This window comes from Phytomonospora endophytica (assembly GCF_014202425.1).
GTDB lineage: Bacteria > Actinomycetota > Actinomycetes > Mycobacteriales > Micromonosporaceae > Phytomonospora > Phytomonospora endophytica.
Genome location: NZ_JACHGT010000021.1, coordinates 56,254 through 110,858 on the forward strand (window position 1 = coordinate 56,254; position 54,605 = coordinate 110,858).

Genomic DNA, 54,605 nt, shown 5'->3' on the forward strand with positions numbered 1-54,605 from the left:
CCGACCGTGACGGTCTTGGCGTCGCCGACACCGGCGGCCTCGACCTGCTCGCGGGTCAGCGGGATCGTCACGTCGCCGAACTTCGCGCCCTCGGCGGTCAGCGGGACCGTCTTGATGTTCATGGCGGGGGAGCCCATGAAGCCGGCCACGAAGACGTTCTTCGGGGTCTCGTAGAGCGCGCGCGGGGTGTCGCACTGCTGGAGGAGACCGTCGAGCATGACCGCGACGCGGTGGCCCATCGTCATGGCCTCGACCTGGTCGTGGGTGACGTAGACGGTGGTGACGCCGAGGCGCTTCTGCAGCGAGGCGATCTGCGAACGGGTCTGGACGCGCAGCTTGGCGTCGAGGTTCGACAGCGGCTCGTCCATGAGGAAGACCTGCGGCTGGCGCACGATCGCGCGGCCCATGGCCACACGCTGACGCTGACCGCCGGACAGGGCCTTCGGCTTGCGCTTGAGGTAGTCCTCAAGCTGCAGCAGCTCGGCGGCCTCCTTGACGCGGGCGTCGATCTCCGACTTGGGGGTCTTGCGCAGCTTGAGCGCGAAGGCCATGTTCTCGTACACCGTCATGTGCGGGTACAGCGCGTAGTTCTGGAAGACCATCGCGATGTCGCGGGCCTTCGGGGGGAGGTTCGAGACGTCCTTGTCGTCGATGAGGATCGAGCCCTCGTCGACGTCTTCGAGACCGGCGAGCATGCGCAGGCTGGTCGACTTCCCGCAGCCGGAGGGGCCGACGAGCACGAGGAACTCGCCGTCCTGGATCTCCAGGTCGAGCTTGTCGACGGCCGGCTTCTCGGTACCCGGGTAGATCCGGGAGGCGCCCTGATAGGTCACCGTGGCCATGATGTTTCCTTCCACCGGCAGGAACGTGCCGGACGATCCGAGTAAAAGGTGACGGCCCCGCCTGTTTAAGTGAACGGGCGAGGCCGACCAGGTGAGACCACCTAAGCAGGTGATCTTCACGGCGACAAGTGCGCGCGGGTGTTATGCCCGGATCCTGGGCAATTTTTGTTGTGAGGGTGAACTATCGGAAGGCCCCGGCCCTCTCCTCGGCCCACTCGGCGAAGGTCAGCGGCGGGCGGTCGAGCAGCCCGGCGAGGACCTCGGTGGTCGGTCCGGGCCGCTCCAGGCAGGCCGCGAGGTAGCCGTACATGCGCTGCGGGACCTCGGCGGGGACGCCGCGGGCGGTCATGGCGGCACCGGCCTCCTCGGGGGTGACCTCGGTCCAGGGGACGTCCTCGCCGAGCGCGGCGGCGATCGCGGCGACCTGCTCGCGCTGGGTGAGCGACTGCGGGCCGGTGATCGCGTAGGACCGCCCGGCGTGCGCGGGGTCGGTGAGGGCGGCGGCCGCGACCGCGGCGATGTCGCGTTCGTGGAGGGGCGAGGTGGCGGCGTCGCCGAGGGCGCAGCGCACGGCACGGGCCGTCCGGATCTGCCCGGCCCAGACCATGGCGTTGCCGTCGAACTGCGCGCAGCGCAGGAAGGTGTGGTCCAGTCCCGACGCCGCCACGGCCGTCTCGGCCAGCTTGAAGGCCGTGGCGAAGCGCTCATAGCCGCCGCCGTACTCGACGGTGATGGCCGACAGCAGGACCGCGCGGCGCACGCCCCGCCGTCGCGCCTCCACGAGCAGCTCGGGAAGGCCCTCGCCGACCGCGCGCGGGCTGATCAGGATCGCCTCGGCCCCGTCGAGGGCGGCGGCGTAGGTCGCGGGCTTCGACGCGTCGCCGTGGACGACGGTGGTGCCGTCGGGGAAGGCCGCACCGGCGTCGCGGGTGAGGGCGGCGGGTTTGTGGCCGAGGTGGCGGAGACGCGCGACGGTCTCGCGGCCGACCGCGCCGGTGGCTCCGGTAATGAGGATCATGGCTGCCCTTTCGGTACCGTGTGTTATGCGGGTCGTTCTATACGAGGAGCGTATTCTATGAGTTCCGTAGTAAATACGGAAGGTGCCCGGGCTCACAGGCGGGCGTCGGCCGCCGTCCGGGAGTCCCTGCGCGGTCTGGCCGTCCAGTTGTCGCTGCTCAACCAGGGCGTCGGCGGCCGCCTGGAGCTCAAGGGCACCGACGTCGGATGCCTCGACCTGGTCAACCGGCTCGGGCCGCTGAGCCCGACGGCGCTGGCCAAGGCGGCCGGCATGCACCCCGCGACGATGACCGGCGTGCTGGACCGGCTGGAGAAAGGCGGCTGGGTCGCGCGCGAGCGCGACGAGGCGGACCGCCGTGCCGTGAAGATCCGTGCGCGCAAGGACCGCAACGGCGAGGTGCTCCAGGCCTACGCGGGCATGAACACGGCCATGGAGGAGCTGTGCGCGGGCTACGGCGTGGAGGAGCTGGAGCTGATCAACGACTTCATCCGCCGCACCGCCACCGCCGGGCAGGGGGCGGCCGAGGAACTGCGGGCGGGGTGAGGCTCACCGCGAGCGGTGGCGAGCGCGGTACCGGTTCGCGACCGGGGCCGCGGCGCCCGCCGCCAGCATGATCGCCGCAGCGGTCCAGTGCCGCGGCTGGTGTCCCAGGATCAGGGCCGAGGCGGCGCCCGCCACGGCTCCCACGCTGAGGCCGAGGGCCGGCCACACGGTCTCGTGACGCAGTGACCAGCGCAGCGAGAAGAGCGTCACGACCGCGCCGGTCAGTAAGGCGAGCTCGAAGATCCCGCGGCCCTCGGGCAGGCTCCAGATGTCGGCGCGCCATCCGTCGCGATGGCGGACGAGACCGAAGTGGACCGCGCCGGCCGCGCCCCAGCCCAGCGCGATCGCTCCCACGGCGCCGATCGTCGTGCGCCAGGCATCACGGTCCATGCGCCGAGGTTATTACCGCGACGGTGTCGCCCGCTGTCCCTGAAGCGTCTGGTCGCGGATCATCGACAGCAGCAGCGCGTGCGTCTCGGCGTCGGCCGCCGCCAGGATTCCCCGGCCGCCGGGCCCGAGCGGTTCGCCGTCGACGCCGGTGACCACGCAGCCCGACGCGCGGCACAACGCGATCCCGGCGGCGAAGTGCACGCTGCCGGACAGGTCGCCGCCGTCGGTGACGTACGCGGCCCGTTTCCCGGCCGCGACCCACGCCAGCGCGAGGGTCGTCGACACCACGCGCGGGCGGAACCGCGCGACGAAGCCGGGGTGCGCGAGCAGGTCCACGGCACGGAAGCCCGGCGCGGACGGGAAAGGCGGGTCGAGGTTGACGTCGACGAGGTTCGTCGCGGGCGTCGGCGCCAGCGGCGTGCCCGACTCCAGTTCGCGCGCGGTCGTCCCGTCGGTGGCGAAGACCTCGCCGCTGAAGGGGTCGGCGACCGCCGCCGCGCCGTCGCGCAGGGCGACGTTGACCGCGACGAGCATGTTGCCGACGGCGTAGTTCAGGGTCCCGCAGAGCGGATCGACCAGCCACCGCCGTGCCGACTCGGCCGCCCCCTGTTCGCCGCCCTCCTCGCCGAGGATCGCGTCCGCGGGCCGGGCGGCGGCGAGGACGGCGAGGATCGCCTTCTCGGCGGCGAGGTCGGCGGCGGTGGCGAAGTCCCCGGCGCCCTTGTCGATCCGGTCGAGGCGCCCGCCGTACATCGAGCGGACGACGTCGGCGCCGGCCCGGGCGGCGGCGGCCGCGACGCCGGTGTCGTCGAGGTTCGTGAAGGAGTCGATCACGCTGGGAACAGTAGCGCCGAACGCCGTGGCCGTCCCATGCGGTGAGTCGTCCCTTTCGGACTCCATTCGCGTTCCCGGCGCAGTTATCCGCCTCACATCGCCGGGCCGCCACCACCGTGTTGACCGTACGGATGATCCCGGATCACCTCAAAACCCAGTCGCCACCGACTGTTTCGGGCTGACGGACCCTTGACGCGCCCCAGTATCTTGCCTTTACACATGTACGGGGAGAGCGAGAAAGCGCGAATGAGGGAATTCGTCCAAGCGAGCCTTGGATTTCCGGCCGTTGTCTTCACCTTCGCGTTGATCGCCGTCATCGGTTTCTGGGTCCTCACGCTCTTCGGCGGTGCCGACCCCGACTTCCTCGACACCGACGGCGGCGCCGAGGCGGCGTCGGGCGAAGGCGGCGGGTTCTTCGCCTTCTTCGGGCTCGGCGACGTGCCGGCGACGGTCGTGCTGTCCCTGCTCATCACCTTCACCTGGTTCGCCAGCCTCGCCGGGACGGTGCTCCTGAACGCGCTCGACATCCCGACCCCGCTGGTCGTGCTCATCGGCGTCGCCGTGCTCCTCGTCGCGGTGGTGCTGGCATGGGTGTTGACGCGCGCGCTCATCGCGCCACTCCGCCGGGTCTTCCGTCCCGAGGTTCCGGCTTCCCGCAATGATTTCGTCGGCCGGGTCTGCGTCATTCGCACCGGCAGCGTGACGCACGACTTCGGTCAGGCCGAGGTCGCCGCCGACGATGGTTCCACCGCGATCGTCCAGGTTCGCGTACCCGAAGAAATAGCGCACGATCCGGAGGATTTCCGGTCCGGGCGCACGGCCCTGATCTTCGACTACGACGAGACCGGCGAGGTGTTCCTCGTCGCGCCACCGCCCTAGACCGGCGGTCGCCGCACTTCTCTTTCGCATTGCCCGTTATTTGCCCCCGAGCCCTCGACCGAGGGGTCTGCTGAGGTTCTCTTTAGATGGAAGCGATCTCCACCGGACTCGGCGTCGTCATCGGCGTCGTGCTCCTCGTCGTCATCGTGCTGATCTTCATGATCACGCGCCTGTTCAAGAAGGTCGAACAGGGCAAGGCGCTGATCATCTCGAAGGTGCGGAAGGTGGACGTGACCTTCACCGGCGCGGTCGTCCTTCCGGTGCTGCACAAGGCCGAGCTGATGGACATCTCGGTGAAGACGATCGAGATCAGGCGGACCGGCCATGAGGGCCTGATCTGCCAGGACAACATCCGCGCCGACATCCGCATCTCCTTCTTCGTCCGGGTCAACAAGACCGTCGAGGACGTGGTGAAGGTGGCGCAGGCGATCGGCACGGCCCGCGCCAGTGACGAGCAGACCCTGCAGGAGCTGTTCAACGCGAAGTTCTCCGAGGCGCTCAAGACCGTCGGCAAGCAGCTCGACTTCGTCGACCTGTACACCAAGCGCGACGAGTTCCGCGACCGGATCATCCGCGTCATCGGCACCGACCTCAACGGTTACAGCCTTGAGGACGCGGCCATCGACCACCTGGAGCAGACCCCGCTCAACCAGCTCGACCCGGCGAACATCCTCGACGCGCAGGGCATCCGCAAGATCACCGAGCTGACGGCGATCGAGTCGGTGCGCACCAACGACTACCGCCGCAACGAGGAAAAAGAGATCAAGCGCCAGGACGTCGACGCCCGCGAGGCGATCCTCGAACTCGAACGCCGGCAGGCCGAGGCCGAGATCAAGCAGAAGCGCGAGGTCGACACCATGCGCGCCCGCGAGGCCGCCGAGACCGAGAAGGTCCAGGCCGAGGAACGCCTCAAGGCGCACTCGGCCGGTCTGCGCACCGACGAGCAGCTGGACATCCAGCGCGAGAACAAGGCGCGCGAGGTCGCCGTCGCGGAGAAGAACCGCGAACGCGTCATCGCCATCGAGACCGAGCGCATCGAGAAGGACCGCCTCCTTGAGGTCGTCGGCCGCGACCGCGAGGTCGAACTGTCCACGATCGCCAAGAACAAGGAGATCGAGGGCGAGAAGCGCGCGATCGCCGAGGTCATCCGCGAGCGCATCGCCGTGGAGAAGACCGTCGCGGAGCAGGAGGAGAACATCAAGCGTCTCCGCACCGTCGAGGAGGCCGAGCGCAACCGGCAGGCCCTGGTCATCCACGCCGAGGCCGAGGCCCAGGAGGGTCTGGTCAAGGACATCAAGGCCGCCGAGGCGGCCGAGGCGGCGGCCAAGCACAAGGCGCGGGAGAACCTGATCCTGGCCGAGGCGCGGCAGCAGGCCGCCGAGCTGGACGCGCGGGCGAAGATCCGCCTCGCGGAGGGCACGCAGGCCGAGGCCGCGGCGGCCGGGCTCGCCGAGGTCCAGGTCCGCGAGCAGGAGGCCGACGTCATCGAGAAGTCGGGTCTGGCCGAGGCCGCGGCGGAGGCCGCGAAGGGCAAGGCCGCCGCGGAGGTCCTGTCGCAGACGGGTGCCGCCGAGGCCGCTGCGCTGGAGGCGAAGGGCCGCGCCGAGGCCGCCGCGCTGCGCGAGAAGCTGCGTGGTGAGGCCGAGGGCCTGACCGAGAAGGCCGCCGCGATGGCCGCCCTCGACGAGGCTTCGCGCGGGCACGAGGAGTTCCGGCTGCGCCTCGAAGCCGAGAAGGACGTGCGGCTGGCGAGCATCAACGTGCACCGCGAGGTCGCCGAGGCGCAGGCCAAGGTCCTCGCGACGGGACTGGAGAAGGCCGACATCAACATCGTCGGCGGGGACGGCGCCTTCTTCGAGCGCGTCACCGGCGCCATCGGGATGGGCAAGGCCGTCGACGGGTTCGTGCGGCAGTCGGACGTCGTGTCGACGCTGGCGCAGCCGTGGCTCGACGGGAGCTCGGACTTCACCGAGGACATCACCCGGATCCTCGGCTCGGTGTCGAGCGAGGACGTGAAGAACCTGACCATCTCCGCGCTGCTCGCCAAGCTCATCAAGGGCGGCGGGCCGCACACCGACAAGCTCACCGAGCTGCTCGGTGTGGCGCGGTCGATGGGGATCGCCGACGCGCCCGTGGCGGCGCTGACGGCGGGACGGCAGTAACGGACGCGGGCGGGGCGGGCGCCTTCGGGTGCTCGCCCCGCCGGGTCGCCTGGGTCGCCTGGGTCGCCTGGGTCGCCTGGGTCGCCTGGGTCGCAAAACGTGAATCGCCCCAGGGGCCTCCCGGCCTCCGCCCTAAATTCGACCGTAGCCCGCCGTGAGGCGTGGGTGGCGAACGCGAACCGCCTTCCCTGTGGATAACCCACCGGTTATGTAGCCTGCGTGCTTCTGACCAGGTTCGGAGCGATTACGCCCGGTTCTGTGGCGTCGGTTTCGTACAGAACTATCCAGTTCGTCAAGAGCTGTTGGCGGTCCGGTGCTCCCGTGGGAGCACCCTCACAGTCGCCTAAGGCGTCGTCGGCGGCGCCTGCGGGTGGGGCGGGCCACTGAATCAGGCCGTCGTTGCCGAGCGAAAGCCCGGTGGGAACGGCGGTGTTGATCGCGAAGGCAACCCAATAGATCGTCCAGTTGCCGGTACTCGACCCGCGATAGGTCGTGACTTCCATGTTGGTGCGGGTTACCTGCCCGAGCGCAACGGTGTTGTTGTTCGGGGCGGTCGTGTAGCCGGTGACGAGTCCGACGACGTCGTTTCCGCCGTTGAGCGCGCGCGGGAATGTGAGTGTGCGGGTTTGGTTGCCGGTGGCGAGTTGGTTCACCAGGAACCGCCCGGCCATGATGTCGGTAGCCATCCCGAACGTGGCGAGCGCCGTTTCGGTGGCTTCGGCGAGTGCCCGAAACTGCGCCGGGCCGTTGGGCGGGTCGGTGCTCTCGGGGTAGGGCAGGGCGTATACGGGTGTGCTTCCCATGGCGCTTTCCTCCTCGGCTCTCATGGCGGGTGTGGGGGCGTTTTAGGGGGCGGACCAGTCGAGTTCCACGGCCCCGGATTGGGGGTCGGATGCCAGACCGGCGGCGGCCAGGAATAGCCCGGTGTCGTCGGGGGTGGCCAGCCCGAGCCCGGACACGGCGCCGTCGGCGAGGGACTGCGCCCATCCGGCCGGAAGGGGCAACCACGCTGCCTCGCCGACGGCGAGCGCACCGACGGCCGTCGGGCCGTCCACGATCGCCGGGGGCGCGCTCGTCGGCGCGGTCGCGGTGTGGGCGTAGGCGTAGACGGTCACGGGGCCTTGTGAGCCGCCGGGGAGGCGCCGGACCCAGATGCGCCCGGCACCGACGACGGCACCCGCGAGGGTGCCCGTGATGGCCGTGCCGTACCACCAGGCGCCTTGATTTGATCCGGCGCCGGATGGGTCGGATCCCTGCAACACGTCGCGGCGGTCGGTGCGGGCCGAACCGTCGAGGTAGGACCCGGCGGCGGTGGCCGGGAACGTCGCTGTCCCGCTCGTCGGGGTGTCCGGCGGCGGGTTGGGGCCGGGGTCGGTGGTGGCGCCGAGCTTGCCCAGCGCGTACCACGTCCCGGCGGCGGTGGCGAGGATCAACACGACGTCGCCGACGGCGGGCGTGTAGGCGGCGAGATGCCCGACGGTGATCTCCCCACCGTCCAGGTTGACCGTGACGGCGCCGCCGTCCACGCCGGTCACGAGCGCGGTTCGCGCTTCTGTCGTTCGTGGACGGCGCAGGACGTCGGCGAGGTCAAGCGGCATCGCCGTCACCTCCTTCGGTGGGGTCAAGGACGGTGATTCCGGATTCGAGCGCGCGGACGGTGTAGACGGCGGCGCCGCCTTCGGCGGTGAGCGGCATGTCGACGCTGACGAGTTGGCCGACGAACCGCAGGCGCGGGGTCGAGACGGTCACCGAGTCGAGTGGTTCGAGGAACGGGACGGGCACGGCCTCGATCCGGTAGAGCCGCTCGCGGCCCCTGATGAGACTGTCCATCCTGGTCTTGGCGGCGCGCTGCGCTTGCTTCACCGACTTGATCAGCGGTGAGCTGTAGAAGGTCGGGACCCTCCCATAGGGACCGTCCCAGCGCGTCGGCGAGTTCGGGGTGACGTCGTAGGCGACGGCCTGCACGGCGGGCTTGTCGCCGTCGGCCTCGCCGCGCGCGACGACGGCGTTGTAGGCGCCGTCGCGACTGGCTACTTGCGACACTGCGAGCAGACCGCCGGCCGCGGTGCCCTGGAATGTCCACACGGGATCGGTCGGGGCCACCGGCGTCAAGGTGAGCGCGCCCTCGGGCCCGGCATATGCCTTGGCCTCCAAGGCATCGGCGAGCGCGGCCACGGCCTCCAACCTGGACTCCTCGTAGACGAGCCCGGCTGGTACCGCTTCGTCGGCGACGTCGAAGGTGGACAGCGGGAGCAGCCCCCGGCACAGGCGGCGGATCTCTGACAGGCACGTTGCGCCCCTTGGTGGCTTCCCGGCGGCGAGTAGCCGGGAGTCGTCCACAGCCGACATCCGGTCGAGGGCTTCCACCTCGATCGAGGCGCCGCCGGAGACCCAGGATCCGGCGCGGTTGCGGCGGTATGCCTCTTCGGCGTCGGTCTGCTGAATTCGGAACCAGCCCAGCGAGACCGTTTCGACGGCGCCGCCGGGGATGCGTACACCGCGCCGAATGTGCAGCTCTCCACCGAACGGGGTGAGCCCGTTCGCGCCGTCGGGGACGAGTTCGCCGGTCGGGCACGCGATCGTGCACGTGAGGCGGGCGCGGATGTCGTCGTCGGCGTCTTGCTGGACCTGTCCGTCTACAAGTGGCAGCCCGGCGGCGACCAGGCGCCCGGCGTACCAGAGATCGGCGGTCGTGACGACCTCGTGCGAGGCGGCCAGCGTCGCGGCGAACGCGCCGGAGTGGCCGATCACGCCGCACCGCCGGGGGCCGGGTCGCGCATGACGTCGAGCCACGTTGCCTTACCGGCGATGAGGTCGGCCCAGGTGTCCCAGTAGGCCACGACGTCGGCCCACACATAGGGGAAGGTCAGCAGGGACGGCGAGGGCGCGTCCACGGCCGTGAGCGGCAGTGTCCACACCCGACGCGGGTCGTCGCCGGTCTTCGGCGCCTGCCGCGTCTCCTCCACGTCGCCGACGAGCCAGTACCGCGCGGGCCACCCCCACGAGGGGTCCGGGCGGATCAGCAGCACCGGCACGGCACACAGCGCGCGCAGCGCGGCGGCGGCGGAGTCGGTCACGGTGCGGGCGACCATTTCAGACTCGGGCTCTTGACGTACCCCGATTACGGCAATCGCGGTCGCCGACAGCATCGGGCGCAGCACGGCCGCCGACCGGCCGTAGGCCATGCCCTCCCAGTCCACGACCTGCCAGCGTTGCGCGCTCTCGGGGTCGGTGGGGTCCTGCACCCACGGGCACCCGTCACTGTCGACGGTGACCGGCTCGCTCGTCGGTCCCGGCGTCGAGGCGTTCCCGTCGGTGTCGTACCCGACGGCGAAGTACTCCACGGGCTGTCCAAACGGGACCTCGTAGTCCACGACGAGCGCCGGGCCGGAGACCTCGATGCGCCACCCGCCCCGGACCGGCACGGTGCCCGAGGAGTCTTGCCGGTAGAGGGTGATCGTGGCGTTGTCGGCGCCGGGCGTGACGGTGATCTCCACGCGCGGGCACGGATCGGCGTCTTCGTAGGGGATGCAGGTGGGCGCGGCCGGTGGCGTGGTCATCGCGTGCTCCGTCCGGGCCGGGCCTGGATACGGCGGGCGAGCCCGAGGTTTTCGGCACGGATCTCGGTCTTGACCATGCCGGTCAACTCACGGTCTCCGATGTAGACGCGCACGACCGGCACCCGCAGCGCGGCGAGGTTCGTCGGCGACGTCGCCGACGGCGCGGCGCGAGCGGCGGTAAGCCCGGCCGGGGTGACGGCCATGCGCAGTGTCGGGGCCGACTGCGAGGAGAAGATGTCACCGAACCAGCCGCCGACGTCCTTAAGCCAGTCGGGAACGGAGATGCGACCGAACCAGTCGATCACGCTTTGAATCTTGCCGATCAGGTCGTCGAAGAATCCAGTGATGCCGGAGACCACGCCGTTGATCACGTCGAAGATCGCCGTCCACACCTTGTCGACCATGTCGGCGCACCACTCAAACGCCTCCACGACGGCATCCACAGTGGTCTCGACGGCGACACCGACGGCGCGGAACACAGCCTGAACGATCTTGCGGAAGGTCTCCGACCGCTGGTAGGCGATGACCACGGCGGCGACCAGGGCGACGATGGCCAGGATGATGAGGTTGATCGGGCTGGCGGCTTGGGCGGCGTTGAGAAGCCACTGAGCAGCCGTCCACGCGATCGTCGCCACCCGGATCACACCGAGGACGACGGCGTAGGCCGTGAGGGCGGCGACGATGCCGCCGATGATCGGCAGGAGCACTTGCGCCGCCGTCGAGGTGCCGGTGAGCCACTCCACGAAGGACTGAACCCCGTCGGCGGTGGCGAGTACGGCGGGGATGAGGTTGTCTCCGATGAACGACGTCACGGCCGTCAAGGCCGGTAGCATCCGTTCGCCGAGTTCGGCCGATGCGTTGGCGAACGCGGCGGTCGCCTGCTGCTGTGCTCCGGCGGCGGTGTCGGACTCCCTGGCGAAGGCGCCTTGCGCGTCGGCGGTCTGTTCGGCGAGCAGTGCGAGCGTGGCTTGTGCGGTCGCGTTGCGCTGCGCGGCATCGGTGGACGTGTCGAGCCCCAACGCGGCGATGCGCGCGTTGACGGCGGCCTGTGAGATCGACACGCCGTACTGTTCGATCGGGTCGCGCTCTCCACGTAGGAGTGACGACAAGGCTTCCACGGCTTGCGAGGTGGGGCCGCCGAACTGTGCGGCGAGGTCGGCGCCGATGGTGACGAGCTGGTCAGTTTGCCCGGCGAGCGCGTCGAGCGGAACGCCCATGTTCTTCAACTGCGAACCGAGGACGGCCGACAGTTGCCCGTACTGGGCCCGGGACAGGCCGACGGCTTCGGCGGCGGCGTCGGCGAAGCCTCGCACCTGTCCGGCGGCGCCCTTGAAAACCGAGTCCACCGCGCCCATGGCCTGCTGAGCGTCGGAGGCGGCCGTCAAGGCGTCCTGCCCGAACTGCAACAGACCGTCCACAGCGAACGCCCCGGCGGCCACGGACGCCACGTTGCGGATGGTGCGCCCCAGGCCGTTGATCGCGCGGTCGCTGGTGTTGGTCGCGTTCACGAAGGACTGCGACTTGCCGATGATGTTGACGACCAGCGTTGCGGGCTTTCCCACGGCGCACCTCCTCTCATCCCTTGCGGCGGGCGCGCTTGTGCGCCTCGTTCACCTCGTCCAGGACGGCGACCATCGCGCGCGCCTCACCAACGGTCAGGTCTCGCAGATCGACCGGGGAGCACTGGAAGGCGTAGGCCAGACGCGCGCGGTTCATCACGCCGCCGCCGGGGTCCGTGTAGGGTCCGGCGGCTCCGCGTCCTCGTCGGCGTCCTCGCCGTCGGCGTCGTCCTCGTCGGACAGTGCGGCGACCTTCTGCCATCCGGCCATGGACCCGTTGTTGTAGATGTCGGTCAGCGACACCGGCTGTCCGGCGCGGGTCCGTGCCGACCACTCCAGGACGGCGAGCCGCTTGCCGGGCTTGAGGTTCGCGCCGAACAGGTCGACGTTGGTCACGCGCTTGATGCGGTCCACTTCTGCGTACGACAGCTGGTCGAGTGACGGAACCTCGATGGGCCCGTACCTGTCCTGAATGGATTCCGTGGCGCCGGAGCCGGTCTCGGCCGGCACCGCATTGCGGGGGCTGGATCCCTTACGTGTAGCCATTTCTCACACTCCCCTTACGGTGTCGCAGATGGACTGCATGTCTCGGAAAAACGCGGCCAGCCACAGCGCCTCGGTCGCGCGGGCGGCGTCGGACAGGAACGGTTGCGCGGCGATGCCCCGGCGCGGCCATCCCCAGTGGATCGGCGCGGCGTAGGGGACCCGGGCGCCTCCGGCGCGCACCACGGCCGCACCAACGGCGCGGTTGCCGCGCACGGACGCGGCGAGCCGTCCCGTGCGGCGGGGCGCGGCGGCGGCCCCGGCGCGAGCGACGATCGCGGCGGCGGCGGCGTTGGCGTCCTTGAGGTCGGCGGCATCGGCCCCCGCCTTACGCAAGGTGCGCCGTAGCTGCGCGGCGCCGTCCACGTCGATCGTGAACGCCTCGCGGGCCATCACCCGCCCCCGCCGCCGGTGTAGGGCAGGGTCACAGACTTTGTGGCGGAGGCTCCACTCTGGCCGGTGACCTTGACGGTGAACGTGTTCGGCTCGGTGTAGAGGTGGCTGGCGGTTCCCGCGTCGGGGGTGTCGGTGGTGTCGTCGCCTTTGTCGCGGGCGTCGCCGAAGGCGATCGCGGCCGGGCCGCCGGAGACCACGGTGACCTTGACGGTCATGCGCGTGGTGTCGGTGGTGTCCTCCTCGGCGGTGAACACCGGGGCGGCGGGGAAGGCCCGGTCTACCTCCCCGATCACCGGAAGCTCCAGATCGGACGTGAGCTGTGCGGCCACGTCGCCGCCGATGTCGCCAAGACGGCATTGCACGCGCCCGGTGTAGGTCGGGCCGCCGTCGCTGTTGGGCGTCCAGGTGAAGGCCACGACCTCGGTTTCGTTGTCCCACAGGAAGTTGATGAACCCGTTGGGGTCGTCGAAGTCCTGTACAGCGGTGACCTTGAGCGTGCGGCCCGTCTTGAGCGTCGGGGCGTCGGAGTCGCCACAAAGGACCTCCAAGACTTCGCCGTCCTCCTCGTACTCCGTCGAGAGAGTGACGTTGGTGGGCTGGCACGAGAAGTCCACGGCGATCCCGCCGTCGGGGGTCAAGGTGAGCTTGCCCTTCTTGAGGCGGCTCTTGGTGATCGTCATCGGTTGCTCCTATGTGGTGACCTGCACGCGCACGCACGGCAGGAGGTTTCCGGCCGGGTCGGTCCCGGCGAGCTGGACGGGTTCGATGAGGTCGACTTGGCCGACCTCGCCGCACGCGGCGGCCAGCGCCGGGATAACGGGGTCCTCGGCGTCGACGACGGTTCCGTGATCGGCGCCTGCCATGACCACCCACACGTGCCAGACGACGGCGAGCGAACATCCGGTGAGGACGGTCGCCGACACCCACGACGGCCACCCGTCCCCGGCCTGCGGCGTGTCGGGCATGACCCGATACCCCGTGCAACCGGCCACCGTGGACACAGCGGCAGCGAGGTCTTCGCGGATGCCCATAAGCCCATCACCGCGATCCGCAAAGGGCCCTCTAGCCGCTCGATCTCGGCGTCATAGGCCGGGAGCCGGGTGGGTCCGTACTCATCGGACGGACCGGTCAGCCCCAGCGGGACCCCGCGCGCGGCGACCTCCCGGGCGCAGCGCCGCAGCAGCGCCGCGTAGGCGTCGGGCGGGAGGGTCCCGTCTGCGGGGAGTCGGCAGGCGCGAGACTGCGCGGCCGTCTCGGCGTCCAGGACGACCCCAAGCTCGGCGTCGTCCATTGAGGACGAGGCGAGCTTGAGCCACGCGCGGACCTGCTCTACGGTGGGATAAGCCGCCATCACGTCGCCCCCGAGTGTGATGGCGGCGCCGTGCGCCCCGGCACCGGCAGGCGCCCCGGCGCGGGCGGGGAGAACCCGCACCGGGGACGACCCGCAGCGCGACCGCGACCGCCCACACCGGACGGCACGTCACGACGCGAAACCAGCAGCGCCACAGAAACCCGGCCATCACTTCCCGGCCTTCTGGGTCTCGACGGGCGGTACGACGGCGGGCGCGATCTTGCAGAAGCCCTTGGGCTCCAGGAATCCCGACGCGGCATAGCCGCCGTAGGCGACCTCCACACCGAGGATGGACGGTTCGATGGCCTGGATCAGTCCCAACTGGACCTCGTAGTACTCGTACAGGCTCTTGGATCCGACGATGACGGTCTTCTCCGGCAGCAGCGGCGCCACGATGCGCGGCGCGTTGAACACGTCGCCGGAGAAGCTCGTGATGTCCTGCGTTCCGCCGTTGCCGTCGGCGCGGGGCGGGAGCATCAGCCGGGCGGTGTCACAGACGGCGCCCATGATCGCCCACATGTCCACCGAGCACCAGATGGTGTCGGGCATGCGCTGACCACCGGCGTACGCCTTGGCGGCGGCGGAGTAGAGCGCCGTCGCCCACCCGGCGAGATCGTTGGTGGCCACGGTGACCGACTGCGTGATCCCGGTCGCGAACGCGGTAGCGGTCGCCGCTTCGGTGGCCAGGCCGTACTGGTCGGCGAGGTCGGTCGTGAGGATGTTCCACGCGCCGGGGTCGGTCCAGTCGATGTCCTGCCGGGACACGTTGACCACGCCGCCGTAGGTGGCCTTGGGGAACTCCAGGCTCTCCACCTTGAGCGCCTGCGAAGCAAGCTCGGTCTTCTCCGCCGTCTGGACGCCCACCTTCGTGTGCTGGGTGACGATCGGACGGGAGAACGTCTTGCCGGGGATGTTCCCCAAGGGACGGACACCAAGGCTGGTGATGAGTGGGCGGCGCGCGTCGATGATGTTGATGACCGGCCCGACGATCGGCGTCGGGAGGATGCCGGGCGTCTCGGCCGTGGTCATCTTCGCCACGGCGCGAGTCAGGCGCTCGGCGGCGGCCGGATCGCGGGCGATGCCGATCTTCGGCGCACCGAAGGAACGCACCCGGTCGAGGAGCAGCGCACCGGGCGAGTCGTAGACCGGACCGTCCTCAGCGGACGGCGCGGCCCGCTCGGTGACCCGTGCGCCGCCGCCGACGGCGCGCGTGGTGGCCGTGTCGGCGCTGGCGCGCAGGGTCTCGAACTCGCGCAGCGGCTTGAGCTGCGCGTCGATCGCGGCGATGCGTTCACGGGCGGCGACTAGGTTGCCCTGCTCGGCGTCGACGAGGTCGCGCCCGCCGTCGTCTTCCACATGGGACAGGAGGTTGTCGACGAACTCGACCTGCGCTTCGCGCTGCTCTTCCAGGCGCGAGATGACCGGGTTGGGCGTGCAGTTGGTGACCATGAGAAGGCTCCAATGCGGACAGACGGATGAAGGTCTGTTCGGGTGCCTTCCGGGTGACCGCCAGGTGGTGCCCGCAAGGGTCCGGCGTGGACGGTCGGCGCAGCGAGGCGGCGCGAACTACTAAGGGCGATAGTAGATCAGGTGGTGAGGTTCGCGCGCCAGTTCTGCCACTCCGCCAGTGCCGGGCGCGGCGCCGGGGCGGGGCCGGTGCGTTGTCCGCCGACGGGGCGCCCTGCGGTGCGCACGAGGGTGACTCCGGCCCCGGCGTAGGCCGGGACGGCGCACAGCGAGGTCTCCAGTAGACGGCCCTCGTGATGGACGACCCGCGCGAGCGAGTCTCGCGTGGCGGGGTCGACGGTGGAGCGCCCGGCCATCGGCGCGAACCCCACCGACAGGCCGGTGAGCAGGCCCTCGCGCGCCAGCCGCCCGGCCTCCTGCGCACGCGGCGAGGAGTCGAGTTCCCACGCCCCGTACAGGCCGTCCAGCTCTTCACGCCACGCGATGGCGCGCCCGATGGGGAATGCGTCGTGGTCGTGCCACAGCATCAGCGGCAGCGCGCGGGCCGCCTCCTTCGTGGACTTGCGGAACGCGCCGGGCGCGATCGTCTCGAAGTACGTGCCGTACTCGTCGCTGACCTGCTCGGCCACGCCGTAGGGAACGGCGCGGCCTTCCAGGACGACCGGCGCGTCGCGCTCTTCGCGGACGGTCTCCAGTGGAGCCATGCGAATCCGCGGGGAGCCGTAGACGCGCAGCTCCGGCGCGAACGTGGTGGGTGCGCTCATGACTGCTCGGTCTCCTCGATCTGTGCTCCGCCAACGGTTTCGGTCTCCGGCGGCGGCGTGTCGGATGTGGACGGTGCGGCATTCGCCGGCACCGGGGACAGTCCCATGTAGGCACGCGCCTCCTCGGTGGTCATCAGCCCGCCCGAGACGGCCTCGGTGAGGGTCGTGACGGTGGTCGACATGTCGTCGGCGAGGAGCTGTTGACGGTCGAGCCGGAGCGAGTGTCCACGCGGGACGAGCTGTGCGGTCCACGTCTGCTCGAAATCGGTCATGATCGGCTCCAGCGTGGTCCGCAGGAGGTTGAGGTACATCGGCCCCGGGGACCGGTAGGTCAAGGACTCCGAGGGCGCGCCCAGCCAGTACGGATCGAGAGAGAACGCGTTGGCGATGTCGACGAGCGTCGCCGACCGCGCGGCGGTGAGTTCGGCGTCCGAAGGGGACCACGACAACGGGAGGATCTGCGTACCGGCGGGGAACACCCCGGGCTCGCGGCGCGGCCCGCCGAACAGGTCGGTCCACCGCTGCTTAGCGGCAGTCGCCTCCTCTTCGGACAGACGCGGGTTCGGCGCGATCACCGCCACCGACGGCACGGCGCCGTCGGCGAGCGCCGACGCCTCGTACTCCTCCTCTGCGATCGCCCGGGACAGGGTGCGCATGTGCTGCTCCACGACGCCCACACCCCGCGCGGGACACCACGAGTCGGCGCCGCGCTGCACGTGCACGATGTCGGCGGCCGGGATCTCCTTGCCGCGAGCCCAGTAGCGCGGCCGGGCGTAGTCCTCCTGTGCGCACTCGATCGCCACCCATGCAGCGGGCAGCCACCGCAGGGCGGCGGGGTAGCCGTAGAAGTCGCGGGCGGAGATGTAGGCCACCGCGTTGCCGTGCATGAGGTAGTCGTCGACGAGCTGCCCGAACAGCCACGCGAACGAGCGCGCCGGGTCCGGCTGCTCCAGGAACCGCGTGCGCGGCAGCGGCTGCGTTCCCTTGTAGTCGTCCAAGGTGGTCTGCCGGATCATCCCCGTGATGAGCAGCAGTGCACGGGCCACACCCGGCACCGTGCGCGCCCGGTCGGCGTCCATCCACGGCAGCACATCCGGCCAGACGACGCGGTTGTACGGCGACAGTCCACCCCGGATCGGCGCGGCGGCGCCCGAAGAGCTTTCCATGATCCACACCGTACCGCGATCTACTAGGCGGCATAGTAGGAAGCATGACGAACACGCCCACGGCTCCGCATCCGCAGCGCTCCGCCGACAAGCACAAGGCGCGCCAGGCCCTCACGCTCGCGATGACCGGCCTGTCCGCTGCGACGGTCCTTGACGTCCTCATTGGGCACGAGCTGGCGCGGCGTGGGCTCGAACTCGGCGAGGGCGCACACCTCGAACTCGTCTCGATGGTCGCCGGAGTTGTCGACGACGAGTTGCGCACGCTTGAACTCTCCGCCCGCGCGCCGCTCGCGGCGGCGGCGCGCGCGTCCTAACAGGATCGCGAACTCTGGCAGCTCGGCCGGTGCGTTCTCCACGGCCCATGCGGCGAGGGTGACGGCCACGAGCGGCGCGATGTCTCCGGCGCTGCCCCGGCGTCCCCATGCCCATCCGTCTCCGACGGAGCGCTTCGCGGCGACCTCTGCGGCGGCGTCGAGCGCCGGGTGAGCAGCGAGGCGCACCCCGCCGTCGCGCATTCCGGCGAGGAGTCCGGCACACGCACGGGTGTACTCCGTTGCGGACGTCTCGTGCAGGATCTCGGCGAGCCCGTCATGCCGCCGGACTTCGTCGGTCACGTGCGCGATCGGTGAGCGCGAGTCGGCGACCGCCCACCGTGGACGCCACCGCCCGGCGAGTTCGAGGAGGCGCGGCACCACCCACGCCGTGCCCTCCCGGCGGTCGGCGACCTCGGCGACCAGGCGCCCGGAATCGTCGCGCCAGCCGATACCGATCGTGGCCGACGACCCGTCCACCGGACCGTCCCATGTGAGCACCGGCCCGCCGGGTTCGGGCTGGTCGGGTTCGCGTTCGCGGGCGGCCTCCCACAACTCGGCGGGGATGGCGAGTTCGGCGGTCTGTGTCCAGCGGTTGCCGTAGGCGCGCGCGAACTCGCCGGGCGGGAGCAGCTCGGCGGCCGACGCGATCGCGTCGGGGCGCAGCGTGTAGCCGCGCGCGGGGTGGTTCTGATACACGGTCTCGACGTCGGTTGCGGCTCCGTCCGGAAGGGACCATTCGAAGTACGCCACTGTGGACCGGCGGGTCCCCGCCGGCCCCGGGTCCGCGGTGGCGTCCCGTCCCTTGTCGACGAACTCGCGCAGCCACGCACTCGTTGCGGTGCCAGCGGTCGAGACGATCCACAGTTGAGCGTCGGTCGTCGTCTGCGTCGGGATGATCGCCTGCGCCAGCTCCGCGCCGCGCACCGCGTCGAAGGCCCACGCCTCGTCCACCGACACGAGGTGCGTCGTCTTCCCGTGCAGCGCCTCGGGACCCGGTGAGAACGGGCGCAATGTGGACGCCAGGGCCGTGTATTTCAGCTCTTCAGAGCCGTTGGACATGCGCGAGGTGATCAGCGTCGAGAGTGGAGAGGAGTCCACGGCGTCGACGTGCTCAAGCCAGAGGTCGCGGGCGTCGGCGCGGGTCTGCGCGGTCATCCACACCCGGCGGCGGCGCCCCGTCAGGCATCGGTGCGCCGACAGCGCCCCGAGAAGCAGCGATTTACCCGCCTGTCGCGGCACCGTGACCACCACGACCCGGTACGCCCACTGGCCGGTGGGCGTGATCTCCAGGGCCGTGTCACAAACCTGCCGCTGCCACGGCATGAACGGCGCCCCGAGCGCCGTCGACACCTTCGCGACCTTCCCGCCGAAGGTCAGCCGGGACGGGTCACGGGCGGTGGCGTAACGCGGCGGGACCGGGCACAGCATCCGGCTTCCCCAGATCCTCCAACAACTCCGTCAACCGGTCCGGCGCCGACGCACCCCGCGCGGCCGGAGTCAGCCCGAGATCGGCGAGCGTGGCGCGCAACTCGGCGGCCAGCTTCGCCGCCGCCCACCGGTCGTCATCCAGACAGGCCGCGTCGAGCAGCCGCGCCAGCGTCCGCGCGGTCGCCGCAAGCGGTCCATCCGCGACGGTCTGAATCGTCTTCGCTCGCTGCCCTGCTGTGATCGCCGCGCCGACGGCGCGCTCAGTTCGGCCCGCCGGACGCTGCTTGAGCCCGGGGAGCGCGTCGCGCTGCGCCGACTTCTTCGCCATGCCGACAGCGTCTCATGCCAACATGCGCATACCTGCATGTTTGCTCGAGGTCTGGTCGACATAGGACGGCCGGGTCTGGCTATCCGTCCCGGTCGTCTTCGTCGTCGGGTTCTGCCCACACCAGGCCGATGTCCTCGCCGTCCGGTCCGAACTCGCGGACAGTGGCCCACCCGGGCCGTTCGTCGGGCGGGAGAAGCCCCAGGGTCTTGACGTGCTCGGTCAGCTCGCGCGTGCCCATGGTTTCGCTGAGCGCCTTGAGTTCGGCGTGTAGTGCCTCGTCGGTGGTGACCGGTGTCCCGTCAAGACTCACTGCCGCGCTCCCGTTCGATCGCTTCCCCGGTGCCCGGGTAGATCCACACGCGGGTGCTTCCCCGCTTCGTCACCTCGTGAACGTACAGCGTCTTTCCTTCTGGGATGAGCGCGGACAGGTTCGGGTCGCACCCGTCGGGGTAGTTGCACGGCTTCATGTTGATGTACACGACGGCCTTGGTCATGTTCTCGTCCTGGCGCAGGCGGGCGGCGGCGTGCGCCTCGATGTGGCGACGCATCCGGGGGTAGGACCGCCACGGGTCCACAATGTCCTTCCCGTCTCCGGCCGGGCCGTCGTCGTCGGCTTCGTGGACCGGCCCCAGCGGGCGGCCCTCGCCGTCGTAGACGCGGCCGACGGCGATCCGGCGGCCGTTGGCGTTGCGCTTGCCGACGTGCGGCTTGATTTCCGAGACGGCCTCCGGATGAGACGCCAGCGGCCGGAACCCTTGCAGCACAGGCGTTCTCGGCTCCGGCGTCCTTTCGGCCGGCTGCGGCCCGGTGTCTACGGTGGACGGCACCCCCGAATCCACAATGGCGGCGTCGGCGTAGATCTGGCGCAGGTACTCGGTGAACGTCTCCCCGGCGCCGACAGAGCCCACGTCGGCGCGCTCCAGGACTTCCCCCACGGTCTCCAGCCGGGCCAGTGACGCCGAGACCCGGTCGTTGCCCGCGCCCTCGGTCGCGTCGGTCAGTTCGCCGCGCGCCTGGCTGTACTTCTCCCGGGCGCCGCGTAGTAAACGCTGCGCCTCTGACAGCAGCTCAAGTGCGCGCCGTGCTCCGTTCTGGAATTCCTCGAAAGGCCCTGTCACGCGGGCAATCATGCAGGACGGCGCGCGTCCCCGGCAGGCCGCGCGCCGTTTCCTCACTGTGGAAGGTCTACACCGGTCGTTCCTCTTCGCCGCGCAGCACCGCGCGCGGGTTCACACCCGCCTGCGCGAGCCGCCGGGTCGCCTCGTTGCGCTTCTCGCACGGCCAGCCCCCGCAACCGGCCGTGCACCTCCTCGAATCGGGGTCGGACGCGTCATACCACCTGCTTCGGTGCTCGCCCCAGATCTCGTACCACTCGGCGGAACTCTTGCCGCCGAATGTCGTCGTCATGCCGGTGCCTTGCGTTCGTCCACAAGGGGGTCCACGCCGAGTTTGAGCATCGCGTCGCGGACGTCGGCGCGCCAGCGACAGGGGTACGACGAGGCGCTGCATGAGCACCGGCCGCCCTTGATCCGCTGGTGTTTCTGGTATTCGTCCCAGAGGGTTTCGATGTCGCTCATGACGGCGGCGCCTCCGGCTCGCGCCAGCGGGACGGCGTGACGTTGAGGTCCAGCCGGGTGTTGTCGACCAGCCAGTACGAGACCGTCACCGGCCGGAAGGCCGTCAGCCTGTCCCGGAAGTCCTCGATGGACGTCGTGAACCGCGACCAGGCCCCGGGTTCCTTGATCTGCGGGCTGACGGCGTTGACTTCGGTCTCCAGCCACGCAACGGCGTCATCGGCGGTGGCGCACGTCTTCGCGCGAAGCTCCCTCGGCTTGTTCAGCCACTCCGATGTGATCAGCGGCGGGAGGTTCGTCAACGGGTTGCGGCGGTCGGCGTCGGTGGCCTTGTTGAGCACGTCGCCGTGTCCGCGCCAGCGGTGGCAGATCCATTGGTCCTCGATGGTCATGGCATCCCCTGTGTGTGGTGGTGGAAGGCCCCGGCGGCTCGGAGGGGCGCCGCCGGGGCCGGTGTTGCGATCGGGGCGGGAAGGGGCCTACAGGCCCTGATAGCTCTGCACGAACGCGTCCAGCTCTTCGGCGCTGAACCGCAGTTCGGGGCCGTCGGGGTTCTTCGTGTCGCGCAGGGCGTAACCGCCGCCGGTGATCGGCGCGTACTCCACACAGGAGTCCTGCGTCCCGGGGTCGGACTGGTCACCGGTGTTGCCGCCGCAGGCGCGGACGTAGCCGCCGGACAGGTCACGGCTGTACAGATCGCTGCTCATCGTGATCTCCTTGGTGTAGGACGTCAGCCTCGGCCGACGTCGGTTCCGAACCTGGCCGGGCGCCGATGCTTCCTAGGGCCGAAGCGCCCGGCCAGGGGCTCGCGTTGGACTGTCCGCAGGGGACGCGAGGGCTCCGGGCGGTCGTGGGGACCGGCGCCGGGAGACGATCGACCGTGGTGCGTGTGGACAGTGCGGATACGTTGTGCCGCAGGCACATTCGAACCCGCCGCCTTCCGCCACGAAGTACAGATGTCGTCCGCCGTCCATCGCAGCTCCCTGCGGGTTGGACCGGGACACGGGCAGGTGGAAACCCGAAAAGAGGCCGCTCGGCCCCGATCAGGAAAAAGGGCCCGCGCCCCGGCGTGTGTACACCCGGCGCGGCGGGCACTGAGCCACCCCGCGCCGGGGAACTTCGGGACGAGGAAGGGGAGAGCGCCCACCAACGGGAATCCGGTAACCGACAACGTTCTCCCCTCCCTCCGTCATGTCGCCCGGGTGCTGACTCCCGAGGCTTCCGCCCTGCTCAGGGACGGTGTACAAGGGACAGTACGAAAGGAACGGTGCAGAAGCCACGACTCAGCGTGCAAGACACGTTGTCCCACCACGGGACAAGCAAGATGGGGAGACGACTCCCCCACGCCAAGGGTTCTCATGTCGCGCAGTGATGCGGCATCCTGTGCTGATGCCTGGACCGATCCTCACGCGTCGCCAGCTCGGCCGCCGTCTGCTCAACCTCCGTGAAGTCGCCGGAATCTCAGCGGGAGCCATCGCGCGAACGAAGCTCATGAGCACCAGCAAGCTTTACCGGCTTGAGGCCGGAGAGATCGTCGAACCCGCCTGGGTCGAGGTCAAGGAACTGTGTGACATGTACGGCCAGAACCCCGCCAGCGATCTGAGCAAGGAACTCGTCAGGATGGCAAAGGCGTGCCTAGAGGCCGGGTGGTGGGAGCCGTTCGGTTCCGGTGTGCCGAAATGGTTCCAGCTCTACCTTGAGCTTGAGCAGATCGCCCACACGATCCGGACCTATGAGGTCGCCTACGTCACAGGTCTGTTGCAGACGGAGGCGACCATGCGAGCCCTGCTGTCGGCGAACCCAGCCCTTCAAGCTGAAGCCGTTGACAGCACAGTGGACCTTCGACTGAAGCGGCACCTGAACTTCTTCGCACGTATCCCGCTCCCCAGCCTTGAACTGGCGATTGACGAAGGCGCACTGCGCCGCGTCATCGGTGGCCCCGCAGCGCACGCCGAACAGCTTGAGCGCCTCTACACGATGAACAGCCGCCCGAACGTTCGCGTCTTCGTCCTGCCCGCGTCCGTCGGCGCCTATGCCGGGCAGGGGCAGCCGTTCACCCTGCTGGAATTCCCCGATGACCTAGATCCGGATGTGGTGTACTCGGAGGCTGCAACGGGAGCGCATTACGATGAGTCGGCCGAAGCCTTCGCGAGCCGTAGGGCTACCTTCGGAAGCATGATCGCGCAAGCAGTGCCACTTGAGGAGTACCAGCTATGAAGCCTTCCCCCTGGCGCAAGTCCAGCCGCAGCGGTGGGAATCAGGGCCAGTGCGTCGAGGCCCGCACCAACGCGGGCCGTTTCGAGCTTCGCGACAGCAAGCTTGCCGACGGCTCGCCGATCCTCGAACTCAGCGCCAACGACTGGCGCGGCTTTCTCAGCACCGTTACCCGCTGACCGAGCATCTGAAGAGCCCCCGCGCTCGCGCGGGGGCTCTTGTCGTCTCCTCCGGGCCGCAACCGTGAGGATCATTCGCGTTCCGGGTGGTTCTCGCGTGGGGTAGGCCGGTGCGGGGGAGAGACGGACAGGGGACGCGGGGTGTCCGGCCCGGGGCCGGAGGAAAAAACCGGGTGTCTCACCAGCGCGACGAGGGCGCCGTAGGCGCGTCGGTGGGTAGGCGGGGCGGGTTGGTGTACCAGTCGGCGACGTACCGCGCCCACTCGCGGGGCCGCTCGTCGGCGGCGCGGCGTAGGCACTCATCACGGCCGGGGTCCACGAGTTCGAACACGGCGCCCGCGCGCACGTACGCGGCGACCTGCCCGCGCCCCGGTGCGGTGTGCACGATGTAGACGGTGCCGCCCGTGGGCGGGGTGGCCAGCAGCGAGCGGACGACGGCGGCGCGGGCGACGCCAGCGAGCCGCATGGGCAGCCGGTCACGGCCGTAGCGCTCGCCGCCGAAGCACTCCACCAGGTCGTCATAGTCCACGATGGCGTCCCCCTGCCCGGCGAGGTCGCGGGCGCGGGTGGTCTTCCCGCCGCAGGGCGGGCCGACGACCACGACCAGGGCGCCGGGGCGGCGCACGAGGGCGCCGGACTTCGTGTTGCAGGTCGAGCACGCGGCCCGCAGGTTCGCGGGGTCGTCGGTGCCGCCGTGGGCGCGCGGGATGATGTGGTCGACGGTGCGCGCGTACCGGCCGCACACCCGCCCGTCGGCGCCGGGGACGAGGCACGTCCACCCGTCGCGGTCGAGGATGAACGCGCGCAAGCGGCGCCAGGCCCTTGTGGAGCCCGACGCCGCCAGCAGAGACATCGCGTGGTCTATCCGAAGAGGATCGAGCAACCGATGAACACGGCCATGATGGACAGCAACGCGATCACGTATCCCGCTAGTACCAAGGAAACTAGCTGCACGATGAGCCCGAACGTCGTCGTCCGAAATGGAATCCGCGGTTCCAGTCGGTGGGCGCCGGCGGGAGCAGGGTGCTCCATGATGGACAGGCCGGGGATTGTGGACTGGACGTCAGCGAAGCGGGCGTCCAGGTCGTCAGGCTGCTGCGGCACTGGCGGTCGCCTCCTCGGAGATCTCCTCGGCGGGCAGGGCGGTGGTGAACACCAGTCCGCAGCCGCCGCACCGGTAGTGGGCGTGCATGCCGCATCCGCACTGGAAGTCGTCTAGGACGGCTTCCAGGATGGTCGCGATGGTCGGTGCCATCACGCACAGCAGGTCGGCGACGACGGCCGTGGTGGTGCGCTGCACGTTGGACGCGAGGCACTGTGGACAGGTCAAGTCGGTCATGATTCCCCCGGGCCGCTCAGGCGGCGGTTGAGTTCGTGGTGCCGTTCGTCCACGTCGGACGGTGTTTCGTTCGGGACGTCGTGCCAGCGGGAGGACTTCGGGAGTCCGCACCGGCAGTAGGCGGTTCCTCGGTGGTCGACCGGGACGGCCGGGTCCGGCCGGTAGGGATGCGGGCGGAACGGCCGCCCGCATCCCCGGGGGTGGCTGGCGGCCACCCGCAGCCCGGCCAGCCACCGGTCAAGCGGCGGCGGGCAACCCACCGTCTTCGTCCACTTCGGGCAGCCCGGCGAAGTGCTCCGGGTCGAGCCGGTTGGGGCCTCGGTGGTACGGGTTGGGACGGTCGGCGGGTCGGGAGATCTCCGGAGGTCCGACCGACGCGAACGCGTCGGCGGGTTCTTCGTCTTCCCCGTACCGTCCCGTACCGTACGAAGCCGGATAGCTCGCGTCCCCGTGGTCGGCGACCTCGGCCCCGTGGTCCGCCCGTGGTCGGCGAGCGCCGATCTCGGCCAGGGTCAGCAACCGCATCCCGGCTTCCCCGGGTGTGCGCTGCCCCTTGCGCTGGTTGCACTCGCGGCAGGCGGTGACCATGTTGGACGCCCCGGCGGCGGTGTGTGGGTCGACGTGGTCGAATTGCTGCCCCGTCGCGCCCCTGGTGTCCTTGGGGTTGGTCTCCCGGGCGCAGTAGCGGCACATCCCGCCGTCCCGCTCGCGCAACTGGCGACGCAACCCCCGGTCGTCGCGCTCGGCGGCCTGCCGGTTCTTAACGGCGGCCTCGACTGCGTCGGGCTGGAAGTCCAGGTAGTCGTGTAGCAGGTAGTCGAACCCGAACGGCCACCGGTTGCGGTGCACTTCCATGCACCGGCACCTGTCGCCGCGCTGATGCAGTAGCGGCGCCTTGCCGTGCTTTGTGGACACCAGCATGTCCAGCAGCGGCGGCGTGCTGAACTCCCGCACCATCGCGCTGGTAAGGAACCCGTTGGAGTAAGCCAACGACGCCTCCCCCAGCAGCGCCGACCACGCCCCGAACAGCGCCAAGAACTTCTGCGGCGAGGTCGCCAGGACCCGGAACTTCATGTTCCTGGCGGCCTCGGCCTGCTTCTTCACCCACACCATTCAGGAGCCGTCCTTTCTCGATCGGCGCCACGGGCGCCAGCGGGAGGATTGCTTGGGCACGGCGGCGTGTTTGCCCCATGCGGAGAACGTGACCCTGATGCCGTGCATGTGGACCTCGGCGATGCGAAAGCCGGGGTCGGGGTGGAAGGTGTGGGCGGCCGGTGCACCAATCTGCGGGAGCACCGACCAGGCGTCTAGATCGGACTGTGTGCGTAGCCGGACGCGCGCGGTGCCGTCGCCAAGAGACACCAGCGCGGCCGGGAGCGGCGCGCCGTCGGCGACCAGTGCGGCCAGTGACGCCAGTAGCGCCGCCCACCGGTCGGAGTCGGTTACATCGTGGCCGCGCCGTTCGTCGGCGAGCCGGGCGAGGGCGTAGGCGGCTCCCTGTAGGGGGCCGTACACCTCGGCGCGGTGAACACCGGTCACCGTGGACCGTTCCCGGGCTTGCGGCGTCGCTGTGGAGCGATCGGCGGCAGGGGCGGCGGGTTGGGGAAGGTGAGCGCGGGTCGCTCGGGTGCGGCGGTGGTCGCGCGGTGGACCATCGCGGCTATGGCCGACTCGGGGACGCGGAAGGCGCCGCCGGACGACGGGCGGACGGCGGTCAGGACTCCCGACTTGATCCAGCCGTACACAGTGGACCGGCTGGCCTTGAAACGTGCTGCAACGTCCTTGACCTTCCAGTATGGGTCTTGCGTGGACAACGTGGCCTGCTTCCTGCGGTTTCGGGCGCGCCCGCCGATCGGACGCGAGAAGTCCACAGAGTGTGCCAGTTCGGTCACCGACCGTCGATCTTGGACAGAACGTGTTTTCTCGTTCTGGTGAGAAACGGTGAGAATCTCACCGATCAACCCCCTTTTTTGACCCCAGAAATGGGTGTAAATATTGATACGTTTCTGGTGAAACCGGCTCATTCTTCGCATTAGTTGTATGCGTCGCACAAGGGTCGTTGTGGGGATCCTGAAGACTTGATATTTCCGGGCAGGGACTCGCGTCTAACGGCGTGTCGCTTCCCCACGGGAAACGCTTCCCAACGGGAAGCGCCCCCGCCGACGAGTCGGCGGGGGCGCGGTAATGGGTTGGGTTAGGCGGCGGCGGTCTCCGGCCTCTGCCGGGCCGACAGGCGCGCCAGGAGCGCCGTGGACACTGTCGCCACGGCGGCGGTATCAACGGTGTCGTCATGGATGTAGGTTCGCGTGCTGCGCTCGCTTGAGTGCCCGATCACGGCGGCCAGGGTCCGGCCGTCCACGCGCGCCTTGCGCATCTCCGTGGCGTAGGTGTGCCGGTAGTCGTGCCCGGTCAAGGTCTCAAAGTCGGGAATGCGCGCCCGCTCGGCGGCCTTGCGCATGCGGTTGACGAACGTCCCCCGGTGCAGGTGGCGCCCGTCGCGGTCGGACAGCAGCACCGCGCCCCGGTGCTTCCCCTCGGCGCGGCCGGTGATCAGCGGCGCCAGCTCCGGCGCGTAGGGCGCCATGCGGAAACCCGCCTTACTCTTCGGGCCGACCTGCAACACGCGCTTGCCCGTGCCGTCGGGCTTGAACACCCACCGCACCTCGAATGACGCGATGTCCTCGTGAACGGACTCGCCGACCAGCAGCCCCGCCCACTCGCTGTAGCGCAGGCCCGTGGTCACCGCCACGACGGCCGGGTCATAGGCGTCCGGGCCCATGAGTGCCAGCTCATAGAACAGCGCTTCAAGGGCGCCCAGCCCCAACGCACGGCCCTCCCGCCCGTCTCCGCAGGGCTCGGGCACCAGGGACAACGGGTTGCGCTCCAGGACGGCCGGGGAGCCGTCCAGGCCGGGCCGGGAGAGATCATCGAAGACCGGTTCGAGCAGCCCCCGCCGGTAGGCGCGAACCGTCGTCGGCGCCAGTTTCCCACGCTCGCCGCCGACAGAGAGCAGATGGTCTTGCCACCCCTTCAGAACGGCCCCGGTAGCCTCCTGCGGCCAGTAGGCCGCGAGACCGTATACCGCATTGTCGATATGGGCGGCGGCGTTTCGCCGATACTGCGTCGCGCTGTACGCCTTGATACGGCCGTTGCGCTCGCGGTCGTCGATGCTGGCGTGAATGAGTTCGCCCAGCTTCGGGCCGACCCCGACCGCGCCCGGGACGAGGTAGTCAAAGCCCATCGCGCGCAACTGCGCACGGTTCGGCCACCGATTCCGATTGAGGTCCACCAGCGCCTTGAAACGCTCCGCCTCGCCCGCGTCGGTGAACGTCTGAGATTGCGCCGCGCCGTCCCGCGTACCGCCCTCGTTCCATTTCACCCGGAGCGAGGTCTCACCGTTTTTACGCAGGCGTGACTCTATGCTGGCCATAGCTGGCCCTCCATGATCCGTAGCGGTTCAGGGAGTAACCCGTCTGTCGCCAAACTGAGCGGGTGCTCCCAAGGTGCTCCCGAAATCTGCCGGGAGCACCGGAGGGCCAGCGTAATGCCTGGTCAGAGGATTGCCAAGACCGGCGCGTCATAACGCACCGGTTGTGGACAACCTGCCCGCCCGAGCGAGGAGCCCCCGATGACCGACCCGAACACCCCGGCCGCGCCCGAAGCCGAGGCCGCGACCGACCGCCTCGACGCCGGCACCTACGAGGTCCTCCGCGCCCGCCTCGCCGACCAGGCCGCGAACCTCGCTCGCCGCGCCGAGGAGCTCAACACCCGCCGCCTCGACGTCTTCGGCGGCACCGAACTCACCCTCCTGGGCACCGAGCGCATCCGCACGCTGAACAACTGCGTCCCGCGCGACATCGTCCAGGTCGGCGGCCGGATGCTGTTCGGCTACAACGTCTTCATCGGCCTGCGCCCCGAGACCACCGTCGACGACGTCTTCTCCCTCCACCGCTTCGAACGCGACGGCGACGCCTTCACCTTCACCGCGGCGGAGGCCTCCGGCGCCGCCGAACTGCCCGGCCTGATCGCCGATCCGCAGTTCCAGCGCGACTTCGCCGAGATGTACCGCTACTACCGCCAGACGCACCTCACGCAGCTGCGCCGCGTCGAGGGCCGCCTGCTCGCGGTCTTCCAGATCGGCGAGAAGCTCGCCGACCTGCGCGTGCTGCGCTGGACCGTCGCCGCCGACGGCTCGGTGTCCTATCTGGACAATCGCGGCGAGCGCGACCACGTCTTCCCGGCCTCGCATGACTTCGAGTGGACCGAGACGACACGCGACGACCACGTCCTCGGCCGTTTCCCGCACATCTCGATCGGCGGGGAGGTCTTCGTCGAGACCGTCAACGGCGACCTGACCATCAAGATCGAGAACAACACCGAGTCCGGTGAGGGCATCTACCGCGAGCCCGTCGACGAGCCCCTGCAGAGCCTCGCCGACGCCGAGGTGGCCTACGCCCGCGTCGGCGCGCTGATCCTGCTGCGCATCCGCCCGTACAACGAGAAGGCCGCGCGGCACCTGGTCTTCAACACCCGCACCAAGTCCGTGCACCGGCTCGACGGGATCGGCCAGTCCTGCCGCACGCTGCCCGAGGACCAGGGCATCATCTTCCCCGGCGGCTACTACCTCGCCACCGGCGTGGCCAAGACCTTCGACGCCGACGTCGCCGACCTGGAGTTCGAGCGCGTCCTGCGCTCGCCCAACGGCGAGGACGTCCTCTACGTCTTCCACGAGCGCGCCGAGGGCCGCACGCTTCTGTTGCCCTACAACGTGATCCGCAAGGAGGTCGCGAGCCCGCTGACCTGTCACGGGTACTCGCTGTTCGACGACGGCACGATGGTCGCCTTCCGCGCCAACGGCGAGGAGCCTTCGCGGGTGCACCCGATGCAGGTGTGGCAGACGCCGTTCGTGTCCGACACCTTCGCGGCCGCGCAACCGGTCGGAACCGGTCCCCTGGAACGGATCGGGAACGCCGAACTGGTCCGCGGGGTCTCCGACTGCCTGTCGGTGGCGCGGATGGTCGGCGAGATGGCGCCCTCGATCGAGGTCTACGAGGCGCTCATCGCGACCTGCGTGCGCGCGATCGACAACTACCACTGGCTCGGGGACGAGGCCCTCGGCGGCCTGCGCGATCCCCTCGACGGTGTGCGCGCCACGGCCGAGCAGGTCCTCGACGAGTACGAGACCGTCCGGGAACTGACGGCCCAGTCGGCCGATGCGGTGGAGCGGGCCGCGGCCGAGACGGCGTCGATGATCCGCCGCTCCAGCGGCGAGGCGCCCAAGACCGCCGACGCCTGGGTCTCCCAGCTCGCCGAACTGCGTGGAGCGCAGGGCCACCTGATCACCCTGCGCGACATGCGATACGTCGACCTCGCGCGACTGTCCACTCTGGACGACGCGGTGGCCGGTGAGCTCAAGTCGGCCGCCGGGCGGGCGGTGGCCTTCCTGGAGGGCCCCGACGCCTTCGCCGGCTACCACGACTCCATCGACCGCCTTACCGCCGACGCCGAGGCGATCGCGAGCGTCGCCCAGTCGACCCCGCTCACCCAGCGGCTGGCCGAGCAGACCGCCGGACTCGAAGTCCTCACCGAGGTCGTGTCCACACTCGACATCGCCGACGCGACCGTCCGCACCCAGATCCTGGAACGGATCGGCGAGGTGCTGGCCGGTGTCAACCGCGCCCGCGCGACCCTGGACGCCCGCCGCCGTGAACTGCTGTCGGCCGAAGGCCGCGCCGAGTTCGCCGCCGAGTTCGCCCTCCTCGGCCAGGCCGTCACGGGCGCGCTCGCCGCGGCCGGGACGCCCGAGGCCTGCGACGAGCAGCTCGGCCGCCTCATGCTCCAGCTGGAGAACCTGGAGTCCCGCTTCGGCGAGTTCGACGACTTCCTCGGCGAACTGGCCGCCAAGCGCACCGACGTCTACGAGGCCTTCTCCTCGCGCAAGCAGACCCTGCTCGACGAGCGCGCCCGCCGCGCCGAACGCCTCGCCGACTCCGCCGCGCGGATCCTCGACAGCGTCAACCGGCGGGTGTCCACACTGGACTCCCTGGACGCGGTCAACACCTACTTCGCCACCGACCCGATGGTGTCGAAGCTGCGTTCGGTCACCGAGGAGCTGCGCGCGCTCGGCGACCAGGTCCGCGCCGAGGAACTGGCCGGCCGGATCAAGGCCGCGCGTCAGGAGGCCGGGCGTTCGCTGCGCGACCGCCAGGACCTCTACGACGGCGGCGGTGAGACGATCCGCTTCGGGCAGCACCGGCTGCCGGTCAACACCCAGCCGCTCGACCTGACGCTGGTACCGCAGGACGGACGGCTGGCGTTCTCGCTCACCGGCACCGACTACCGCAGCCTCGTCACGGATCCCGCCTTCGCCGAGACCCACGCCTACTGGGACCAGCTGCTGGTCTCCGAGACCGCCGAGGTCTACCGCGCGGAGTACCTCGCGTCGTCGATCCTGGCCGACGAACTGGCCGCCGGGCGGATCCTCCAGCTGCACGAGGCCGCCGTCGGCGACGGGCTGCCCGCCAAGGTCCGCGAGGCCGCCGAGTCCCGCTACGACGAAGGCTACGAGCGCGGTGTGCACGACCACGACGCCACCGAGATCTTGCGCGTCATGCTGCGCCTCTACGAGGCCGCCGGTCTCCTGCGCTACCCGCCGGACGCGCGCGCGGCCGCCCAGCTCTACTGGGCCTACGGCCCCGCCGAGACCGACCGGGCCGGGCTGCTGACCCGGATCGGTTCCCTGGCAAGGGTTCGCGAGGTCTTCGGGCTCCCGAAGGCGATGGGCGACCTGCTCGCCGAACTGGCGACCGCGATCGCCGCCTTCCACGCCGACCGCGAACTCCCGGGCGTCACCGACCCCGCGCTGGCCGCCGAGTACCTCTTCGAGGAGCTCGCCGGGTCCCGCAACGGGTTCGTCACCAGCGCCGCCGCCAAGTCGCTCGTGCAGCGTTTCCGGGCCGCCCTCGGCGGACCGGGATCGGCGCGGCTGGCCGGATACGAGGAGGACCTGCGCGGTCTCGGTGACGACCTCGCCGCCCGCCACCAGCTCGTCACGGCCTGGCTGGGCGCGTTCCTGTCGTCGACGGGTGAGGGCGACGTCGACCTGCCCGAGGCCGTCGCGGTCGAGGTCCTCGGTAAGGAACTGCCCCGCCGCGACTCCTCGGCGACGTTGACGGCCACAGTGGACGGTCTACTGGGGACACATCCGCGGATCGAGGCCCGGAAGATGGGGTTGCGCCTCGACGAGGTGCTCGCCCGCACCACCCGCTTCCGTCGCGAGCGCGTGCCCGGTTTCCGTTCCTACCAGCGGATCCGTAACGCCCTCGTGGACGCCGAGCGCGGCCGTCTGCGCCTCGACGAGTACAAGCCGAAGGTGTTGAGCTCCTTTGTGCGCAACCGCCTCCTCGACGAGGTGTACCTGCCGCTGATCGGCGCCAACCTGGCCAAGCAGATCGGTGCGGCCGGCGACGACAAGCGCACCGACCAGTCGGGCATGCTGCTGCTGATCTCCCCGCCCGGGTACGGCAAGACGACGCTCATGGAGTACGTCGCCTCCCGTCTCGGTCTGGTCTTCGTCAAGGTCAACGGCCCCTCGCTCGGCCACGACGTGACCTCCCTCGACCCCGCCGACGCGCCCAACGCGACCGCGCGTCAGGAGGTCGAGAAGATCAACTTCGCGCTCGAAGCGGGCGGGAACGTCCTGCTGTACCTCGACGACATCCAGCACACCTCGCCGGAACTGCTGCAGAAGTTCATCTCGCTGTGCGACGGGCAGCGCCGGATGGAGGGCGTCTGGGGCGGCCGGACCAAGACCTACGACCTGCGCGGCAAGCGCTTCGCCGTCTGCATGGCCGGCAACCCCTATACCGAGTCCGGGCAGCGCTTCCGGATCCCCGACATGCTCGCCAACCGCGCCGACGTGTGGAACCTCGGCGACGTCCTGTCGGGCCGGGAGGAACTCTTCTCCCTGAGCTACCTGGAGAACTCGCTCACCTCCAACGCCGTCCTCGCGCCACTGTCCACAAGGGAACGCGGCGACGTGGAGGTGCTGGTGCGGCTGGCCTCCGGCGACGCCTCGGCCACCCCCGAGCAGCTCGCGCACCCCTACTCGCCGACCGAGCTCGAACGCGTCCTCTCGGTACTGCGCAAGCTCCGCCACGTGCAGAAGACCGTGCTGGCCAACAACCAGGCCTACATCGCCTCGGCCGCCCAGTCCGACGCCGCCCGCACCGAACCGCCGTTCCAGCTGCAGGGCAGCTACCGCAACATGAACAAGCTCGCCGAGCGGGTCGTGGCCGCCATGAACGACGACGAGGTCGAGGCCGTCATCGACGACCACTACCTCGGCGAGGCCCAGACCCTCACCAGCGGCGCCGAGGCGAACCTCCTCAAACTCGCCGAACTGCGCGGGCGGCTCACCCCCGAGCAGGCCGCGCGCTGGGCCGAGGTCAAGGAGGGCTTCCTGCGGGCCCGCGCCCTCGGCGGCGACGGCGACGACCCGATGAGCCGCGCCGTCGGCGCCGTCGGGCTGCTCGCCGACCGGGTCGGCTCGGTGGAGAAGGCGATCCGGCAGGCGTCGGGGGGAGTGGGCCAGCCGGGCGTGACTGGGTAAGCGGGGTGCGACGGTCCGCTGGGAGGCCGGTGCGGGGTCGCGTTCGGGGCGACCGCGTGAGACGGATTCTCGTCCGTCCGGGATGTCGTACCTCGCCGGTATCGTCGCTGTTGGGGCCTCCTTCGCGGGCGTGGGCACGTCGCGTCCCGAAAGGTTGTCCACAACCGGCGGGTTATCCACAGGGAACTCCGTTCACGTTCGCCGTCCACGCCTGGCGGCGGGCTACGGTCGAAATTTGGGCGGAGGCCGGGAGGTCCCTGGCGGCATTCACGTTCTTGCGGGTGGGCCGGTCGGCCGTAGAGGCGCCAGGAGCGCCACACCACCCTGCTGTCGTGGTGGCCCGCCGGAGTCGGGTCGTCGCACTGTCGGTCCCGGTCCCGGTCCTCGCCCCGACCGGCCTCGGGCAGCTGATTCCGGCCGCGATCGCGGCCGCCACCCGGATCCTGGCGAACCTGGGAGCGTGACCCGCGCGGCGCCCGCGACGCGCATCACGCGCCATGATCACGTACGATCGCCCGCGCGCCACCCCGGCGCCCTGCGCGAAAGGCGTGCCATGCCCACCCCTCACCCGAACTTCCGGCTCCGCGGTGCCCTCATCACCGGCACCGCGGCCGTGCCGTGGACGATGATCGCCGACCTCGGTGGCGCGAACCTGCCCATCGGGATCGCGTCGCTGGTCCTCACCGCCGCCTGCGTCGGTGTCGCGCTGACCCTCGGCCGCAGGCCCGGCCCCGAGCGCACGCCCGCCGAGGGCTGGAACAAGACCTTCGGCCGCGTCGGACTCCTCGAACTGGCCGGGATCGGCCTCTCCGTGGCGATCCTCGCGCCGACCGGCCTCGCCCAGCTCATCCCCACCGCGATCGCGCTGGTCGTCGGCGTGCACTTCTTCCCGCTCGCGAAGGTCTTCGGGCAGCCGCAGTACCGGTGGACCGGCGTGGGCATGTGCCTGGCCGCCGCCGTCGCGCTCGTGCTGTTCGTGGCGAACCTGCGCGACCCGTCGATGGCCGTCGCCGGTCTCGGTACGGCCGCGACGCTGTGGGGCACCTCGCTGGCGGTCTCCGTGCGCGGCTGAGTCAGCCCCCGACCCCGCGCCGGTCCAGCGCCTCTATCCACGCCGCCGCCACGGCCGCGACCTGCACCAGCTCCCGGCGCAGCTTCACCGGGTCGGTCTCGGCGAGCGCCTCGGTGGTCTCCTCGGTGAGGATCTCCGCCCAGGTCAGCGTGCCGGCCTCGGCCGAGCGGTCGGTGATGGCGCGGGCCACCTCGGCGGCGGCGACCTGCGCGGCCCGGCCGGTCCCGTCGGGATGGTTCTGTTCGCCCCACAGGTCGTCCTGGCGGTGGCGTTCACTGGCGACGTCGGCGAGAACAGGCTGGGTCACGTTGCTCCTCCGGCGGCGTGTTCGAGGTGATGTTGCAAGAGGCTAGCGGCGGGTGTCGATGTGGGGAAGGGCGCGGTGGGGCGGGTGTCGGGTACGACTCCGCCCGCGCACCGGCGAACGCTTCCCGGTGTCGTCCCGAAGGCCTGGTCCGGGCGGGCGTGATCGGCTGTCCGCGCGGCCCTGATCCACATGGTGAACAAAAGGCCCCTTCATCTGGTGTTCATCCAGGTGACGGGGCCTTTTCGGTGAGCTGGTGGCGGGACTCGAACCCGCAACCTACCGCTTACAAGGCGGTTGCGCTGCCAATTGCGCCACACCAGCGAATTCCGCTCTGAATCGTACCGGGGGGATCTCTGACCGGGGAAACCTCCCGCCCCCGTACTCGCGTCTGGTCCGGTGACGGGCCCGAAAGCGCACGCGCGGAGACGGCGGGACGACGCTGCGGGCTGGCGGGGCGCGGGGATACTCGCGCCTTCGGATTTCGATAGGAGTCGATTGATGAACCGACGCAGCATCCTTCGCGGTCTCGCTCTCGGGGCGGCGGCGACACCCGCCGCCGTGCTACTGAGCGGACCCGCGCAGGCCGCCACCTACAGCGTGGTCGCGACCGAGCAGGTCGCCAACCGCCTGTACGTGTGGCCGACCGGCAAGTCCCTCTCCTGGGACAACCGCAGCTGGAGCTGGAGCCCCGGTACGGGCGGCTGGTCCAACCTCTCCGACGTCCGCCTGCGCAACACCTCCGCGCACGGCTGGGTCGTCCTCACCGCCGCCTCCGGCGGCCGGGTCGGCATCATCAACCACACCAGCGAGAAGGACGCCGAGCTCAACGACCTCCTCTGGTACGCCACCCCCGGCGGCAACCCGCACGCCATCGAGCGCATCGAGAACAACGGCTCGATCGTCGCCGCCAGCTCCAACGGCTATCTGACGCTCTACTCGCCGACCGCGATCAGCAAGCCCAGCACCCTCGCCAAGGTCGCCTCCTACAGCCTGCCCGGCGCGCACGGCGTCCTGTGGGACCCGGGCTCGAAGCTGCTGTGGGCGATCGGCGACAAGGTCATCCGCTGGTACGCCGTCACCGGCACCTACCGCGGCACCCGCCTGGCCCTCAAGGGCAGCAAGGCCATCAGCGGCCTCGGCCACGACCTCCAGCCCGACTACAAGGACAAGACCCGCCTGCTGTTCACCGCCAGCTACGGCACCTACGCCATCAACACCGCCACCAAGGCCGTCACGACCCTCTCCAGCGAGACCCGCGTGAAGGCCCTCGCCCGCCACTCCAGCGGCGAGTACGTCTCCATCCGCGCCGACAACACCGGCTCGCGCACCTGGGGCAGCCCGACCCTGCGCTTCTCCACCCTCGCCGACCGTTCCCGCACGGGCGCCGAGTTCTACAAGGTCCGCATCTGGACCCCCTCCTACGAGTAGCCCTCAGGGCGGCGGGGCGCGATGTTCACCCCGCCGCCTTCTCAGGTCCGCGACATGTCGGCCCGCGTCCCTAGACTGACGCCCATGCCAGCGCTCGCCCGCCGCCTGGGCCTCACCGACGCCGTCGTCATCGGCCTGTCGGCCATGCTCGGCGCCGGTGTCTTCGTCGCCTTCGCCCCCGCCGCGAGCCTCGCCGGAGGCCCGCTGTTGCTCGCCGCGCTGGCCGTCGCCGGTGTCGTCGCCTACTGCAACGCCTCCAGCAGTGCCGCGCTCGCCGCCCTCCATCCCGAATCGGGCGGCACCTACGTCTACGGCCGCGAACGCCTCGGGCCCTTCTGGGGTTTCCTCGCCGGGTGGGGCTTCGTCGTCGGCAAGACCGCCAGCTGCGCGGCCATGGCCCTGACGATCGGCGCCTACCTGTGGCCCGAGTACGCGCGACCGGTCGGGATCGCCGCCGTCACCGCCCTCACCGCGGTGAACCTGCGCGGGGTCGCCAAGACCGCCCTCGCCGCGAAGATCTTCCTCGCGGTCACCGCGGCCGTGCTGGTCCTCGTCGCGGCCGTCGGCGTCGGGGACCTCTCGGCGCCCCTCGACTTCGGGACTCCCGCCGGCGGTCTCCACGGTGTCCTCGGCGCCGCCGGGCTGATGTTCTTCGCCTTCGCCGGGTACGCCCGCATCGCCACCCTCGGCGAGGAGGTCCGCGAGCCCGCCCGCACCATCCCGCGCGCGATCGGGCTCGCCCTGGCCGTCGTCGTCGTCCTCTACGCGATCCTCGCCGTCATCGCGCTCCTCGTCCTCGGCCCCGCCCTGCCGAACTCGACCGCACCCCTCGCCGACGTCGTCACCACCGCCGGTCTCCCCGGCCTCGCGCCGGTCGTGCGCGTCGGTGCGGGCATCGCCGTCGTCGGTGTTCTGCTGTCGCTGCTCGCCGGGGTCGGCCGCACCACCCTGGCCATGGCCCGCCGCCGCGACCTGCCGGGTTTCCTCGCCGCCGTGCACCCGGTCCGGCAGGTCCCGCACCGCGCCGAACTCGCCGTCGGCGTGCTCGTCGCCGTGCTCGTCGCGGTCACCGACCTGCGCGGGGTCATCGGCTTCTCCAGCTTCGCCGTCCTCGGCTACTACGCCGTCGCCAACGCCTCGGCCTGGACCCTCGGTGGGCGGTGGCGGCGGATCGTCGCGGGCGTCGGGCTCGTCGGCTGCCTGGTCGTCGGCTTCAGCCTCCCGTGGCGCAGCCTCGCGGCGGGCGCGGCACTCCTGGCCGTGGGCGCGGTCGTGTACGCCGTTCGGCGCAGGGCCTGAGAGACGTTGCCGAGCGTCGCCGCCCCGCCTACGCTCGTCGGCGTGACCTTCGACTTCACCCGTGCCCGCGAGGAGACTCCGGGCTGCCTGCGCGTGGCCCACCTCAACAACGCCGGTTCCGCCCTGCCGCCCGCGCGCGTGACCGACGCGATGATCGACTACCTGCGGGTCGAGGCGAGGATGGGCGGCTACGAGGCCGCCGACGCGCACGCCTCCCGCGTCGAGGGCACCTACGACGCGGTCGCCGCGCTGATCGGCGCCCACCGTGACGAGATCGCCGTCGTCGAGAACGCCACCCGCGCCTGGGACATGGCCTTCTACGCCTTCGACTTCAAGCCCGGCGACAAGATCCTCACCGGCCGCAACGAGTACGCCAGCAACGCCATCGCGCATCTCCAGGTCGCCGCTCGAACCGGCGCGGTCGTCGAGGTCGTCGACGACGACGCGCACGGGCAGCTCGACGTCGACGACCTCCGCGCGCGCATCGACGAGCGCGTCAAGCTCATCTCCATCACGCACGTCCCGACCCAGGGCGGCCTGATCAACCCCGCCGCCGAGGTCGGGCGGGTCGCCCGCGAGTGCGAGATCCCCTACCTCCTCGACGCCTGCCAGTCGATCGGGCAGCTGGACATCGACGTCGAGGAGATCGGCTGCGACATCCTCTCGGCGACCGGCCGGAAGTTCCTGCGCGGCCCGCGCGGGACGGGTTTCCTCTACGTCCGTCGCGCCCTCATCGAGAAGCTCGAACCGCCCTTCCTCGACCTCCACGCGGCCGCCTGGACCGCGCCGGACGCCTACGAGATCCGCGCCGACGCCCGCCGCTTCGAGAACTGGGAGACCAACTACGCCGCCAAGATCGGCCTCGGCGTCGCCGCCGCCTACGCCGCCGAGTGGGGCATGAAGGCCGTCGAGGAACGCGTCCTCACCCTCGGGGAAACCCTCCGCCACCTGCTCGCCGATCACGACGGCGTGACCGTCCGCGACCTCGGCCGCCGCCGCGGCGGGATCGTCACCTTCACCGTCGACGGCGTCTCCGCCGACGAGGTCAAGCAGCGGCTGTCGCTGGCGGGCGTGAACACCAGCGTTTCCCGCGCGAGTTCGGCCCGCTACGACCTGCCGGCGCGGGGACTGGAGGAGGTCGTGCGGGCGTCGGTGCACTACTACAACACCGAGGAAGAGCTGGGGCGCCTGGTGGAGGCGCTGCCGAAGCCGCGGCGCTCCTAACCCGCGCCGTAGACCACCGCGCAGCCGTCGTAGACGTGCGTGCCGGGTTTCCCGCCCAGCTCGGGCAGGACCGTCTGGAGCCCGCGCGGATGGTCGGCGCCGCTTCGCCGGGCCGGTAGGCCGAGCCGCGTGGGCGGAGCGGACCCGGTTGCCGCGACATCTCGACGTGGGAGACCGGGTGCTCCGCCGACGAGGCGGTCGCCGCTGGCCGCGCGGGCGCCCAGTCCGGCACGTACAGGTGACCGGGGTAGCGCGTGTCGCCGGTGTCGACGAGGAGGGCCGTGTCGGCCCCGAAGAGCAGGAACACGAACGGCGCCGCGAAGTTCACCGACGTGTTCTGCCGCATGATCACGGTGTCCTCGGCGGCCGCGTGAGGCTGGTTCTCGGGCGCCGGGTCGTGCGTCGACGAGGGCCGGCCGGCGTGCCGGCGAACGTCGAGGTCGAGGCCGGGAAAGGCGCTCGCGGCGGCTCCGGCGAGAAGCGTGCGGGGTTCCTCCGTTGTGGCTCACCAGCCTCGCCGCCGCCGGGCCGGGCCGTCTCGGTCCCGGGGAGGATCCGGCGCGGGCGCGCGTGCGACGAGGGACCTACGCCCGGCGGGTAACGTCTGGCGCCATGCGGATCCTTCTGCTCGGCGGCACGGGGTTCATCGGCGGCGCGGTCGTCACCGAGGCGCTGGCGCGGGGGCACGAGCCGGTGCTGTTCACGCGGGGACGGACCGGGAGCGAGCTGTTTCCCGGGGTTTCCCGCCTGACCGGCGACCGCGACACCGGAGATCTGACCGCACTGCGCGCGGGCGAGTGGGACGCCGTGGTCGACCTGTCGGGCTACTACCCGGCGCAGGTCGCGCACGCGATGGAGGTTCTCGGCGACCGCGTCGGGCGCTACCTGTTCGTCTCCAGCCACGCCGTCTACGACCGCGCCAACGGCCCCGGCGCGACCGAGGACGCGCCCCGCCGTGAGCCGCTGCGCGAGGCCGACGTCCTCGACGACGACACCTACGGGCGCCTCAAAGTCGCCTGCGAGGACGACGTGCTCGCCCGCTACGGCGACCGCGCGACGATCGTGCGGCCGATCAAGGTGGTCGGTCCGGGCGACGTGCGCGACGCCGCGACGTACTGGGTGCGCCGGGCCGCGCGTGGTGGCAGGGTCGCGGTGCCCGGTTCGCCGGAGCAGCCGGTGCAGTTCGTGGACTCACGCGACCTGGCGAGCCTGATCGTGACGCTTGTCGAGGACGGCCGCGCGGGTGCCTTCCACGCCGTGGGACCGCCCGAGCCGGTGACCTTGGGAGGCGTGATCGAGGCGTGCGCGCGCCTGGCGGGGACCACGGTGGAGCCCGTCGCGGTGCCGTTGGGGGAGGTCCCGCGCTTCTTCCCGCTGACACGCGCGCCGGAGCTGTGGGACACCTTGCGTCGCGACGGGTCGAAAGCCTGGGCGGCGGGGATGCCGAAGACGCCCCTCGCCGAGACGCTGCGGGACGTGAAGGCGTGGGACGACGCGCGCGGGCGGCCGGAGCTGCCGAACGGGTTGACGGAGGGGCGGGAGGCAGAGCTTCTCGCCTGACCCGGCCGCGCGCTCGCCGTCGCTCGCGCTAACCCCGCGTCCGCGCCAGGTCCACGATGTCGCCGTACTCCGGGTGCTTCTCCACCCACCGCACGACGAACGGGCACAGCGCGAGCACGCGGATCCCGTCGCCGCGCGCGGTGTCCAGCGCGAAACGCGCGAGCTGCGAGCCGATGCCCTTGCCGCCGTAGGCGGGGTCGACCTCGGTGTGCACGAGGGCGATGCGTTCGTCGTCGCGCGCGTAGTCCAGGAAACCGGCGAGTTCGCCGTCCAGGTGCGCTTCGAAGCGGCGCGCCTCGGGCGCGTCGGTCACCACCACGTCAGCCATGTCTCTCCTCGTCTCGGCGTGAGTCCCGCGCAGGCCCCGGCGAGCCGCGGTCCTCAACGCAACCGGTGTCGTTCCTCCCGCGCGGCGAGCAGTCGCCGCACCACCGCCGGCTCAGCCTCCAACGCGGCGGGCTCGTCCAGCAATTCCCCGAGCCGCTTGTAGTACTGGGTCACGCTCAGTTCGAACTCGGCGACGATCGCCTGCTCCTTCGACCCCGCCCGCCGCCACCAGCGCTTCTCGAAGGCGAGGATCGCCAGCTCCTCGTCGCCGAGGGGCCTGCGGGGGGCGGGGACGTCGGCCATCAGACGAGGTCGATGAGGTCCGCGACGGAGTTGACCACGCGGTTGGGCTGGAAGGGGAAGCGGTCGACCTGCTCGCGCCCGGTGATGCCGGTGAGCACGAGGATCGTCTCCAGTCCGGCCTCCATGCCCGAGACGATGTCGGTGTCCATGCGGTCGCCGATCATCGCGGTCGACTCGGAGTGCCCCTCGACCTTGTTCAGCGCGCTGCGCATCATCAGCGGGTTGGGTTTCCCGACGAAGTAGGGCTCGACGCCCGTCGCCTTCGTGATGAGCGCGGCGACGGCACCGCACGCGGGCTGGATGCCCTCGGGGGACGGGCCGGTCGCGTCGGGGTTGGTCGCGATGAACCGCGCGCCGGCGTCGACGAGGCGGATGGCGCGGGTGATCGCGCCGAGACTGTAGGAGCGGGTCTCGCCGAGGATGACGTAGTCGGGGGAGATGTCGGTGAGGACGTAGCCGATCTCGTGCAGGGCGGTGGTCAGCCCGGCCTCGCCGATCACGTAGGCGCTGCCCTTGGGCCGCTGCGTGTTCAGGAAGTCGGCGGTGGCCAGCGCCGAGGTGTAGATCGCCTCGGGCGGCACGTCGAGCCCGGTGTTGCGCAGGCGGACGTGCAGGTCGCGAGGGGTGTAGATGGAGTTGTTGGTCAGCACGAGGAAGCGCCGACCGGTCTCCTTGAGCCGGTTGATGAACTCCTTGGCGCCCGGCACGGGGATGCCCTCATGCACGAGGACCCCGTCCATGTCCGACAGCCAGCATTCGATCGGCTTGCGCTCACTCATGATCTGATCGTCCCAGGTCGATGTGACATCTGTGGTACGGCTCGGTCAAACACGGACGACGGTCACTCCCGCCGTTTCGAACTCGTCGGTCACCTCGCGCGCGACGGAGGTGTCGGTCACGAGCGTGTGCACCTTCTCGATCGGGCAGATCCGCGCGAAGGCGTGCCCGCCGATCTTGGATCCGTCGGCGATGATGACGATCCGGCGCGCGCGGGCGGCCATGAGGGCGTTTATCGCCGCCTCGCCCTCGTGGTGGGCGGCGGCGCCGAGACGCACGTCGATGGCGTCGACGCCGAGGAACACCATGTCGAGGGTGATCTCGCGCAGTATCGGCGCCGCGAGCGGGCCGATCAGCTCGTAGGACTGGGGCCGGACGACACCGCCGACGACGACGACCTTCACGTGCGGGCGCACGATCATCTCGTTGGCGATGTTGAGGGCGTTGGTCACGATCGTCAGCGGCGTGGTGCCCGACTGCGTGACCAGTTCGGGCCTGGTCGCGAGGGAACGGGCGACCTCGGTCGTGGTCGTCCCGCCGTTGAGGCCGACGACCATGCCGGGCCCGACGAGGGCCGCCGCGGCCTCCCCGATGCGGTGCTTCTCGTCGATCCGCTTGGCCGACTTGTAGCGCAGCGGCAGGTCGTAGGACACCCCGTTGGCCACCGCCCCGCCGCGGGTTCTGGTGATCATCTGCTGTTGGGTGAGCTGGTCGAAGTCGCGGCGAATCGTCGCCTGCGACACGTGCATGCGCGCGGCGGCTTCCTCTACGGTGATCCGGCCGTCTGAGGCGAGGATCTCCAACAGCGTGTTCCAGCGGGCGTAGCGGTCCACGGCATCCCTTCTTCCCCCCGGTCTCGACTATGAGCGGGTTGGTGTGCACAATAATGCGCGAAAGCGGGCCGCAGCGTCGAACCCGATGCGCGTTTTTTCTCAGGCTTGCTCAAAAGCCCCCACAGGAGGATGTATGACGTACGTGGAAGCGGAGATCGCCAGCCAGCCGCTGCTGTGGCGCCGTGCCGTCGACGTCGCCGCCGAGCGTGCCGCCGCGCTGCCGAAGCCGGGCGAGCGGGTCGCCGTCGTCGGTTGTGGCACCTCCTGGTTCATGGGCCAGTCCTACGCCGAGCTCCGCGAGGCCGCCGGGCAGGGTGAGACCGACGCGTTCGCCGCCTCGGAGTTCCCCTACGGCCGCCGCTACGACCGCGTGCTGTCCATCTGCCGCTCGGGCACCACGACCGAGGTCCTCGACCTCTTCGGGCGCATCCCCGGCGACGTCCCGACCGTCGCGATCATCGGCGACCCGGACACGCCGCTGCCGAGCCTGGTCGGGGACAGCGTCATCCTGGACTGGGCCGACGAGAAGTCGGTCGTGCAGACCCGGTTCGCCACGTCCGCGCTCACCCTCCTGCGCGCCAGCCTCGGTGAGGACCTGACCAAGGCCATCGCGGACGCCGAGGAGGCCGTCGCCGCTCCGCTGCCCCTGGACGTGTCCACGGTGGAGCAGGTCACCTTCCTGGGCCGCGGCTGGACGAACGGCCTGGCGGCCGAGGCCGGGCTGAAGATGCGCGAGGCCGCGACCTTCTGGACCGAGTCCTACCCGGCCATGGAGTACCGCCACGGCCCCATCTCCATCACCGGCCCCAAGCGCGTGGCCTGGATGTTCGGCGCGGCGCCCGAGGGCCTCGACGCCGACGTCGCCGCGACCGGCGGGACCTTCGTGACCAGCGACCTCGACCCGGTCGCCGACCTGATCCGTGCGCAGCGCGCGGCCGTCGCGCTCGCCCAGCACCAGGGCTTCGACCCCGACAACCCGCGCAACCTGACGCGTTCGGTCGTCCTGTCGTGATCGGCCGGCGAGCGGAGTTGCGCGCGGGGACGAACCGATGAGCACGCCCGCGCCGAAAGAGCCCATGGGCGATGTCGTCATCGCCATCGACGTCGGCGGCACGCTCATGAAGTGCGCGCTGGTGTCGACCGCCGGCGCGGTCCTGCACAGCGTGCGCCGCCCGACCGACCGCGAACGCGGCCCGGACGCGATCGTCGAGGCCGTCCTCAACACCGTCGGCGACCTCGCCGCGCAGGCCAAGGCCTTCGGCGGGAACCCCCTCGCGGTCGGCCTGACCGTGCCGGGCGTGATCGACGCCGCCGAGGGCGTCGCCGTGTACGCCTCCAACCTGGGCTGGCGGGACGTGCCCTTCCGCGCGCTCGTCGAGGCGAAGGTGGGCCTCCCGGCCGCGCTGGGGCACGACGTGCGCAGCGGTGCCCTCGCCGAGTACCGGCTGGGCGCGGGCCGGGGCAGTGAGTACATGCTCTTCGTGGCGATCGGTACGGGCATCGCCGCCGGGTTCTTCCCGCGCGGGGTCGGCCTGGACGGCGCGCACGGTTCGGCCTGCGAGATCGGGCACATCGTCGTCGAACCCGGCGGCGAGCTCTGCGGCTGCGGCCAGCGCGGTTGCGTCGAGGCCGTCGCCTCGGCCGCGACCATCGCGCGCGCCTATGCCGCGGCGACCGGTGCGGACATCGGCGCCGCCGAGGTCGCCCACCGCGCCGCCGAGGGCGAGGAGGCGGCACTGGCGGTGTGGAACCGCGCGGTGGACATCCTCGCGCGCGGCCTGCTGACCGGGATCAGCCTCTACGACCCCGACACGATCGTGCTCGGCGGCGGACTCGCCGAGGCCCGCGCGACGCTCTTCGACCCCCTGGAGAAGTCGCTGCGGGAGAAGGCCGTCGCCTTCCACACGCTTCCGCGCCTGGTGCGCGCCGAACTCGGCGACGAGGCCGGGTGCATCGGCGCCGCACTCCTGGGCATGGACCGCTTGAAGGAGAACAGCGCATGAGCCCCACCGGCAACATCGTCACTCCCGAGGGCATCGTCCGCGGCGAGGTTCTGCTCGACGAGGAGCGGATCGTCGGCGTCCAGGCCGACGCGACCGTCAAGGGCGACACCTACATCGTGCCCGGCTTCGTCGACATCCACTGCCACGGCGGGGACGGCGCGTCCTACACCGTCGGCGACGCCGAACAGGCGATCGTCGCCGCCGAGTTCCACCTCCGGCACGGCACGACCACGACCCTCGCGTCGCTGGTCAGCTCGCCGAAGGAGCTGATGCTCCAGGCGATCGAGGCCTTCAAACCCCTCGTCGACGACGGCATCCTCGCCGGCATCCACTTCGAGGGCCCGTACCTGGCCTCCTCCCGTTGCGGCGCCCAGAATCCCGCCTTCCTGCGCGACCCCGACCTCGATGAGCTCGCCGAGTTGGTCGACGCCGGTGCGGGCGCGGTGAAGATGATGACGATCGCGCCGGAGCGCGCGGGCGCGGCCGAGGCGATCGCCTACCTGGCCTCGCGCGGTGTCATCGCGTCGATCGGGCACACCGACGCCTCCTACGAGGTCGCCAAGGACGGTGTCGCCGCCGGTGCGACCGCCGCGACGCACGTGTTCAACGGGATGCGCCCGGTCGGGCATCGCGATCCCGGCCCGGTCGTGGCGGTCATGGACTCGCCGTCGGTGGTCTGCGAGTTCATCGTGGACCCGGTGCACCTGCACATGGGCACGGTCTCCTTCGCGGTCAACGCCATCGGCGCCGACCGGATCGCGGCGATCACCGACGCGATGTCGGCGACCGGGATGCCCGAAGGCGAGTACGAGCTCGGCGGGCTTCGGGTGAAGGTCGCCGACGGTGCCGCGCGGCTGGTCGAGGGCGGTTCGATCGCGGGCTCGACGATCACCATGATCGACGCCTTCCGCAACGCCGTCCACGGCGCCGGTGTGAGCGTCGAGGACGCGGTGAAGATGACCGCGACGACGCCCGCGCGGCTCCTCGGACTGTCCGATGTGGGCGCCGTGACGCACGGGCTGCGCGCGGATCTGCTCGAACTCGACGCCGAACTGAACCTGCGCGGCGTCATGCGCGCCGGGGTGTGGGTGCACCGGGCGTGATCCTCACCGTCACCCTCAACGCGGCGCTCGACCTCACCTACGTGGTCGACGCGCTCGTACCGCACCGGGCGCATCGGGTGTCCACTGTGGTCGAGAAGGCGGGCGGCAAGGGCCTCAACGTCGCCCGGGTGCTCAGTCACCTCGGCGAGAAGACCGTGGCGACCGGGCTTCTGGGCGGCCGCAATGGTTCCCGCGTCGCCGAACTGCTCGGCGACTCACCCGCCCGCATGCGCACGGCCTTCGCGACGATCGCGGGGGAGACCCGGCGGACGGTGGTCGTCGTCGACGGCGACGCCACCGGCTTCTGGGAACCCGGGCCGGTCGTGACCGAGGCCGAGTGGTCGTCCTTTGTGGGCCACTACACCGCGCTGCTCACGATCTCGCGCGTCGCCGTGCTCTCCGGGAGCCTCCCGGCGGGCCTGCCCGTCGACGCCTACGCGGTCCTCGTGACCGCCGCCCGCGCGGCGGGCGTCCGGGTCGTCCTCGACACCTCCGGTCCCGCGCTGGCCGCCGCGCTCCCCGCCGGACCGGACCTGGTCAAGCCCAACGCCGAGGAACTCGCCGAGGTCGCACCGGACGCCGACCTGTCCACCGTGGACGGAGTACTCGCCGCGGCCTCCGCGCTGCGCGGACACGGCGTCGGCACGGTCCTCGCCTCACGCGGCCCCGAAGGGCTCATCGCGCTCACCCCCGACGGCGCCTTCCGTGCCGTCCCACCGCATGCCGTCAGCGGCAACCCGACCGGCGCCGGCGACGCCTGCGTCGCGGCGATCGCGCGCGCCTGGCGCCACCGCACGCCCTGGCCCGGCGCGCTCCGCGACGCCGTCGCCGCCTCGGCCGCCGCCGTGGCCGCGCCCCAGGCCGGCGACCTCGACACCCGCACCTTCCTGTCGCTGCGCCACGGCGTTGCCGTCACCGAACTCTAGGAGTACGCGATGCCCCTCGCCCCCACCGCACAACTCGTCGCCGACGCCCGCGCCGAGGGCCTCGGGCTCGGCGCCTTCAACGTCATCGCGATCGAGCACGCCGAGGCCATCGTCGCCGGGGCCGAGACCGCCGGGGCGCCCGTGATCCTCCAGATCAGCGAGAACGCCGTCAAGTTCCACCACGGGAAACTCGCGCCGATCGCCCTGGCCACCGCCGCGATCGCCAAGGACGCCACCGTCCCCGTCGCCCTGCACCTCGACCACGTCGAGTCGGAGTCCCTGTGGCGGCAGGCCCCCGCGCTCGGCTTCGGCTCGGTCATGGTCGACGCCTCCAAGCTCCCCTACGACGAGAACGTCGCGGCCACCGCGCACGCCGTGGAATACCTCCGCTCGCACGGGCTCTACGTCGAGAGCGAACTCGGCAAGGTTGGCGGCAAGGAAGGCGAAGAACCCCTCGGCGCGCACGCCCCCGGCGCCCGCACCGACCCCGGCGAGGCACTGTCCTATGTGGAGGCGACGGGCGTCGACGCGCTCGCCGTCGCCGTCGGCTCCTCGCACGCCATGACCTCCCGCGACGCCGCCCTCGACCACGAACTCATCGCCCGGATCGCCGCCGCCGTACCGGTTCCGCTGGTCCTGCACGGCTCCTCCGGCGTCCCCGACGGCGAACTCGCCCGCGCCGTCACGGCCGGCATGGTGAAGATCAACATCGGTACCGCGCTCAACATCGCCTTCACCGGCGCCGTCCGCGACTACCTCGACGCCGAGCCGGCGGCCGTCGACCCGCGCAAGTACGTCAAGGCCGGCCGCGAAGCCATGGCCGCGACCGTCGCGCACTTCCTCGGCGTGCTGCGCGACCCCGCCTGAGCCGCCCGTGCGACAAAGGCCGTCCCGCCGGGGCGGCCTTTTCGCATGTCGGGGCGACGACGGCGGGCAAGTGGATCTTCCGGGCGGTTCATTACCGAACCATGACATTCGCCCGGCAACTTTTCGGCGCTCCGCACCCGTTCTTCACCGGTAGGCCGAAACGGAGGAAGAACATGCGACGCGCCCGGACCACCGGCACGAAACGAGCCGCCCGGTACTCGATCACCATCGCCGCCCTCATCGCCGCCGCCGCGGCCACCGGATGGCTCGCCCCACCCGTCGGCGAAGCCCCGCCCGCCGACCCGAACGCCCTCGCGCAACAGGCCCTCGACCTCGAAGGCCGCGTCTACCACGCCGCCACCACACGCGAACACCACTGCATGGAGAAACAGGGTTTCACCGCCCACCCCGACGACGCCGACCTCTCCGACTACATCCTCGTCCCCACCCTCGACGAAGCCGCCGAACACGGCTTCGTCAACGCCGAGGAGGAGGCCGCCACCTCCGGCTTCACCGCCAAACCCGTCGCCTACCAGGACGCCTACTTTACCGCCCTCGCCGGAGATCCCGACTGGGACCGCGCATCCGGCGCCCCACCCCTGCCCGGCACCTGCCTCGCCCAGGTCAACGAACGCCTCTACGGCGACCGCATCGCCCCATCCCGCCCCGGCGCCTTCGACCCCGCCAACCAAGAGGCCCTCTTCACCGAGGATCCCCGCCTGATCACCGCATATGACGACTGGCGCGCATGCCTGCGCGGCAAAGGTGACCACCCCGACTTCGCCACCGTCGACCAGGCCCGCAAACACGCCGAAGGCTTCTACGAGGACGACGACTACACCGAGGCCCGCCGGAAGGAACTCGCCCTCGCCGTCGACGTCTCGGTCTGTGCCAGCGGATCCGGCCTCCGCGAGGCCTACCGCGCGGCCCGCGAAAGCGCCCGCGCCACCCTCTACGAACGCTTCCGGCCGCAGATCACCACCTGGTGCGAGACCCTGCGGACCGCGCTCGACCGCGCCGACGAGGACGCCGATGCGTAGACCCGCCGCCCTCGCGCTGTCGGCGCTGCTCGCCCTCTCCGCCTGCGGCACCGCCGAAAGCGACGACCCGCCACCCGTCCCCGACGGCTGGGCCGTCCTCGACGAGGGCACCGAGCTCTACGTCGAACTCGGCCACATCCGCTGGGAACTGGAACGCGAATGCATGGCGGGCAAGGGTTTCGACGTCCACCCCCGCCAGAATGAGCAGCGGCTCGCCGACTGGCGGCCCGTCGACCGTGAAGCACCGATCCTCGCCCCGAGCGTCGAAGAGGCCCGGCAGGTCGGCCTCGGCATGGACCCGGTGAAGCCCGCGCCCTCACCGGAGCCCGACGACCCTTTCAACGCCGAGTCCGGGAAATACCGCGACGACTACCTCAACGCCTACTACGGCGAAGCCGAGGCCGGCGAATACGGCGCGGAGTCCTGCGTCGCGACGGTCCACCGCGACATGTTCGACGAAGCGCCCACAACCGGGGCCTGGCAACCGATCCCGGTACCCGACGCCATCGACTGGACCGCCCGCCGGGAGATGTACTACGCGATCCCGGCCATCGTGACGGCGTCGGCGGCCTGGCGCGCGTGCCTGAAAGGCAAAGGCCGCAAAGGTTTCGAGACCATCGAGGAAGCCCGCACCCACTATTACACGATCACCGGCGAAGACGACCGTCAGGACTTCGCCGTCGACGTCGCCACCTGCGTCGACGCCTCCGGCTGGCGTGAGGTCCACACCGGCTCCTGGCGCATCGCCGTCGACCGGCTCGTCACCGAACAACTGCCGCAGATCCGCGCGTGGAGCGCCGAACTGGCACAGATCCTCGACGACGCCGAAGACCTGCTCCCCGCATGACGCCTAGACCGCCGTCAACCGCCCCACCAGCACATTCGCGCCGTACCCGCCCGACCCGGTGTCCGAACCGCCCGAGCCGCCTGAGATCTTCAGCTGCCCCTTCGACCCCGCCGACAACTCACGGCTCGTCACCTGGCCCGCCGTCGTACACGGCACCGACGTCGTCACACCCGTATCGGCCAACGTGAACTCGATGTACGACTCGCCGGAGCCCACGCACACCAGATCCAGGACATAGTCCCCCGACGACACCAGATCATCGAACTCCGCCGTCGAGCCCTCGCTCACCGTCCCCGACCAGACCACCCGCCCGTCCGAGTCCGGCAACTTCCCCTCCGCCACCGACTTGTAGTTGTTCCACTCCGACTCGGTCAACTCCCGCGACGCCGACTCACCCGTCGACGGAACCGAGTCCGGCGTCGCCGAGCCATCGCTGGAATCATCACCGCAAGCGGTCAACACCGCCGCCGTGGCAAGGAGCGCCGCCCCCGTGCGCAGCTTTCGCATCATCATCCGTTTCTTCGGTCGCGGGCTGAAGATCAGCCCGGCAAGATCGGATCAGCATAGGTGGCGAGAGCACGTGCGACGCCCGCCACAGGGCTTGTTTCGCGGCGGCGTGTGAAGCTGTGCCTGTTTTGCGGCAGCGAACGAAACAGCCTTCCAGGTAGGGGATCGGGCTGCGGCCCCGCCGCGGTGCCGAATCTGCGGTGGTGGGTGACCGATCACCCGCCCGGGGCCCGGGTGGCGGGGACTGCCGCGGTGCCGAACCCGCGGTGGCGGGGCGAGCGCTCCTCCGGGGTGGGCGCGGGCGGCGGCCCTGCCGTCCCGTCCGGTGACCGCGACGACACCGCGCGCCCGGACGACCCCTCCCGCGTGAGGCCCCGTCGGGCCCTCGAACACGTCCCCACCCCGCGAAATAAGATCGGTCCGCGACGCCCGCCACAGTCCTACCCGTCAGTAACCTACGATGGCGTAGGTTAGTCCTCCGAGGAGGTGCATCCCCATGCTCGACACCGCCGTCAAGCCCCGCCTGCGCGGCGCGCTGCACGCGCTGGCCTTCCCCGCCGCGCTCGTCGCCGGGCTCGTCCTGGTCGCGACCGGCCCGTCCACGCCCGCCCGCCTGTCGGCGGTCGTCTACGTCCTCGCGTCCGTCTCGCTCTTCGGCGTCTCCGGCTGGTACCACCGCGCCAACATCACCGCGCGCACCGCCGAACTCCTCCGGCGCTTCGACCACGCCAACATCTACCTCATCATCGCCGGCACCTACACGCCCTTCGCCGTCCTCGCCCTCGACGGCGCGCCACGCGTGACGCTGCTCCTCGTCATCTGGATCGGCGCCGCCGCCGGCGTCGTCTTCCGCGTCCTGTGGATCGGCGCGCCCCGCTGGCTGTACACGGCCCTCTACATCGCACTCGGCTGGACGGCCGTGTTCTTCCTCCCCTGGCTGCTGCCCGGCGCGGGCATCGGCGCGAGCATCCTCGTCCTCGCCGGCGGTCTCCTCTACAGCTTCGGCGGACTCGTCTACGGGCTCAAACGCCCCGACCCCTCGCCGAAATGGTTCGGTTTCCACGAGGTCTTCCACTCCTTCACCGTCGCCGCCTACGTCGCGCAGTTCATAGCCGTCGCGCTCGTGGTCTACGGCGCGGGCTGACCCGGCGCACTACGCTCGTTTCCGTGGCCGCACTCACCGTCTCGATCCTCCTCAAGCCCGCCGCCCTCGACGCGCGCCGCGGCATCGTCCGCGTGCACCCCGAGGTCCTCGCCGCCCTCGGCCTCCAGGCTGGCGACCCCGTCCGCCTCACCGGCCAGCGCGCGACGGCCTGCATCGCGCTGACCGCCGACGGCGAGGCCGGGCGCGGCTCGGTCTACGCCGACGACCTGACCCTCGGCAACATCGGCGCCCGCGACGGCGACTCGATCGTCATCGAGCCGGTGACGCTGTCGGGCGCGCGGCGGATCGTCGTCGACGGGCCCGTGGAGGTCGCCGTCGCGGTGACCAGCGACGTGCTGCGGCAGGCCCTGCTGAGCAAGGTGCTCAGCGTCGAGGACAACGTCTCGCTGCTGCCGCTCGACATCGGCGGCGCACCCCGCGACGTCGTCGAGGCGACCCGGCGGTCGCTGTCCAACACCGTCGGCTTCGCCTACACCTCGACCCTGCTGACCGTCGTGGAGTGCGACCCGCCGACGGCGGCGATGGTCACCTCCGACACGGTCGTGATCTGGCGGCGCGGCGGCACGGCCGCCCGGCCCGCGACGGTCGCGCCCGCCCTGGCCGCCGTGCCCGCGCCGGACAGTCCCAAAGAGACGGTTCCCCCGGTCGCCGACCTGGCGGGCCTCGCCGCGCAGGCCGAGCAGCTGCACGAACTCCTCGACCTGGGCTTCCACCACGCCGAGATCCTCGAATCGGTCGGCACGCAGGTGTCCCTGGGCATCCTCGTCACCGGGCCGACCGGCGTCGGCAAGACCACCCTCGCGCGGGCCGTCGCGCACGAACTCGGCGTGCCGGTCACCCACCTGTGGGCGCCCGAGATCGCCGCGCTGACCGCCAACGACGGCGCCGAGGCGCTGCGCCGGGCGACCGCCGCGATGGCGAAACCCTTCGTCCTGCTGGTCTCCGGCGTCGAGGAACTCGCCCCCCGGGACGACCGGAGTCCACTGTCGACGGTGTTCCGTCGGCTCGTGCGCGAACTCATCGCCGCCGGGAACGCCGTGGTGTGCACGACCTCGCGGCCCGAGGAGGTCTCCCCGCTGCTGCGGCAGCCCGGGATCCTCGAACACGAGATCAGCGCGCCCATGCCCGACGCCGCCGCCCGCCAGGCGCTGCTCGGCGTCCTCACCCGCGACATGCGCCTCGCCGACGACGTCGACCTGACCGCCGTCGCCGGCCGTACCCCCGGCTTCGTCGTCGCCGACCTCGTCACCCTCGTCCGTGAGGCCGGTGTGCGCGCGGCAATGCGCGCCAAGGAATCCGGCGCCGAACCCGCCGTCACCGGCGCCGAACTGCTCGCGGCCGCCCAGACCGTGCGGCCCTCGTCGATGGCCGACTCCTCCCTCGAACTGGCCCAGGTGACCCTCGACGACGTCGGCGACATGGCCGACGTCAAGCAGGTCCTCACCGAGACCGTCCTGTGGCCGCTGACCTACCCCGACGCCTTCACCCGCCTCGGCGTCGAGGCGCCGCGCGGGGTCCTGCTCTACGGCCCGCCCGGATGCGGCAAGACCTACCTGGTCAAGGCCATCGCGGGCTCCGGCCGCGCCAACGTGCTGAGCGTCAAGGGCGCCGAACTGCTCACCAAGTGGGTCGGTGAGAGCGAGGCGAGCGTTCGCGACCTGTTCCGCCGCGCGCGCCAGGCCGCGCCGACGCTGATCTTCCTCGACGAGGTCGACGCGCTGGCCCCGGTGCGCGGCCAGTCGACCGACGGCGGCACCACCGACCGCGTCGTCGCCGCCCTGCTCACCGAACTGGACGGCGTCGAGGACCTGCGCAACGTCGTCGTCATCGGCGCCACCAACCGGCCCGACATGGTCGACCCGGCCCTGCTGCGGCCCGGCCGGCTGGAGCGGATCGTCTACGTTCCGCCGCCCGACGCCGGTGGCCGCGCGGCGATCCTGCGCTCGGCCGCGAAGGGCGTGCCGCTGTCGTCCGATGTGGACCTCGACGTCCTCGGCGGCGAGCTGGAGCTGTTCAGCGCCGCCGACTGCGCGGCCCTGATCCGCGAGGCCGCCCTGTCGGCGATGCGCGAGTCCCTCGACGCGACGGAGGTCACCGCCGACCACGTGAAGTCGGCGCGCTCGCGGGTGCGGCCGTCGCTGGAGCCGACGCAGCTGGCGGCGCTGGAGGCCTACGCGGAGGGGCGCCGGGGCTAACGGTCCCGCACGCCGTCGACGATCTCCGCCGTCCTCGGCAGCACCTCGCTCATCAGGACCTCGTGGACCCGCGGGTCCGGGTCGGCGACGCCGCCGGCGAGCACGCTCAGCCGGTAGTCGCGGTCGGCGGCCTCCAGCGCGGTCGACAGGACGACGCCGCTGGTGGTGACGCCCGCGAGGACGAGCGCGGTGATGCCGCGTTCCCGCAACCGCCGGTCCAGGTCGGTCGTCGACAGGGCGCCGATCCGGGTCTTGCGGACGACGAGGTCACCGGGTTCGGGCGCGAGCCGGGGATGGAAGTCCGCGGCGGGATCGTCGTGGCGCATGAGCCGCCGGTCGGCGAGGACGGTGAAGGCCTTGTTGGCCGCCGGGACCGCGGCCCAGTCGGCCTCGGTGAAGGCGACCCGCACGTGCGCGATCGTGCCGCCGTCGGCTCGTGTGCCGGCGACGGCGGCGGCGACCCGTGAGATCAGGCCTTCGGTGTCGGGGAGCGCGGCGAGGATCGCCGGCTGGAAGTCCAGGACGAGCAGGGCGGTCGTGTCGGTCATGGGGTCTCCTCTGCGGGGTGTGTGAAAGGTGTGCGGGGAAGCAGCAGCGGCGTCGCGAGCAGCAGCACGCCGGCCAGTCCGATGGCCGTGCGCGGTCCCAGCAGGCCGCCGAGGACGCCGAGGGTGACGGTGAGCAGTGCGGTCGCGCCCTTCGTCGTCACCGACCAGGCCGACAACGTGCGCGCGACACGATCGGCCGGGGTGCGTTCGAGGCGGAGGGCGGCGTAGACGGGGTTGAAGATCGCGCAGGAGAGGATGAGGCCGAACTCGACGCCCATCACCAGCAGCAGGCCCGGCGTCCCCGGCCCCACGAAGACCAGCCCGACCGGCCAGAACGCGCGCAGTACGCCCGATGTGAGCAGCACCCGGTGGGAACCGAAGCGCCCGGCGAGCGGGCGGGCCAGCCGCGAACCCAGGAGACCGCCGATCGCCGGAACGGCGAAGGCCAGGCCGTACTGCCAGGGCGTGAATCCGAGCCGGTCGAGCATGACGACGGTCAGCAGCGGCTGCGTGGCCATCAGCAGGCCGTTGAACAGGGCGGTGTTGAGGAACAGCGGGCGCAGGGCCGGGTCGGCCAGGATGTGGCGCCACCCGTCGAGCAGGTCTCCGGCGCGCATGCGCCCGCTGCTCGGGCGGGGTTCGGGTTCCCGGCCGCCCGCCGCGCGGATGCCGAGGGCGGACAGCAGGTAGCTGACCGCGTCGGCCACGACCGTCGCCATCAGGCCGAGGAACCCGACCGCCGCACCGCCGAGGGGCGGTCCGAGGATCGTGGCGGTCCAGGTCGTCGACTCCAGGCGGGCGCTGGCCGTGAGC

61 protein-coding genes and 1 tRNA gene (2 of these 62 only partly in view) are annotated in these 54,605 nt (G+C 70.9%); 21 read left to right on the top strand and 41 right to left on the bottom strand.

Translation table 11 applies throughout. From position 1 onward, the window contains the following. On the bottom strand, positions 1 to 842 hold the 5' portion of the coding sequence (locus HNR73_RS35255; RefSeq protein ID WP_184792396.1) for an ABC transporter ATP-binding protein. Its footprint begins 244 nt before the window's first position; only the first 842 of its 1,086 coding nucleotides appear in the window; it begins with the start codon at positions 840 to 842; its stop codon lies off the left edge, out of view. A gap of 181 nt (positions 843 to 1,023) precedes the next feature. Continuing rightward, positions 1,024 to 1,860, bottom strand: coding sequence for an SDR family oxidoreductase (locus HNR73_RS35260; protein ID WP_184792397.1), 837 nt, complete (start codon positions 1,858 to 1,860; stop codon positions 1,024 to 1,026). 57 nt (positions 1,861 to 1,917) lie between these two features. On the opposite strand from HNR73_RS35260, the gene HNR73_RS35265 reads away from it, so the two are divergent. Further along, the gene (locus HNR73_RS35265; protein ID WP_184792398.1) at positions 1,918 to 2,403 is read left to right on the top strand and encodes a MarR family transcriptional regulator; all 486 of its coding nucleotides are present in this window, start codon (positions 1,918 to 1,920) and stop codon (positions 2,401 to 2,403) included. A gap of 3 nt (positions 2,404 to 2,406) precedes the next feature. Here HNR73_RS35265 and HNR73_RS35270 read toward each other — a convergent pair whose 3' ends face one another. Beyond that, a complete protein-coding gene (locus tag HNR73_RS35270) occupies positions 2,407 to 2,793 on the bottom strand; it encodes a hypothetical protein (protein ID WP_184792399.1) in 387 nt (128 codons plus the stop codon). A gap of 12 nt (positions 2,794 to 2,805) precedes the next feature. Further along, positions 2,806 to 3,624 carry an inositol monophosphatase family protein gene (locus HNR73_RS35275; protein ID WP_275414585.1) on the bottom strand — a complete coding sequence of 273 codons (819 nt, stop codon included), beginning with the start codon at positions 3,622 to 3,624 and terminating at the stop codon, positions 2,806 to 2,808. 249 nt (positions 3,625 to 3,873) lie between these two features. Between HNR73_RS35275 and HNR73_RS35280 the strand changes: the two genes are divergently transcribed. Continuing rightward, entirely contained in the window at positions 3,874 to 4,506 is a 633-nt protein-coding gene (locus tag HNR73_RS35280) for an OB-fold-containig protein (RefSeq protein ID WP_184792401.1), read from the top strand. A gap of 86 nt (positions 4,507 to 4,592) precedes the next feature. After that, the gene (locus HNR73_RS35285) at positions 4,593 to 6,668 is read left to right on the top strand and encodes an SPFH domain-containing protein (protein WP_184792402.1); all 2,076 of its coding nucleotides are present in this window, start codon (positions 4,593 to 4,595) and stop codon (positions 6,666 to 6,668) included. A 206-nt stretch (positions 6,669 to 6,874) separates the two neighbouring features. Here HNR73_RS35285 and HNR73_RS35290 read toward each other — a convergent pair whose 3' ends face one another. From HNR73_RS35290 to HNR73_RS35390, 21 genes are all read right to left on the bottom strand, one after another. Continuing rightward, positions 6,875 to 7,471: a hypothetical protein gene (locus tag HNR73_RS35290; protein ID WP_184792403.1), complete on the bottom strand. Its 597-nt coding sequence runs from the start codon at positions 7,469 to 7,471 to the stop codon at positions 6,875 to 6,877. Between the two features lie 42 nt (positions 7,472 to 7,513). Continuing rightward, positions 7,514 to 8,266: a hypothetical protein gene (locus HNR73_RS35295; RefSeq protein ID WP_184792404.1), complete on the bottom strand. Its 753-nt coding sequence runs from the start codon at positions 8,264 to 8,266 to the stop codon at positions 7,514 to 7,516. Further along, positions 8,256 to 9,419, bottom strand: a complete 1,164-nt coding sequence (locus HNR73_RS35300) for a DUF5047 domain-containing protein (RefSeq protein ID WP_184792405.1) — start codon at positions 9,417 to 9,419, stop codon at positions 8,256 to 8,258. Before HNR73_RS35300 ends, HNR73_RS35295 begins: the two co-directional genes overlap by 11 nt. Beyond that, on the bottom strand, positions 9,416 to 10,228 hold the full coding sequence (locus tag HNR73_RS35305; RefSeq protein ID WP_184792406.1) for a hypothetical protein: 813 nt from the start codon (positions 10,226 to 10,228) through the stop codon (positions 9,416 to 9,418). The genes HNR73_RS35300 and HNR73_RS35305 overlap by 4 nt, the downstream gene beginning before the upstream one ends. Then, positions 10,225 to 11,790, bottom strand: coding sequence for a phage tail tape measure protein (locus tag HNR73_RS35310; RefSeq protein ID WP_184792407.1), 1,566 nt, complete (start codon positions 11,788 to 11,790; stop codon positions 10,225 to 10,227). Before HNR73_RS35310 ends, HNR73_RS35305 begins: the two co-directional genes overlap by 4 nt. A 13-nt stretch (positions 11,791 to 11,803) precedes the next feature. Continuing rightward, entirely contained in the window at positions 11,804 to 11,944 is a 141-nt protein-coding gene (locus tag HNR73_RS35315) for a hypothetical protein (RefSeq protein WP_184792408.1), read from the bottom strand. Next, complete coding sequence (locus HNR73_RS35320; protein WP_184792409.1) at positions 11,944 to 12,333, bottom strand: hypothetical protein; 390 nt, start codon at positions 12,331 to 12,333, stop codon at positions 11,944 to 11,946. Before HNR73_RS35320 ends, HNR73_RS35315 begins: the two co-directional genes overlap by 1 nt. Before the next feature lie 3 nt (positions 12,334 to 12,336). Continuing rightward, positions 12,337 to 12,723, bottom strand: a complete 387-nt coding sequence (locus HNR73_RS35325) for an HK97 gp10 family phage protein (protein ID WP_184792410.1) — start codon at positions 12,721 to 12,723, stop codon at positions 12,337 to 12,339. Beyond that, positions 12,723 to 13,406 (bottom strand): PKD domain-containing protein, encoded by a 684-nt coding sequence (locus HNR73_RS35330; RefSeq protein WP_184792411.1) that lies wholly within the window; start codon positions 13,404 to 13,406, stop codon positions 12,723 to 12,725. The genes HNR73_RS35325 and HNR73_RS35330 overlap by 1 nt, the downstream gene beginning before the upstream one ends. 9 nt (positions 13,407 to 13,415) lie before the next feature. After that, entirely contained in the window at positions 13,416 to 13,691 is a 276-nt protein-coding gene (locus tag HNR73_RS35335) for a hypothetical protein (RefSeq protein ID WP_184792412.1), read from the bottom strand. A gap of 554 nt (positions 13,692 to 14,245) precedes the next feature. Beyond that, complete coding sequence (locus HNR73_RS35340; RefSeq protein WP_184792413.1) at positions 14,246 to 15,526, bottom strand: phage major capsid protein; 1,281 nt, start codon at positions 15,524 to 15,526, stop codon at positions 14,246 to 14,248. Positions 15,527 to 15,663: 137 nt separating this feature from the next. Next, positions 15,664 to 16,308: an HK97 family phage prohead protease gene (locus tag HNR73_RS35345; protein ID WP_184792414.1), complete on the bottom strand. Its 645-nt coding sequence runs from the start codon at positions 16,306 to 16,308 to the stop codon at positions 15,664 to 15,666. Then, positions 16,305 to 17,474: a phage portal protein gene (locus HNR73_RS35350; RefSeq protein WP_184792415.1), complete on the bottom strand. Its 1,170-nt coding sequence runs from the start codon at positions 17,472 to 17,474 to the stop codon at positions 16,305 to 16,307. Before HNR73_RS35350 ends, HNR73_RS35345 begins: the two co-directional genes overlap by 4 nt. Before the next feature lie 23 nt (positions 17,475 to 17,497). Further along, positions 17,498 to 19,216, bottom strand: a complete 1,719-nt coding sequence (locus HNR73_RS35355) for a terminase large subunit domain-containing protein (RefSeq protein WP_184792416.1) — start codon at positions 19,214 to 19,216, stop codon at positions 17,498 to 17,500. Then, complete coding sequence (locus HNR73_RS35360) at positions 19,176 to 19,544, bottom strand: terminase small subunit (protein ID WP_184792417.1); 369 nt, start codon at positions 19,542 to 19,544, stop codon at positions 19,176 to 19,178. The genes HNR73_RS35355 and HNR73_RS35360 overlap by 41 nt, the downstream gene beginning before the upstream one ends. A 79-nt stretch (positions 19,545 to 19,623) precedes the next feature. Beyond that, positions 19,624 to 19,854: a hypothetical protein gene (locus HNR73_RS35365; RefSeq protein ID WP_184792418.1), complete on the bottom strand. Its 231-nt coding sequence runs from the start codon at positions 19,852 to 19,854 to the stop codon at positions 19,624 to 19,626. After that, positions 19,844 to 20,719 carry a DddA-like double-stranded DNA deaminase toxin gene (locus tag HNR73_RS35370; protein WP_184792419.1) on the bottom strand — a complete coding sequence of 292 codons (876 nt, stop codon included), beginning with the start codon at positions 20,717 to 20,719 and terminating at the stop codon, positions 19,844 to 19,846. Before HNR73_RS35370 ends, HNR73_RS35365 begins: the two co-directional genes overlap by 11 nt. Positions 20,720 to 20,729: 10 nt before the next feature. Further along, positions 20,730 to 20,951 (bottom strand): hypothetical protein, encoded by a 222-nt coding sequence (locus HNR73_RS35375; RefSeq protein ID WP_184792420.1) that lies wholly within the window; start codon positions 20,949 to 20,951, stop codon positions 20,730 to 20,732. Further along, positions 20,948 to 21,121, bottom strand: coding sequence for a hypothetical protein (locus tag HNR73_RS35380; RefSeq protein ID WP_184792421.1), 174 nt, complete (start codon positions 21,119 to 21,121; stop codon positions 20,948 to 20,950). Before HNR73_RS35380 ends, HNR73_RS35375 begins: the two co-directional genes overlap by 4 nt. Then, positions 21,118 to 21,510: a hypothetical protein gene (locus HNR73_RS35385; protein WP_184792422.1), complete on the bottom strand. Its 393-nt coding sequence runs from the start codon at positions 21,508 to 21,510 to the stop codon at positions 21,118 to 21,120. The genes HNR73_RS35380 and HNR73_RS35385 overlap by 4 nt, the downstream gene beginning before the upstream one ends. Positions 21,511 to 21,597: 87 nt before the next feature. Continuing rightward, positions 21,598 to 21,825 (bottom strand): DUF397 domain-containing protein, encoded by a 228-nt coding sequence (locus HNR73_RS35390; protein WP_184792423.1) that lies wholly within the window; start codon positions 21,823 to 21,825, stop codon positions 21,598 to 21,600. A gap of 682 nt (positions 21,826 to 22,507) precedes the next feature. Here HNR73_RS35390 and HNR73_RS35395 point away from each other — a divergent pair. Both HNR73_RS35395 and HNR73_RS35400 read left to right on the top strand, forming a co-directional pair. Then, positions 22,508 to 23,335 carry a helix-turn-helix domain-containing protein gene (locus tag HNR73_RS35395; RefSeq protein ID WP_184792424.1) on the top strand — a complete coding sequence of 276 codons (828 nt, stop codon included), beginning with the start codon at positions 22,508 to 22,510 and terminating at the stop codon, positions 23,333 to 23,335. Then, on the top strand, positions 23,332 to 23,511 hold the full coding sequence (locus HNR73_RS35400; protein WP_184792425.1) for a DUF397 domain-containing protein: 180 nt from the start codon (positions 23,332 to 23,334) through the stop codon (positions 23,509 to 23,511). The genes HNR73_RS35395 and HNR73_RS35400 overlap by 4 nt, the downstream gene beginning before the upstream one ends. 178 nt (positions 23,512 to 23,689) lie before the next feature. Here HNR73_RS35400 and HNR73_RS41290 read toward each other — a convergent pair whose 3' ends face one another. The 7 genes from HNR73_RS41290 to HNR73_RS35435 all read right to left on the bottom strand — a co-directional run bounded on the left by HNR73_RS41290 (position 23,690) and on the right by HNR73_RS35435 (position 28,280). After that, the gene (locus HNR73_RS41290; protein ID WP_184792426.1) at positions 23,690 to 24,364 is read right to left on the bottom strand and encodes an HNH endonuclease; all 675 of its coding nucleotides are present in this window, start codon (positions 24,362 to 24,364) and stop codon (positions 23,690 to 23,692) included. Positions 24,365 to 24,372: 8 nt separating this feature from the next. Then, positions 24,373 to 24,615, bottom strand: coding sequence for a hypothetical protein (locus HNR73_RS35410; protein ID WP_184792427.1), 243 nt, complete (start codon positions 24,613 to 24,615; stop codon positions 24,373 to 24,375). Further along, positions 24,599 to 24,850 carry a hypothetical protein gene (locus HNR73_RS35415; RefSeq protein WP_184792428.1) on the bottom strand — a complete coding sequence of 84 codons (252 nt, stop codon included), beginning with the start codon at positions 24,848 to 24,850 and terminating at the stop codon, positions 24,599 to 24,601. The genes HNR73_RS35410 and HNR73_RS35415 overlap by 17 nt, the downstream gene beginning before the upstream one ends. Positions 24,851 to 25,087: 237 nt before the next feature. Beyond that, positions 25,088 to 25,963, bottom strand: coding sequence for an HNH endonuclease (locus HNR73_RS35420; protein WP_184792429.1), 876 nt, complete (start codon positions 25,961 to 25,963; stop codon positions 25,088 to 25,090). Then, positions 25,964 to 26,389, bottom strand: a complete 426-nt coding sequence (locus tag HNR73_RS35425) for a hypothetical protein (protein WP_184792430.1) — start codon at positions 26,387 to 26,389, stop codon at positions 25,964 to 25,966. It lies immediately after the preceding gene. After that, positions 26,386 to 26,664, bottom strand: coding sequence for a helix-turn-helix domain-containing protein (locus HNR73_RS35430; RefSeq protein ID WP_184792431.1), 279 nt, complete (start codon positions 26,662 to 26,664; stop codon positions 26,386 to 26,388). Before HNR73_RS35430 ends, HNR73_RS35425 begins: the two co-directional genes overlap by 4 nt. Before the next feature lie 380 nt (positions 26,665 to 27,044). Continuing rightward, positions 27,045 to 28,280, bottom strand: coding sequence for a tyrosine-type recombinase/integrase (locus tag HNR73_RS35435; protein ID WP_184792432.1), 1,236 nt, complete (start codon positions 28,278 to 28,280; stop codon positions 27,045 to 27,047). A 198-nt stretch (positions 28,281 to 28,478) separates the two neighbouring features. Here HNR73_RS35435 and HNR73_RS35440 point away from each other — a divergent pair, with 198 nt between their 5' ends. The 3 genes from HNR73_RS35440 to HNR73_RS35445 all read left to right on the top strand — a co-directional run bounded on the left by HNR73_RS35440 (position 28,479) and on the right by HNR73_RS35445 (position 34,533). Next, a complete protein-coding gene (locus HNR73_RS35440; RefSeq protein WP_184792433.1) occupies positions 28,479 to 33,461 on the top strand; it encodes a DNA repair ATPase in 4,983 nt (1,660 codons plus the stop codon). Positions 33,462 to 33,793: 332 nt separating this feature from the next. Then, positions 33,794 to 33,925 (top strand): hypothetical protein, encoded by a 132-nt coding sequence (locus HNR73_RS40415; RefSeq protein WP_260337645.1) that lies wholly within the window; start codon positions 33,794 to 33,796, stop codon positions 33,923 to 33,925. Positions 33,926 to 34,014: 89 nt separating this feature from the next. Beyond that, positions 34,015 to 34,533, top strand: a complete 519-nt coding sequence (locus tag HNR73_RS35445; RefSeq protein ID WP_184792434.1) for a hypothetical protein — start codon at positions 34,015 to 34,017, stop codon at positions 34,531 to 34,533. Between the two features lies 1 nt (position 34,534). Here HNR73_RS35445 and HNR73_RS35450 read toward each other — a convergent pair whose 3' ends face one another. Further along, positions 34,535 to 34,840 (bottom strand): hypothetical protein, encoded by a 306-nt coding sequence (locus tag HNR73_RS35450; RefSeq protein ID WP_184792435.1) that lies wholly within the window; start codon positions 34,838 to 34,840, stop codon positions 34,535 to 34,537. A gap of 248 nt (positions 34,841 to 35,088) precedes the next feature. Further along, positions 35,089 to 35,161 (bottom strand) — tRNA-Thr (locus HNR73_RS35455). A 177-nt stretch (positions 35,162 to 35,338) separates the two neighbouring features. On the opposite strand from HNR73_RS35455, the gene HNR73_RS35460 reads away from it, so the two are divergent. From HNR73_RS35460 to HNR73_RS35475, 4 genes are all read left to right on the top strand, one after another. Continuing rightward, the gene (locus HNR73_RS35460; protein ID WP_184792436.1) at positions 35,339 to 36,268 is read left to right on the top strand and encodes a DUF6528 family protein; all 930 of its coding nucleotides are present in this window, start codon (positions 35,339 to 35,341) and stop codon (positions 36,266 to 36,268) included. A gap of 84 nt (positions 36,269 to 36,352) precedes the next feature. Beyond that, positions 36,353 to 37,567 (top strand): APC family permease, encoded by a 1,215-nt coding sequence (locus HNR73_RS35465; protein WP_184792437.1) that lies wholly within the window; start codon positions 36,353 to 36,355, stop codon positions 37,565 to 37,567. 42 nt (positions 37,568 to 37,609) lie between these two features. After that, positions 37,610 to 38,791 (top strand): aminotransferase class V-fold PLP-dependent enzyme, encoded by a 1,182-nt coding sequence (locus HNR73_RS35470; protein WP_184792438.1) that lies wholly within the window; start codon positions 37,610 to 37,612, stop codon positions 38,789 to 38,791. Between the two features lie 612 nt (positions 38,792 to 39,403). Then, a complete protein-coding gene (locus HNR73_RS35475; protein ID WP_184792439.1) occupies positions 39,404 to 40,351 on the top strand; it encodes an NAD-dependent epimerase/dehydratase family protein in 948 nt (315 codons plus the stop codon). Positions 40,352 to 40,379: 28 nt separating this feature from the next. On the opposite strand, the gene HNR73_RS35480 is transcribed toward HNR73_RS35475, so the two are convergent. The 4 genes from HNR73_RS35480 to HNR73_RS35495 are packed head-to-tail and all read right to left on the bottom strand — an operon-like array spanning position 40,380 to position 42,591. After that, positions 40,380 to 40,679 (bottom strand): GNAT family N-acetyltransferase, encoded by a 300-nt coding sequence (locus HNR73_RS35480; protein WP_184792440.1) that lies wholly within the window; start codon positions 40,677 to 40,679, stop codon positions 40,380 to 40,382. Positions 40,680 to 40,732: 53 nt separating this feature from the next. Beyond that, positions 40,733 to 40,981 (bottom strand): DUF3263 domain-containing protein, encoded by a 249-nt coding sequence (locus HNR73_RS35485; RefSeq protein WP_184792441.1) that lies wholly within the window; start codon positions 40,979 to 40,981, stop codon positions 40,733 to 40,735. Then, positions 40,981 to 41,760, bottom strand: a complete 780-nt coding sequence (locus HNR73_RS35490) for an HAD-IIA family hydrolase (RefSeq protein ID WP_184792442.1) — start codon at positions 41,758 to 41,760, stop codon at positions 40,981 to 40,983. The genes HNR73_RS35485 and HNR73_RS35490 overlap by 1 nt, the downstream gene beginning before the upstream one ends. A 45-nt stretch (positions 41,761 to 41,805) precedes the next feature. Further along, positions 41,806 to 42,591, bottom strand: coding sequence for a DeoR/GlpR family DNA-binding transcription regulator (locus tag HNR73_RS35495; protein ID WP_184792443.1), 786 nt, complete (start codon positions 42,589 to 42,591; stop codon positions 41,806 to 41,808). Positions 42,592 to 42,724: 133 nt separating this feature from the next. On the opposite strand from HNR73_RS35495, the gene HNR73_RS35500 reads away from it, so the two are divergent. The 7 genes from HNR73_RS35500 (at position 42,725) to HNR73_RS35530 (ending at position 49,377) form a co-directional block, all read left to right on the top strand. After that, complete coding sequence (locus HNR73_RS35500; protein ID WP_184792444.1) at positions 42,725 to 43,603, top strand: SIS domain-containing protein; 879 nt, start codon at positions 42,725 to 42,727, stop codon at positions 43,601 to 43,603. Between the two features lie 37 nt (positions 43,604 to 43,640). Then, positions 43,641 to 44,594: an ROK family protein gene (locus HNR73_RS35505; protein ID WP_239122300.1), complete on the top strand. Its 954-nt coding sequence runs from the start codon at positions 43,641 to 43,643 to the stop codon at positions 44,592 to 44,594. Then, on the top strand, positions 44,591 to 45,697 hold the full coding sequence (gene nagA, locus HNR73_RS35510) for an N-acetylglucosamine-6-phosphate deacetylase (protein ID WP_184792445.1): 1,107 nt from the start codon (positions 44,591 to 44,593) through the stop codon (positions 45,695 to 45,697). The genes HNR73_RS35505 and nagA overlap by 4 nt, the downstream gene beginning before the upstream one ends. Further along, on the top strand, positions 45,694 to 46,623 hold the full coding sequence (locus tag HNR73_RS35515) for a 1-phosphofructokinase family hexose kinase (protein ID WP_184792446.1): 930 nt from the start codon (positions 45,694 to 45,696) through the stop codon (positions 46,621 to 46,623). The genes nagA and HNR73_RS35515 overlap by 4 nt, the downstream gene beginning before the upstream one ends. 9 nt (positions 46,624 to 46,632) lie before the next feature. Then, a complete protein-coding gene (locus HNR73_RS35520) occupies positions 46,633 to 47,490 on the top strand; it encodes a class II fructose-bisphosphate aldolase (RefSeq protein ID WP_184792447.1) in 858 nt (285 codons plus the stop codon). A gap of 173 nt (positions 47,491 to 47,663) precedes the next feature. Continuing rightward, the gene (locus HNR73_RS35525; RefSeq protein WP_184792448.1) at positions 47,664 to 48,530 is read left to right on the top strand and encodes a hypothetical protein; all 867 of its coding nucleotides are present in this window, start codon (positions 47,664 to 47,666) and stop codon (positions 48,528 to 48,530) included. After that, the gene (locus HNR73_RS35530) at positions 48,523 to 49,377 is read left to right on the top strand and encodes a hypothetical protein (protein WP_184792449.1); all 855 of its coding nucleotides are present in this window, start codon (positions 48,523 to 48,525) and stop codon (positions 49,375 to 49,377) included. Before HNR73_RS35525 ends, HNR73_RS35530 begins: the two co-directional genes overlap by 8 nt. A 3-nt stretch (positions 49,378 to 49,380) precedes the next feature. Here HNR73_RS35530 and HNR73_RS35535 read toward each other — a convergent pair whose 3' ends face one another. Continuing rightward, positions 49,381 to 49,884, bottom strand: a complete 504-nt coding sequence (locus tag HNR73_RS35535; protein WP_184792450.1) for a DUF6023 family protein — start codon at positions 49,882 to 49,884, stop codon at positions 49,381 to 49,383. A 496-nt stretch (positions 49,885 to 50,380) separates the two neighbouring features. On the opposite strand from HNR73_RS35535, the gene trhA reads away from it, so the two are divergent. Then, positions 50,381 to 51,028: a PAQR family membrane homeostasis protein TrhA gene (trhA, locus tag HNR73_RS35540; protein WP_184792451.1), complete on the top strand. Its 648-nt coding sequence runs from the start codon at positions 50,381 to 50,383 to the stop codon at positions 51,026 to 51,028. A gap of 23 nt (positions 51,029 to 51,051) precedes the next feature. After that, a complete protein-coding gene (locus HNR73_RS35545) occupies positions 51,052 to 53,244 on the top strand; it encodes an AAA family ATPase (protein WP_239122298.1) in 2,193 nt (730 codons plus the stop codon). Here HNR73_RS35545 and HNR73_RS35550 read toward each other — a convergent pair. Continuing rightward, positions 53,241 to 53,792: a cysteine hydrolase family protein gene (locus HNR73_RS35550; protein WP_184792453.1), complete on the bottom strand. Its 552-nt coding sequence runs from the start codon at positions 53,790 to 53,792 to the stop codon at positions 53,241 to 53,243. The genes HNR73_RS35545 and HNR73_RS35550 overlap by 4 nt on opposite strands. Then, positions 53,789 to 54,605, bottom strand: partial view of an MFS transporter gene (locus HNR73_RS35555; RefSeq protein WP_184792454.1) — the 3' portion only. It continues 398 nt past the right edge of the window; the window shows 817 of its 1,215 coding nt (coding positions 399–1,215); the start codon falls outside the window, past its right edge; its stop codon occupies positions 53,789 to 53,791. The genes HNR73_RS35550 and HNR73_RS35555 overlap by 4 nt, the downstream gene beginning before the upstream one ends.

Coding starts and splice junctions, on each gene's coding strand:
- HNR73_RS35260 (WP_184792397.1), bottom strand. CDS start 1,860: ATGATCCTCATTACCGGAGCCACCGGCGCGGTCGGCCGCGAGACCGTC.
- HNR73_RS35265 (WP_184792398.1), top strand. CDS start 1,918: ATGAGTTCCGTAGTAAATACGGAAGGTGCCCGGGCTCACAGGCGGGCG.
- HNR73_RS35270 (WP_184792399.1), bottom strand. CDS start 2,793: ATGGACCGTGATGCCTGGCGCACGACGATCGGCGCCGTGGGAGCGATC.
- HNR73_RS35280 (WP_184792401.1), top strand. CDS start 3,874: ATGAGGGAATTCGTCCAAGCGAGCCTTGGATTTCCGGCCGTTGTCTTC.
- HNR73_RS35285 (WP_184792402.1), top strand. CDS start 4,593: ATGGAAGCGATCTCCACCGGACTCGGCGTCGTCATCGGCGTCGTGCTC.
- HNR73_RS35290 (WP_184792403.1), bottom strand. CDS start 7,471: ATGGGAAGCACACCCGTATACGCCCTGCCCTACCCCGAGAGCACCGAC.
- HNR73_RS35295 (WP_184792404.1), bottom strand. CDS start 8,266: ATGCCGCTTGACCTCGCCGACGTCCTGCGCCGTCCACGAACGACAGAA.
- HNR73_RS35305 (WP_184792406.1), bottom strand. CDS start 10,228: ATGACCACGCCACCGGCCGCGCCCACCTGCATCCCCTACGAAGACGCC.
- HNR73_RS35315 (WP_184792408.1), bottom strand. CDS start 11,944: ATGAACCGCGCGCGTCTGGCCTACGCCTTCCAGTGCTCCCCGGTCGAT.
- HNR73_RS35320 (WP_184792409.1), bottom strand. CDS start 12,333: ATGGCTACACGTAAGGGATCCAGCCCCCGCAATGCGGTGCCGGCCGAG.
- HNR73_RS35325 (WP_184792410.1), bottom strand. CDS start 12,723: ATGGCCCGCGAGGCGTTCACGATCGACGTGGACGGCGCCGCGCAGCTA.
- HNR73_RS35330 (WP_184792411.1), bottom strand. CDS start 13,406: ATGACGATCACCAAGAGCCGCCTCAAGAAGGGCAAGCTCACCTTGACC.
- HNR73_RS35335 (WP_184792412.1), bottom strand. CDS start 13,691: ATGCCCGACACGCCGCAGGCCGGGGACGGGTGGCCGTCGTGGGTGTCG.
- HNR73_RS35340 (WP_184792413.1), bottom strand. CDS start 15,526: ATGGTCACCAACTGCACGCCCAACCCGGTCATCTCGCGCCTGGAAGAG.
- HNR73_RS35345 (WP_184792414.1), bottom strand. CDS start 16,308: ATGAGCGCACCCACCACGTTCGCGCCGGAGCTGCGCGTCTACGGCTCC.
- HNR73_RS35350 (WP_184792415.1), bottom strand. CDS start 17,474: ATGGAAAGCTCTTCGGGCGCCGCCGCGCCGATCCGGGGTGGACTGTCG.
- HNR73_RS35355 (WP_184792416.1), bottom strand. CDS start 19,216: ATGCTGTGCCCGGTCCCGCCGCGTTACGCCACCGCCCGTGACCCGTCC.
- HNR73_RS35360 (WP_184792417.1), bottom strand. CDS start 19,544: ATGGCGAAGAAGTCGGCGCAGCGCGACGCGCTCCCCGGGCTCAAGCAG.
- HNR73_RS35375 (WP_184792420.1), bottom strand. CDS start 20,951: ATGACGACGACATTCGGCGGCAAGAGTTCCGCCGAGTGGTACGAGATC.
- HNR73_RS35380 (WP_184792421.1), bottom strand. CDS start 21,121: ATGAGCGACATCGAAACCCTCTGGGACGAATACCAGAAACACCAGCGG.
- HNR73_RS35385 (WP_184792422.1), bottom strand. CDS start 21,510: ATGACCATCGAGGACCAATGGATCTGCCACCGCTGGCGCGGACACGGC.
- HNR73_RS35390 (WP_184792423.1), bottom strand. CDS start 21,825: ATGAGCAGCGATCTGTACAGCCGTGACCTGTCCGGCGGCTACGTCCGC.
- HNR73_RS35395 (WP_184792424.1), top strand. CDS start 22,508: ATGCCTGGACCGATCCTCACGCGTCGCCAGCTCGGCCGCCGTCTGCTC.
- HNR73_RS35400 (WP_184792425.1), top strand. CDS start 23,332: ATGAAGCCTTCCCCCTGGCGCAAGTCCAGCCGCAGCGGTGGGAATCAG.
- HNR73_RS41290 (WP_184792426.1), bottom strand. CDS start 24,364: ATGTCTCTGCTGGCGGCGTCGGGCTCCACAAGGGCCTGGCGCCGCTTG.
- HNR73_RS35415 (WP_184792428.1), bottom strand. CDS start 24,850: ATGACCGACTTGACCTGTCCACAGTGCCTCGCGTCCAACGTGCAGCGC.
- HNR73_RS35420 (WP_184792429.1), bottom strand. CDS start 25,963: ATGGTGTGGGTGAAGAAGCAGGCCGAGGCCGCCAGGAACATGAAGTTC.
- HNR73_RS35435 (WP_184792432.1), bottom strand. CDS start 28,280: ATGGCCAGCATAGAGTCACGCCTGCGTAAAAACGGTGAGACCTCGCTC.
- HNR73_RS35440 (WP_184792433.1), top strand. CDS start 28,479: ATGACCGACCCGAACACCCCGGCCGCGCCCGAAGCCGAGGCCGCGACC.
- HNR73_RS35445 (WP_184792434.1), top strand. CDS start 34,015: ATGCCCACCCCTCACCCGAACTTCCGGCTCCGCGGTGCCCTCATCACC.
- HNR73_RS35460 (WP_184792436.1), top strand. CDS start 35,339: ATGAACCGACGCAGCATCCTTCGCGGTCTCGCTCTCGGGGCGGCGGCG.
- HNR73_RS35465 (WP_184792437.1), top strand. CDS start 36,353: ATGCCAGCGCTCGCCCGCCGCCTGGGCCTCACCGACGCCGTCGTCATC.
- HNR73_RS35475 (WP_184792439.1), top strand. CDS start 39,404: ATGCGGATCCTTCTGCTCGGCGGCACGGGGTTCATCGGCGGCGCGGTC.
- HNR73_RS35480 (WP_184792440.1), bottom strand. CDS start 40,679: ATGGCTGACGTGGTGGTGACCGACGCGCCCGAGGCGCGCCGCTTCGAA.
- HNR73_RS35485 (WP_184792441.1), bottom strand. CDS start 40,981: ATGGCCGACGTCCCCGCCCCCCGCAGGCCCCTCGGCGACGAGGAGCTG.
- HNR73_RS35490 (WP_184792442.1), bottom strand. CDS start 41,760: ATGAGTGAGCGCAAGCCGATCGAATGCTGGCTGTCGGACATGGACGGG.
- HNR73_RS35500 (WP_184792444.1), top strand. CDS start 42,725: ATGACGTACGTGGAAGCGGAGATCGCCAGCCAGCCGCTGCTGTGGCGC.
- HNR73_RS35505 (WP_239122300.1), top strand. CDS start 43,641: ATGAGCACGCCCGCGCCGAAAGAGCCCATGGGCGATGTCGTCATCGCC.
- nagA (WP_184792445.1), top strand. CDS start 44,591: ATGAGCCCCACCGGCAACATCGTCACTCCCGAGGGCATCGTCCGCGGC.
- HNR73_RS35520 (WP_184792447.1), top strand. CDS start 46,633: ATGCCCCTCGCCCCCACCGCACAACTCGTCGCCGACGCCCGCGCCGAG.
- HNR73_RS35525 (WP_184792448.1), top strand. CDS start 47,664: ATGCGACGCGCCCGGACCACCGGCACGAAACGAGCCGCCCGGTACTCG.
- HNR73_RS35530 (WP_184792449.1), top strand. CDS start 48,523: ATGCGTAGACCCGCCGCCCTCGCGCTGTCGGCGCTGCTCGCCCTCTCC.
- HNR73_RS35535 (WP_184792450.1), bottom strand. CDS start 49,884: ATGCGAAAGCTGCGCACGGGGGCGGCGCTCCTTGCCACGGCGGCGGTG.
- trhA (WP_184792451.1), top strand. CDS start 50,381: ATGCTCGACACCGCCGTCAAGCCCCGCCTGCGCGGCGCGCTGCACGCG.
- HNR73_RS35550 (WP_184792453.1), bottom strand. CDS start 53,792: ATGACCGACACGACCGCCCTGCTCGTCCTGGACTTCCAGCCGGCGATC.